This is a genomic window from Streptomyces sp. NPDC048295, from assembly GCF_040652135.1.
Classification (GTDB): domain Bacteria; phylum Actinomycetota; class Actinomycetes; order Streptomycetales; family Streptomycetaceae; genus Streptomyces.
Genome location: NZ_JBEZLL010000006.1, coordinates 109633 through 166202 on the forward strand (window position 1 = coordinate 109633; position 56570 = coordinate 166202).

54 protein-coding genes (2 of these 54 only partly in view) are annotated in these 56570 nt (G+C 70.5%); 18 read left to right on the plus strand and 36 right to left on the minus strand.

Features of this window, described 5'->3' with window-relative positions; translation table 11 throughout:
- On the minus strand, positions 1–414 hold the beginning of the coding sequence (locus AB0D53_RS10975; protein WP_362443306.1) for an MFS transporter. Its footprint begins 816 nt before the window's first position; the window shows 414 of its 1230 coding nt (coding positions 1–414); the start codon lies at positions 412–414; its stop codon lies off the left edge, out of view.
- A 107-nt stretch (positions 415–521) separates the two neighbouring features.
- Here AB0D53_RS10975 and AB0D53_RS10980 point away from each other — a divergent pair, with 107 nt between their 5' ends.
- On the plus strand, positions 522–1409 hold the full coding sequence (locus AB0D53_RS10980; RefSeq protein ID WP_362443309.1) for a winged helix-turn-helix transcriptional regulator: 888 nt from the start codon (positions 522–524) through the stop codon (positions 1407–1409).
- A 60-nt stretch (positions 1410–1469) separates the two neighbouring features.
- On the opposite strand, the gene AB0D53_RS10985 is transcribed toward AB0D53_RS10980, so the two are convergent.
- A complete protein-coding gene (locus tag AB0D53_RS10985) occupies positions 1470–2006 on the minus strand; it encodes a TetR family transcriptional regulator (protein ID WP_362443312.1) in 537 nt (178 codons plus the stop codon).
- Entirely contained in the window at positions 2006–2326 is a 321-nt protein-coding gene (locus tag AB0D53_RS10990; RefSeq protein ID WP_124718537.1) for a multidrug efflux SMR transporter, read from the minus strand. The genes AB0D53_RS10985 and AB0D53_RS10990 overlap by 1 nt, the downstream gene beginning before the upstream one ends.
- A gap of 219 nt (positions 2327–2545) precedes the next feature.
- Between AB0D53_RS10990 and AB0D53_RS10995 the strand changes: the two genes are divergently transcribed.
- A complete protein-coding gene (locus AB0D53_RS10995) occupies positions 2546–3541 on the plus strand; it encodes a hypothetical protein (RefSeq protein ID WP_362443315.1) in 996 nt (331 codons plus the stop codon).
- 105 nt (positions 3542–3646) lie between these two features.
- Here the strand turns inward: AB0D53_RS10995 and AB0D53_RS11000 are convergent, their stop codons facing one another.
- From AB0D53_RS11000 to AB0D53_RS11040, 9 genes are all read right to left on the minus strand, one after another.
- Positions 3647–5041 carry a DUF3616 domain-containing protein gene (locus AB0D53_RS11000; RefSeq protein ID WP_362443318.1) on the minus strand — a complete coding sequence of 465 codons (1395 nt, stop codon included), beginning with the start codon at positions 5039–5041 and terminating at the stop codon, positions 3647–3649.
- A 173-nt stretch (positions 5042–5214) separates the two neighbouring features.
- On the minus strand, positions 5215–5553 hold the full coding sequence (locus tag AB0D53_RS11005; protein WP_093539690.1) for a metal-sulfur cluster assembly factor: 339 nt from the start codon (positions 5551–5553) through the stop codon (positions 5215–5217).
- Positions 5550–6005 carry a Fe-S cluster assembly sulfur transfer protein SufU gene (gene sufU / locus AB0D53_RS11010; protein WP_072483050.1) on the minus strand — a complete coding sequence of 152 codons (456 nt, stop codon included), beginning with the start codon at positions 6003–6005 and terminating at the stop codon, positions 5550–5552. Before sufU ends, AB0D53_RS11005 begins: the two co-directional genes overlap by 4 nt.
- Positions 6006–6030: 25 nt before the next feature.
- Positions 6031–7287: a cysteine desulfurase gene (locus AB0D53_RS11015; RefSeq protein WP_266420966.1), complete on the minus strand. Its 1257-nt coding sequence runs from the start codon at positions 7285–7287 to the stop codon at positions 6031–6033.
- On the minus strand, positions 7284–8048 hold the full coding sequence (sufC, locus tag AB0D53_RS11020) for a Fe-S cluster assembly ATPase SufC (RefSeq protein ID WP_266736468.1): 765 nt from the start codon (positions 8046–8048) through the stop codon (positions 7284–7286). Before sufC ends, AB0D53_RS11015 begins: the two co-directional genes overlap by 4 nt.
- A 7-nt stretch (positions 8049–8055) precedes the next feature.
- The gene (locus AB0D53_RS11025) at positions 8056–8373 is read right to left on the minus strand and encodes a bifunctional 3-phenylpropionate/cinnamic acid dioxygenase ferredoxin subunit (RefSeq protein ID WP_072483053.1); all 318 of its coding nucleotides are present in this window, start codon (positions 8371–8373) and stop codon (positions 8056–8058) included.
- Positions 8373–9554, minus strand: coding sequence for a Fe-S cluster assembly protein SufD (gene sufD, locus AB0D53_RS11030; protein WP_362443323.1), 1182 nt, complete (start codon positions 9552–9554; stop codon positions 8373–8375). Before sufD ends, AB0D53_RS11025 begins: the two co-directional genes overlap by 1 nt.
- Positions 9555–9613: 59 nt before the next feature.
- Positions 9614–11035 carry a Fe-S cluster assembly protein SufB gene (gene sufB, locus AB0D53_RS11035; RefSeq protein ID WP_362443326.1) on the minus strand — a complete coding sequence of 474 codons (1422 nt, stop codon included), beginning with the start codon at positions 11033–11035 and terminating at the stop codon, positions 9614–9616.
- Positions 11032–11772, minus strand: a complete 741-nt coding sequence (locus tag AB0D53_RS11040) for a metalloregulator ArsR/SmtB family transcription factor (protein ID WP_362443329.1) — start codon at positions 11770–11772, stop codon at positions 11032–11034. Before AB0D53_RS11040 ends, sufB begins: the two co-directional genes overlap by 4 nt.
- Positions 11773–11931: 159 nt before the next feature.
- On the opposite strand from AB0D53_RS11040, the gene AB0D53_RS11045 reads away from it, so the two are divergent.
- From AB0D53_RS11045 to AB0D53_RS11055, 3 genes are all read left to right on the plus strand, one after another.
- On the plus strand, positions 11932–12912 hold the full coding sequence (locus AB0D53_RS11045) for an ABC transporter ATP-binding protein (protein ID WP_362443332.1): 981 nt from the start codon (positions 11932–11934) through the stop codon (positions 12910–12912).
- Positions 12909–13676, plus strand: coding sequence for an ABC transporter permease (locus AB0D53_RS11050; protein WP_362443335.1), 768 nt, complete (start codon positions 12909–12911; stop codon positions 13674–13676). Before AB0D53_RS11045 ends, AB0D53_RS11050 begins: the two co-directional genes overlap by 4 nt.
- A gap of 76 nt (positions 13677–13752) precedes the next feature.
- Entirely contained in the window at positions 13753–14766 is a 1014-nt protein-coding gene (locus tag AB0D53_RS11055; RefSeq protein WP_362443338.1) for a COX15/CtaA family protein, read from the plus strand.
- 99 nt (positions 14767–14865) lie between these two features.
- Here AB0D53_RS11055 and AB0D53_RS11060 read toward each other — a convergent pair whose 3' ends face one another.
- Together AB0D53_RS11060 and AB0D53_RS11065 are read right to left on the minus strand one after the other, a co-directional pair.
- Positions 14866–15222 (minus strand): hypothetical protein, encoded by a 357-nt coding sequence (locus tag AB0D53_RS11060; protein WP_362443341.1) that lies wholly within the window; start codon positions 15220–15222, stop codon positions 14866–14868.
- 108 nt (positions 15223–15330) lie between these two features.
- A complete protein-coding gene (locus AB0D53_RS11065) occupies positions 15331–16284 on the minus strand; it encodes a heme o synthase (RefSeq protein WP_362443344.1) in 954 nt (317 codons plus the stop codon).
- Between the two features lie 397 nt (positions 16285–16681).
- On the opposite strand from AB0D53_RS11065, the gene tkt reads away from it, so the two are divergent.
- The 6 genes from tkt to AB0D53_RS11095 all read left to right on the plus strand — a co-directional run bounded on the left by tkt (position 16682) and on the right by AB0D53_RS11095 (position 23696).
- On the plus strand, positions 16682–18769 hold the full coding sequence (tkt, locus tag AB0D53_RS11070; protein ID WP_362443347.1) for a transketolase: 2088 nt from the start codon (positions 16682–16684) through the stop codon (positions 18767–18769).
- 34 nt (positions 18770–18803) lie between these two features.
- Entirely contained in the window at positions 18804–19922 is a 1119-nt protein-coding gene (gene tal / locus AB0D53_RS11075) for a transaldolase (RefSeq protein WP_362443350.1), read from the plus strand.
- Positions 19923–19927: 5 nt separating this feature from the next.
- Positions 19928–21460, plus strand: coding sequence for a glucose-6-phosphate dehydrogenase (gene zwf / locus AB0D53_RS11080; RefSeq protein WP_329816890.1), 1533 nt, complete (start codon positions 19928–19930; stop codon positions 21458–21460).
- Positions 21457–22470, plus strand: coding sequence for a glucose-6-phosphate dehydrogenase assembly protein OpcA (opcA, locus tag AB0D53_RS11085; protein ID WP_362443354.1), 1014 nt, complete (start codon positions 21457–21459; stop codon positions 22468–22470). Before zwf ends, opcA begins: the two co-directional genes overlap by 4 nt.
- A complete protein-coding gene (gene pgl / locus AB0D53_RS11090; RefSeq protein ID WP_362443356.1) occupies positions 22467–23249 on the plus strand; it encodes a 6-phosphogluconolactonase in 783 nt (260 codons plus the stop codon). Before opcA ends, pgl begins: the two co-directional genes overlap by 4 nt.
- Before the next feature lie 87 nt (positions 23250–23336).
- Entirely contained in the window at positions 23337–23696 is a 360-nt protein-coding gene (locus AB0D53_RS11095) for a VOC family protein (protein ID WP_362443359.1), read from the plus strand.
- Between the two features lie 6 nt (positions 23697–23702).
- On the opposite strand, the gene AB0D53_RS11100 is transcribed toward AB0D53_RS11095, so the two are convergent.
- The 14 genes from AB0D53_RS11100 to AB0D53_RS11165 all read right to left on the minus strand — a co-directional run bounded on the left by AB0D53_RS11100 (position 23703) and on the right by AB0D53_RS11165 (position 38472).
- Positions 23703–25286 carry a PH domain-containing protein gene (locus tag AB0D53_RS11100; RefSeq protein ID WP_362443362.1) on the minus strand — a complete coding sequence of 528 codons (1584 nt, stop codon included), beginning with the start codon at positions 25284–25286 and terminating at the stop codon, positions 23703–23705.
- Entirely contained in the window at positions 25283–25786 is a 504-nt protein-coding gene (locus AB0D53_RS11105; protein WP_362443365.1) for a PH domain-containing protein, read from the minus strand. Before AB0D53_RS11105 ends, AB0D53_RS11100 begins: the two co-directional genes overlap by 4 nt.
- Positions 25787–25790: 4 nt before the next feature.
- Positions 25791–27443 (minus strand): glucose-6-phosphate isomerase, encoded by a 1653-nt coding sequence (gene pgi / locus AB0D53_RS11110; protein ID WP_362443368.1) that lies wholly within the window; start codon positions 27441–27443, stop codon positions 25791–25793.
- Between the two features lie 187 nt (positions 27444–27630).
- Positions 27631–27966 (minus strand): RNA polymerase-binding protein RbpA, encoded by a 336-nt coding sequence (locus AB0D53_RS11115; protein WP_072483070.1) that lies wholly within the window; start codon positions 27964–27966, stop codon positions 27631–27633.
- Positions 27967–28075: 109 nt separating this feature from the next.
- Positions 28076–28312 (minus strand): preprotein translocase subunit SecG, encoded by a 237-nt coding sequence (gene secG, locus AB0D53_RS11120; protein ID WP_329816899.1) that lies wholly within the window; start codon positions 28310–28312, stop codon positions 28076–28078.
- Positions 28313–28427: 115 nt separating this feature from the next.
- Positions 28428–29204 (minus strand): triose-phosphate isomerase, encoded by a 777-nt coding sequence (gene tpiA, locus AB0D53_RS11125; protein ID WP_362443371.1) that lies wholly within the window; start codon positions 29202–29204, stop codon positions 28428–28430.
- 6 nt (positions 29205–29210) lie between these two features.
- Positions 29211–30422, minus strand: a complete 1212-nt coding sequence (locus AB0D53_RS11130; RefSeq protein WP_362443375.1) for a phosphoglycerate kinase — start codon at positions 30420–30422, stop codon at positions 29211–29213.
- 108 nt (positions 30423–30530) lie between these two features.
- Positions 30531–31541, minus strand: coding sequence for a type I glyceraldehyde-3-phosphate dehydrogenase (gap, locus tag AB0D53_RS11135; protein WP_329816903.1), 1011 nt, complete (start codon positions 31539–31541; stop codon positions 30531–30533).
- Positions 31542–31801: 260 nt separating this feature from the next.
- Complete coding sequence (gene whiA, locus AB0D53_RS11140) at positions 31802–32791, minus strand: DNA-binding protein WhiA (protein ID WP_030919772.1); 990 nt, start codon at positions 32789–32791, stop codon at positions 31802–31804.
- On the minus strand, positions 32782–33816 hold the full coding sequence (gene yvcK / locus AB0D53_RS11145; RefSeq protein ID WP_266736504.1) for a uridine diphosphate-N-acetylglucosamine-binding protein YvcK: 1035 nt from the start codon (positions 33814–33816) through the stop codon (positions 32782–32784). Before yvcK ends, whiA begins: the two co-directional genes overlap by 10 nt.
- The gene (rapZ, locus tag AB0D53_RS11150; protein WP_329816914.1) at positions 33813–34802 is read right to left on the minus strand and encodes an RNase adapter RapZ; all 990 of its coding nucleotides are present in this window, start codon (positions 34800–34802) and stop codon (positions 33813–33815) included. The genes yvcK and rapZ overlap by 4 nt, the downstream gene beginning before the upstream one ends.
- Positions 34799–36853, minus strand: coding sequence for an excinuclease ABC subunit UvrC (uvrC, locus tag AB0D53_RS11155; protein WP_362443382.1), 2055 nt, complete (start codon positions 36851–36853; stop codon positions 34799–34801). The genes rapZ and uvrC overlap by 4 nt, the downstream gene beginning before the upstream one ends.
- A 118-nt stretch (positions 36854–36971) precedes the next feature.
- Entirely contained in the window at positions 36972–37829 is an 858-nt protein-coding gene (locus AB0D53_RS11160; RefSeq protein ID WP_362443385.1) for a hypothetical protein, read from the minus strand.
- Positions 37830–37833: 4 nt separating this feature from the next.
- Positions 37834–38472, minus strand: coding sequence for a papain-like cysteine protease family protein (locus AB0D53_RS11165; protein ID WP_362443388.1), 639 nt, complete (start codon positions 38470–38472; stop codon positions 37834–37836).
- A gap of 227 nt (positions 38473–38699) precedes the next feature.
- Here AB0D53_RS11165 and AB0D53_RS11170 point away from each other — a divergent pair, with 227 nt between their 5' ends.
- Positions 38700–39626 carry a hypothetical protein gene (locus tag AB0D53_RS11170; protein WP_362443391.1) on the plus strand — a complete coding sequence of 309 codons (927 nt, stop codon included), beginning with the start codon at positions 38700–38702 and terminating at the stop codon, positions 39624–39626.
- A 42-nt stretch (positions 39627–39668) separates the two neighbouring features.
- Here AB0D53_RS11170 and AB0D53_RS11175 read toward each other — a convergent pair whose 3' ends face one another.
- Both AB0D53_RS11175 and uvrA read right to left on the minus strand, forming a co-directional pair.
- Positions 39669–40097, minus strand: coding sequence for a Rieske (2Fe-2S) protein (locus tag AB0D53_RS11175; RefSeq protein ID WP_362443394.1), 429 nt, complete (start codon positions 40095–40097; stop codon positions 39669–39671).
- A gap of 262 nt (positions 40098–40359) precedes the next feature.
- Positions 40360–43395, minus strand: coding sequence for an excinuclease ABC subunit UvrA (uvrA, locus tag AB0D53_RS11180; RefSeq protein ID WP_362443397.1), 3036 nt, complete (start codon positions 43393–43395; stop codon positions 40360–40362).
- 175 nt (positions 43396–43570) lie between these two features.
- Between uvrA and AB0D53_RS11185 the strand changes: the two genes are divergently transcribed.
- Positions 43571–44260 (plus strand): maleylpyruvate isomerase family mycothiol-dependent enzyme, encoded by a 690-nt coding sequence (locus AB0D53_RS11185; protein ID WP_362443401.1) that lies wholly within the window; start codon positions 43571–43573, stop codon positions 44258–44260.
- A gap of 10 nt (positions 44261–44270) precedes the next feature.
- Entirely contained in the window at positions 44271–44927 is a 657-nt protein-coding gene (locus AB0D53_RS11190; protein ID WP_329816929.1) for an MBL fold metallo-hydrolase, read from the plus strand.
- A gap of 102 nt (positions 44928–45029) precedes the next feature.
- Here AB0D53_RS11190 and AB0D53_RS11195 read toward each other — a convergent pair whose 3' ends face one another.
- The 5 genes from AB0D53_RS11195 to AB0D53_RS11215 all read right to left on the minus strand — a co-directional run bounded on the left by AB0D53_RS11195 (position 45030) and on the right by AB0D53_RS11215 (position 52254).
- Positions 45030–46034 (minus strand): TerC family protein, encoded by a 1005-nt coding sequence (locus tag AB0D53_RS11195; RefSeq protein ID WP_362443405.1) that lies wholly within the window; start codon positions 46032–46034, stop codon positions 45030–45032.
- A gap of 314 nt (positions 46035–46348) precedes the next feature.
- Positions 46349–48283 (minus strand): TerD family protein, encoded by a 1935-nt coding sequence (locus AB0D53_RS11200; RefSeq protein WP_362443408.1) that lies wholly within the window; start codon positions 48281–48283, stop codon positions 46349–46351.
- A 196-nt stretch (positions 48284–48479) separates the two neighbouring features.
- A complete protein-coding gene (locus AB0D53_RS11205) occupies positions 48480–49058 on the minus strand; it encodes a TerD family protein (RefSeq protein ID WP_362443411.1) in 579 nt (192 codons plus the stop codon).
- A 131-nt stretch (positions 49059–49189) separates the two neighbouring features.
- On the minus strand, positions 49190–51307 hold the full coding sequence (gene uvrB, locus AB0D53_RS11210; protein ID WP_362443414.1) for an excinuclease ABC subunit UvrB: 2118 nt from the start codon (positions 51305–51307) through the stop codon (positions 49190–49192).
- Positions 51308–51369: 62 nt separating this feature from the next.
- The gene (locus tag AB0D53_RS11215; RefSeq protein WP_362443417.1) at positions 51370–52254 is read right to left on the minus strand and encodes an MHYT domain-containing protein; all 885 of its coding nucleotides are present in this window, start codon (positions 52252–52254) and stop codon (positions 51370–51372) included.
- A gap of 216 nt (positions 52255–52470) precedes the next feature.
- Here AB0D53_RS11215 and AB0D53_RS11220 point away from each other — a divergent pair, with 216 nt between their 5' ends.
- The 3 genes from AB0D53_RS11220 to AB0D53_RS11230 all read left to right on the plus strand — a co-directional run bounded on the left by AB0D53_RS11220 (position 52471) and on the right by AB0D53_RS11230 (position 55471).
- On the plus strand, positions 52471–53421 hold the full coding sequence (locus AB0D53_RS11220) for a glycerophosphodiester phosphodiesterase family protein (protein WP_362443420.1): 951 nt from the start codon (positions 52471–52473) through the stop codon (positions 53419–53421).
- A gap of 47 nt (positions 53422–53468) precedes the next feature.
- Entirely contained in the window at positions 53469–54011 is a 543-nt protein-coding gene (locus tag AB0D53_RS11225) for a methylated-DNA--[protein]-cysteine S-methyltransferase (RefSeq protein WP_362443423.1), read from the plus strand.
- A gap of 140 nt (positions 54012–54151) precedes the next feature.
- The gene (locus tag AB0D53_RS11230; protein WP_362443426.1) at positions 54152–55471 is read left to right on the plus strand and encodes an MFS transporter; all 1320 of its coding nucleotides are present in this window, start codon (positions 54152–54154) and stop codon (positions 55469–55471) included.
- Positions 55472–55571: 100 nt separating this feature from the next.
- Here the strand turns inward: AB0D53_RS11230 and AB0D53_RS11235 are convergent, their stop codons facing one another.
- The gene (locus AB0D53_RS11235) at positions 55572–55934 is read right to left on the minus strand and encodes a cupin domain-containing protein (RefSeq protein ID WP_362443429.1); all 363 of its coding nucleotides are present in this window, start codon (positions 55932–55934) and stop codon (positions 55572–55574) included.
- Between the two features lie 187 nt (positions 55935–56121).
- Between AB0D53_RS11235 and AB0D53_RS11240 the strand changes: the two genes are divergently transcribed.
- Positions 56122–56570: the start of a pseudouridine-5'-phosphate glycosidase gene (locus AB0D53_RS11240; RefSeq protein WP_362443432.1), read on the plus strand. The gene runs 517 nt beyond the window's last position; only the first 449 of its 966 coding nucleotides appear in the window; its start codon is at positions 56122–56124; the stop codon falls past the right edge of the window.

A 56570-nucleotide genomic window follows, 5' to 3' on the forward strand; every position in this document is an offset into this window, starting at 1 on the left:
GGCGAAGCTCTGGCGCCGCGCGCCCTCGGGGACGGAGACCGCGACGAGCGCGGAGTTCGCCGCGCGCACGACGCCCGCCGCGTACTGCGCGAGCGGCAGCACCCCGTACATCGCCGCCACCGGAAGGGCCGGCAGCACCGCGAGTGCCGTCCCGCCGACCAGCGCGCCGGTCAGGAGCATCCGGCGGTGGCCGTAGCGGTCGCCGAACCAGCCACCGGTGAAGTTCCCCGCGACCAGGCCGATGCCGCCGATGCCCGCGACGACTCCGGCCTGCGGGACGCTCAGCCCGCGCGGACCGGTCAGATAGACGAAGAGATAGACGAAGGTGAAGCTGACGACTCCGTTGAGGAAGGAGCCGAAGGCCAGCAGCCGCACCGTGCGCGGCACGTCCCGCACGACCCCGAAGAAGCTCATCCCCAGCACCCTCCCAGCGAGTTTCCTTTGGGAACGGACTATGGCATCGTGGTTTCCTGCAGGTCAATCCGGTAAGCGTCGGATGCGGGAGACAGACGGAGGAGCCCATGCCCCAGCGCACCAGCCTGGCCGACGCCGACTGCGCGATCGCCCAGGCGCTCGACGTCGTGGGCGACTGGTGGACCCTGCTGATCGTGCGGGACACGGCGCGCGGGGTACACCGCTTCGACGCGCTCCAGCAGGAGCTGGGTGTGTCCCGCAAGGTGCTGACCGAGCGGCTGCGGCTGCTGGTCGACGCGGGGGTGCTCTCCCGGGAGCCGTACCAGGACCGGCCGCCCCGGTACGAGTACCGGCTCACCCCGCGCGGCCGCGCGCTGCTGCCCGTACTGATCGCGCTCCAGGACTGGGGCGACACCTGGGTGCTGGGGGAAGGGGACATGATGGCGACGGCCGCGGAGACCTCGAAGGAGGCGGCCCGGGTGCACGCCCTGGTGGGCACGCGCCTGCCCGCGCTGCGACTGCTGGACCACGACGGCGGGTCGCGCGACCCGGTCGCCGGCACCCCGTACACCGTCCTGTACTTCTTCCCCGGCGCCTACGCCCGCCGGGACGCCTATCCGCCGGGCTGGGCCGAGATCCCGGGCGCGAGCGGCTGCACGCTCGAATCCTGCACGTACCGCGACCAGCTGGCCGAGTTCACGGCGGCCGGCGCGACCGTGCACGGGGTCTCCACCCAGCGTCCGGACGAGCAGCGGGCCTTCGCGGACGCGGAGCGGCTGCGGTTCCCGCTGCTGTCCGACGCCGAGCTGGAACTGACGGCGGCGCTGCGCCTGCCGACCTTCCGGGCGGGGGGAACCAGCCGGATGAAGCGGCTGACGCTGGTGGTGGACCGCGACCGGACGGTCCGCGAGGCGCTGTACCCGATCACGGACATCGAGGAGAGCGTCCGGGCGGCGCTGGCGGCGGTACGGAGCGGCGGTACGTCCGGGGAATGAGGGACGCCCTGGAAACAAGAAACGCCCGGGGACGGGGCGCCCACCCCGGAGTGGGTGCCGTCACCGGGCGATCCGCCCCAGCATCTCGCGCGCGTACGCCTCGTCGTACTCGCCGCCGGTGAGCAGCACCTGCAGACAGATCCCGTCCATGAGCGCGATCAGCGCCCGCGCCGTTGCCGGATCGGTCCGTCGGGACAGCAGCTCGGCGGTGCCGTCGGTCCACTCGGCGGCGACGGGGCGCAGCGCGGGCCTGCGCAGCGCGGCGAGATACAGCTCGTACTCCAGCTCGGCCCGTCCGCGCCCGCCGGAGAAGTACGCACCCAGCAGCCCGGCCAGTTCCCCGGCGAGGTCGGCGTCCGGGTCGGCCAGCGCCTCGCTCTCCCGCATGACCTCGGCGAAGTTCTCGTTCGAGCGGCGCAGCGCGGCGGTCAACAGCTCGTCCAGCGAGGCGAAGTGATACGTCGTCGAGCCGAGCGGCACATCGGCCTCGGCCGCGACGGAGCGGTGGCTCAGCCCCGCGATGCCCCTGGCGCCGACCACCCTGATCGCGGCGTCGATGATGCGGTCGCGCCGCTCGGGGTCGTAGCGGCGCGCCATCAGTGGGCCCCGCCCAGATTCAGCACCACCACTCCGGCGATGACCAGCGCTATGCCCGCCAGCTTGACCGGGCTGCCGGACTCGCCCATGAAGAGGATGCCGATGGCGGCGACCGCCGCGGTGCCGATCCCGGCCCAGATGGCATAGGCGGTGCCCACCGACAGTGTCTTCAGCGTCTGGGCGAGCAGCCCGAAGGCCACGAGGTATCCCGCGACGGTGATCAGCGAGGGCCAGAGCCGGGTGAAGCCCTCGCTGTACTTCATGGCCGTCGTACCGGCCACCTCCGCCGCGATCGCCGCGGCCAGCAGTCCGTATCCCATGTGTACGAGTGTACGCATCGCCGCCCGCACGGAAAGCACGGCGGATTCCGGGCGGCCGGGACGTTACGGTGTCCCGACCGGCAGCACACCAGTACGACGAGAGACGACGGAGCGACAGTGGCGCAGGACGCAGGGTGGGGCGGAGCACCGTACGGAGGACCCCCGGGGTGGGGGGCCTGGGCGCCACCGCCGAAGCCCGGGGTGATACCGCTGACGCCCTTGAGGCTCGGCGACATACTCGGCGGCGCCTTCAGCACGCTGGGGCGCTACTGGAAGCAGTTGTTCGGCATGGGCGCCGTCGTGTTCGGCGGGGCGCTGGCGATCATGGTCGTCACGGTCGTGATCGCGTACTCCGCGGTGAGCGGCCATCTGCACACGGTCTTCTCGCTCAGCGCCGACGAGGACCCGCCTGCCTCCGACGTGATTCCGCTCGTGGTCGCTCTCGGCATCGTCTGCCTGCTCGCGGTGATCGTCTTCTCGGTCGCGACGGCCATGATGTACGCGACCGTGCCCACCGTGCTCCAGGAGGCGGTGCTGGGCAGGCCGACCACCTTCTCCGCCGTCTGTCGCCGGGCCTGGTCGCGTGTTCCGACGGTGATCGGGACGGTGATCCTGACCTATCTGATCGCGTTGATCCCGATGGTGCTGATGGTGGCCGGGTTCTTCGCGCTCATGATCGGCTCGATCACCCTGGCGCACGACACCGGCACCGTCCTGTGGGTCGTGCTCGGCTTCGTGGGCGCCTTCGCCACGGCCCCGCTCGCGATCTGGCTCTGCGTGAAGTTCTGTCTGGCACCCTCGGCCGCGGTGTTCGAGGGACAGTCCGCAGTGGCCTCCCTGCGCCGCTCGGCGCAGCTGGTGCGCGGCGACTGGTGGCGGATCTTCGGGACGGGTCTGCTGGCCCTGATCCTGGCCTCCGTGGCGAGCTACATCGTCCAGATCCCGTTCTCGTTCCTCGGCATGTTCTCCGGCATCATCGGCGGGACGACGCTGGACGAGGACCCCAACCCCACCGCGATCGTCTTCGCCATGAGCGGCTACATGGTGATCATGGCCCTGGGACAGCTGGTCAGCCAGTTCATCACGGCGGTCTTCCCGCCGCTGGTGACCGGCCTGCTCTACGTCGACCGGCGCATGCGCACGGAGAACCTGGGCCCGGCCCTTGCCGAGGCGGCGGGCGTACCCGCGCAGCCCGGCCCGCAGTACGGCTTCTAGGGCGGGCCGCGCGGATACACCCGCGTCCGGCTCCGAAGGGAACGGCCGTGCCCACCGGTTCGCCCGGCGGGCACGGCCGTTCGCATCGCGGATCCGGCCGGCCCGTCAGCCTCCGACGGTGAACCAGACGGCCCGCGACTTCTTCCACTCGGCGTGGTCGAGGTCCTTCGCCTCGGTGCCGTCCCCGTACAGATCCGCCGATCCGGCATCCGTGATCAGCTGCGCCCGGGCGCCCGGAACCGTCAGGTCCGGGACGTCCACGACGGCCTCCCAGCCGCCCGGGTCCGCCGTCGGGAGTTCGGCCCGCTCGACCGGCGCGTGCGAGGCGACGCCGTCCCAGGTGTAGAGGGCGTACGGATCGGAGTTGTCGTCGGCCGCCCAGGAACCGGCCACGATCAGATACTGGTCGGCGTCGTTCTTCCGGATGTCCCGGATGCTGAGCCCGCCGAGGTCCAGCTCGATCGGCGCGCCCATGACCGCCTTCGCCCCGCTGCCGGCCACCTTGTCGAAGTTGGTGACGGGCACGATCAGGGCCTTGCCGCCCGCCTTCGGCGGTACCAGAGGTGCCCGGAAGCCGAGGTACGCGGTGGTCTTCGAGCCGGGCGCGAACTCCAGGCCCTCGATGTTGAACCCGTCGATCTGCTTGGGCGCTTCACCGTCCGCCGTCCCCGCGGCGAAGCCGAGCCGGTCGCCGTTCGCCTTGTCCCAGGCGACGAGGTCGTCGCGGAGCTTCTTGTACGAGCCGCCCACCGTCAGCTGCGTGGCGGCGCCCGACCCGGTCACCTTCGTGGTGAAGACGGTGTTGCGGGGCGACTTGTACTCACCGTCCTTGTTGTTGCCCAGCGAACCGGTCCAGTAGATGGTGTCGCCGGCCCGGGCCGCGCCCTCGATGTCGATCTCCTTCGACACCCCGAGCTCCGAACCGACGTCCCAGCTCCTGACCGGCCCACCGGACGCGGAACGGTCGTACAGGCGCAGCGTGTTGGACTCGTCGTCGGCCACGACCACGTACCCGCCACCGACGTCCACGGCGGCCGAGGAGTCCGAGGAACCGGTGAGATAACGCGTGTCGGCGGCGTTCTGGACGGCGGCGGAGGCGGCGTAGTGCAGTGTCCTGGTGGCGGTCTTGCCGCCGAGTCCGGTGACCTTGACCGTGAGGTCGGTGTAGCCGCGCCCGTGCGCGGCGACCGTGAGCTTCCGGGTCCCGCCGCTCCCCGTCACGGTCACATCGCCGGTCCCTGCGACGGAGGGCTTGGAGCTGGCGGACGCCGCCACGCCGAGCTCGGCCGCATCGGCCCCGCTCTGCGCGACGGTGACGGTCACCGCGGGGTCACCGCTCGCGCCGACGGCGCCGGAGAGGTAGGAGACCGAGAGCCCGATCGTCGGCGTTCCGTAACTCGCGGCGTGCGCGGGGGCGTTGATCCCCAGGGCGGCCAGCAGGAGAACGCCGCCCGCGGCGGCGGCCGCCCTTCGGCCGGGGAGCGAAGACTGATGCAGCACGGCATGCCTCTCGTCGGCGTGGGTGTCGCGGGTAGGTTCCGCTACCCGTGCCAACGAGGGGCACACATCATGAGTACGGCGGGCGAAACAACGACGAAAAACGGCCCCCGGCGCGGAGCCGGGAGCCGTTCGTCGTCAGTGGTGGGCCAGCGGCCCGCCCGGAGGATCGAGGCTCAGACGTTGAAGCCCAGGGCACGCAGCTGCTCGCGCCCGTCGTCCGTGATCTTGTCCGGGCCCCACGGCGGCATCCAGACCCAGTTGATCCGCAGCTCGTTGACGATGCCGTCGGTCGCCGACTTCGCCTGGTCCTCGATGACATCGGTCAGCGGACAGGCCGCGGACGTCAGCGTCATGTCGAGGGTGGCGATATTGGCGTCGTCGATGTGGATGCCGTAGATCAGGCCCAGGTTGACGACGTCGATGCCCAGTTCGGGGTCGACCACGTCGTACAGCGCCTCGCGGACCTCCTCCTCGGAGGCCGGCTTGGTGGTCAGAGTCTCGTTGTCGCTCATGCCGTCTTCCCTTCGGACAGCGCTTTCGCCGTCGCGTCCTTCCACGCCATCCAGCTCAGCAGCGCGCACTTCACCCGGGCCGGGTACTTCGAGACGCCGGCGAACGCGACCGCGTCCTCCAGCACCTCCTCCATCGCGTCGTCGGGCTCCAGCTGGCCCTTCGACTGCATCAGCTCCAGGAAGGTCTCCTGGATCTTCTGCGCCTGGCCCAGCTCCTTGCCGACCAGGAGGTCGTTCAGCACGGAGGCGCTGGCCTGGCTGATGGAGCAGCCCTGACCCTCGTACGACACATCGGCGATGGTCTCGCCGTCGTACTTCACCCGGAGAGTGATCTCGTCGCCGCACGTCGGGTTGACGTGGTGCACCTCGGCGTCGCCGTCCCGCAGGCCGCGCCCGTGGGGGTGCTTGTAGTGGTCCAGGATCACTTCCTGGTACATGGAATCAAGCTTCACCAGTCAACCCTCAGCCGCTCGCCCATTATCCGAAAAAGTTCCGTACGTGCTCCAGACCGTCCACCAGGGCGTCGACCTCGGCGGGGGTGGAGTACAGATAGAACGACGCTCGCGTGGTCGCAGGAATTCCGTACCGCAGGCAGACCGGCCGTGCACAGTGGTGTCCGACCCGGACGGCGATGCCCTGCTCGTCGAGCACCTGGCCCACGTCGTGCGGGTGGATGTCACCGAGCGTGAAGGAGATCGTGGCGCCGCGGTCCTCGGCCGTCGCCGGACCGATGATCCTGAGATCCGGGACCTCCAGGAGCCGCTTCACCGCGTACTCGGTGATCGCGTGCTCGTGCCGGTAGATCTTCTCCATGCCGATCGCCGAGAGGTAGTCCACGGCCGCGCCGAGGCCGACGGCCTGGGCGATCGGGGGCGTACCGGCCTCGAACTTGTGCGGCGCGGGGGCGTACGTCGACGAGTGCATCGAAACGGTCTCGATCATCTCGCCGCCACCGAGGAACGGCGGCAGGTCCTCCAGGAGCTCCTGCCGCCCCCAGAGCACGCCGATGCCGGTCGGCCCGACCATCTTGTGACCGGTGAAGGCCACGAAGTCGGCCTGCAGCGCCTGCACGTCGAGCACCATGTGCGGGGCGGCCTGCGAGGCGTCGATGCAGACCAGCGCGCCGACCTGCTGGGCCCGGCGGATGATCTTCTCGACCGGGTTGATCGTGCCCATGATGTTGGAGACCAGGGTGAAGGAGACGATCTTCGTCTTCTCCGTGATGATCTCCTCGATGTTGGACAGGTCGAGGCGGCCGTCGTCGGTGATGCCGAACCACTTCAGCTTCGCGCCCGTGCGCTGCGAGAGCAGCTGCCACGGCACGATGTTGGAGTGGTGCTCCATCTCCGTGGTGACGATCTCGGTGTCGTGGTCCACCCGGTAGGGCTCGTCGGCCCAGCCGAGCATGTTGGCCACGAGGTTGAGCGACTCGGAGGCGTTCTTGGTGAAGATCACCTCGTCGCGGCTGGGCGCGTTGATGAACGCGGCGACCTTGTCACGGGCGCCTTCGTACAGCGCCGTGGCCTCCTCCGCGATCGTGTACACGCCGCGGTGCACATTGGCGTTGTGCCGCTCGTAGTACTCGTTGAGGGCGTCGAGCACCTGGCGCGGCTTCTGCGAGGTCGCAGCGCTGTCCAGGTAAACGATCTTCTTCCCGTCGTGGACCGTCCGATCCAGCAGGGGGAAGTCCTTGCGGATCGCCTCGGTGTCGAGGAGGCCCGGCAGCTGTGTCACGCGGAAGCGCCACCCTTCACATAAGCCTCGTAGCCCTCGTTCTCCAGCTTGTCGGCGAGCTCGGCGCCGCCGGACTCGGCAATGCGGCCGTTGGCGAAGACGTGCACGAAGTCGGGCTTGATGTAGCGGAGGATCCGCGTGTAGTGCGTGATCAGCAGGGTGCCGACCTCGCCGGTCTCGCGGACCCGGTTGACGCCCTCGGAGACGATGCGCAGGGCGTCGACGTCCAGACCGGAGTCGGTCTCGTCGAGGATCGCGACCTTCGGCTTGAGGAGCTCCAGCTGGAGGATCTCGTGGCGCTTCTTCTCACCGCCGGAGAAGCCCTCGTTGACGTTGCGCTCGGCGAACGCCGGGTCCATCTGGAGCCGGCCCATCGTCTCCTTGACCTCCTTCACCCAGGTGCGCAGCTTGGGCGCCTCGCCGCGGACGGCGGTGGCGGAGGTGCGGAGGAAGTTGGAGACCGAGACACCGGGGATCTCGACCGGGTACTGCATCGCGAGGAACAGGCCGGCGCGGGCCCGCTCGTCGACGGTCATCTCCAGGACGTCCTCGCCGTCCAGGGTCACCGAACCGCTGGTGATCGTGTACTTGGGGTGACCCGCGAGGGAGTACGCGAGGGTGGACTTGCCGGACCCGTTGGGGCCCATGATGGCGTGGGTCTCGCCCTGCTTCACGGTCAGGTCGACGCCCTTGAGGATCTCCTTCGTGGCGTTGTCGGCCTCGACGGAGACGTGCAGGTCGCGGATTTCAAGCGTTGCCATGGGTGACTCAGGACTCCTGGGTGACGGAGACGAGCACATCGTCCCCTTCGATCTTGACGGGGTATACGGGGACGGGGCGCGTCGCGGGAAGGCCGGACGGCTTGCCGGTGCGCAGGTCGAAGCTGGAACCGTGCAGCCAGCACTCGATCATGCAGTCCTCGACCTCTCCCTCGGACAGTGAGACGTTCGCGTGCGAGCAGATGTCGTTGATCGCGTACACCTCGCCCTCGGTACGGACGACGGACACCGGGACGCCGTCGAGCTCCACCCGCTTCGGGGTGTCGTCCTCCAGCTCACTCAGCGCGCAGGCTTTGACGAAGGCCATCAGACGGATGCCTTCAGCTCGGCCTCGATCTTCTCCAGCAGCCGCGCCTCGACGTCCGGCAGACCGATCTGCTGGACGAGCTCGGCGAAGAAGCCCCGCACGACGAGCCGGCGAGCCTCCTCGGCGTCGATACCGCGGGACATCAGGTAGAAGAGCTGCTCGTCGTCGAACCGGCCGGTCGCGGAGGCGTGACCGGCGCCGACGATCTCGCCGGTCTCGATCTCCAGGTTCGGCACGGAGTCGACCCGCGCGCCGTCCGTGAGGACGAGGTTGCGGTTCATCTCGTAGGTGTCGGTGCCCTCGGCCCTGGCCTGGATGAGGACGTCACCGATCCACACGGCGTGTGCGCCGTCGCCCTGGAGCGCGCCCTTGTAGGCGGCGTTGGACTTGCAGTGCGGGGTGTTGTGGTCGACCAGGAGGCGGTGCTCCTGGTGCTGGCCCTTGTCGGTGAAGTACAGGCCGAAGAGCTCGGCCTCGCCGCCGGTGCCCGCGTAGGCGACGCGCGGGTGGAGGCGGACGAGGTCGCCGCCGAAGGTGACGACGATCGACTTGAACGAGGCGTCCCGGCCGACCAGCGCGTTGTGCTGGCCGACGTGGACCGCGTTCTCGTCCCAGTCCTGCACGGAGACGACGGTGAGCTTCGCGCCGTCACCGAGGACGTAGTCCACGTTGGCGGCGAGCACCGCGTCACCGGTGTGGTCGATGACGACGACGGCCTCGGCGAAGGCACCCAGTTCGACGACCTGGTGGCCGTAGGCCACGCCGCCCTCGCCGTGCACCGCGATGCGGATCGGCTCGGTGAGCACGGCCTCCTTGGCGACCGTGACGACGGACGCCTGCTCGAAGGCCGTGTACGCCTGGGCGGCGACGCGGTCCACCGGGGTGCCGGCCCTGCCCAGCCGGGAGTCGTCGCGGCCGACGGTCTCGACCGTGACGCCCTCGGGGGCCTCGATCGCGACCTTCACGGCGCCGCCGGTGGCGACGGCCGTGCCGTCGTGCAGTCCGCGCAGCCGCTCCAGCGGGGTGAACCGCCACTCCTCCTCGCGGCCGTGCGGGACCGGGAAGTCCGCGACATCGAACGACGGGGGGGCGCTCATGCGCGTGGCGACGGTCGACTCGGCGGCCACCGCGATGGACCCGGTGGTGGTGGAACCCGCCGGAATGTTCTGAGCCTCAGCCATGGCTGTCGTAGTGCTCGCTTTCTCTGTCAGTGGTCGGGGAATCCGGTCGTCAGGCTGCGCTAGCCGACCGAACCCTCCATCTGCAGCTCGATCAGCCGGTTGAGCTCGAGGGCGTACTCCATCGGCAGCTCCTTCGCGATCGGCTCGACGAAGCCGCGCACGATCATCGCCATCGCCTCGAACTCCGTCAGACCGCGGCTCATCAGGTAGAAGAGCTGGTCCTCGGAGACCTTGGAGACGGTCGCCTCGTGCCCCATCGACACGTCGTCCTCGCGGACGTCGACGTAGGGGTAGGTGTCGGAGCGCGAGATCGTGTCGACCAGCAGCGCGTCACAGAGCACGTTGGACTTCGCGCCCGGCGCGCCCTCGCCGATCTCGATCAGACCGCGGTAGGAGGTGCGGCCGCCGCCCCGCGCCACCGACTTGGAGACGATGTTGGAGGAGGTGTTCGGTGCCATGTGGACCATCTTGGCGCCGGCGTCCTGGTGCTGGCCCTCGCCCGCGAAGGCGATGGACAGGGTCTCGCCCTTGGCGTGCTCGCCCATCAGGTAGACGGCGGGGTACTTCATGGTGACCTTGGAGCCGATGTTGCCGTCGACCCACTCCATGGTCGCGCCCTCGTAGGCCACGGCGCGCTTGGTGACCAGGTTGTAGACGTTGTTCGACCAGTTCTGGATCGTCGTGTAGCGGCAGCGGCCGCCCTTCTTCACGATGATCTCGACGACCGCGGAGTGCAGCGAGTCGGAGGAGTAGATCGGGGCGGTGCAGCCCTCGACGTAGTGGACGTAGGCGTCCTCGTCGACGATGATCAGCGTCCGCTCGAACTGGCCCATGTTCTCCGTGTTGATACGGAAGTAGGCCTGGAGCGGGATGTCGACGTGGACACCCTTGGGCACGTAGATGAACGAGCCGCCGGACCACACGGCCGAGTTCAGCGAGGCGAACTTGTTGTCGCCGACCGGGATGACGGTGCCGAAGTACTCCTTGAAGAGCTCCGGGTGCTCCTTCAGCGCGGTGTCGGTGTCGAGGAAGATGACGCCCTGCTCCTCCAGGTCCTCACGGATCTGGTGGTAGACGACCTCGGACTCGTACTGCGCGGCGACACCGGCGACCAGGCGCTGCTTCTCCGCCTCCGGGATGCCGAGCTTGTCGTAGGTGTTCTTGATGTCCTCGGGAAGGTCCTCCCAGGACTCCGCCTGCTTCTCCGTGGACCGGACGAAGTACTTGATGTTGTCGAAGTCGATGCCCGACAGGTCGGAGCCCCAGTTCGGCATGGGCTTCTTGTCGAACAGCTTCAGGCCCTTGAGGCGCAGCTTCAGCATCCACTCGGGCTCGTTCTTCTTCGCAGAGATGTCGCGGACGACATCCTCGGAGAGCCCGCGCTTGGCCGCGGCGCCTGCCGCGTCGGAGTCGGCCCAGCCGAATTCGTACGTGCCCAGACCCTCGAGCTCAGGGTGGGCAGTCTCCGTGGGGAGCGTCATGCGGGGTTCCTCCCGGCCGTGCTTGCAGATGCTGAATTGGTGGTCTGTGGTGCTGAGTGGCCGCTGCGCGGAATGTACGTCGTGCACACACCGTCGCCGTGGGCGATGGTGGCCAGACGCTGCACATGCGTCCCGAGGAGGCTGGAGAAGAACTCCGTCTCCGCCTCGCACAGCTGCGGGTACTGCTCGGCGACATGGGCGACCGGGCAGTGGTGCTGGCAGAGCTGCTCGCCCTGCTGCGGACCGGGCGCGCTACGCGCCGTAGCAGCGTACCCGTCGGCGGACAAGGCCTTGGCCAACGCCTCGGTGCGGGCCTCGGGGTCCGCGGCCTCGACCGCCGTGCGGTACGCCTCGGACTCGGCCGCGATCCTCGCGCGGGCGAAAGCGGTGACCGCCTCCTCGCCCGCGGTCTCGGCGATCCAGCGCAGGGCGTCCGCCGCGAGCTTGTCGTAGGACTGATCGAAGGCGTCCCGTCCGCAGTCGGTGAGGGCGAACACCTTGGCCGGCCGGCCACGGGTCCGTGCTCCGTAGACCCGCTGCTCACGGGCCTCGACGACGCTGTCGGACGCCAGCGCGTCGAGGTGGCGGCGGACCGCGGCCTGGGTCAGGCCGAGGCGCTTCGCCAGCTCGGCGACGGTGGACGGGCCGTGGTCCAGGATGGAGCGCGCGACCCGATTGCGCGTCGAACGCTCTCCGGTCGCGAGTTCCTCCTGCGGAGCCTCGCCGACGTATTTCACAACGCCATTGTTGCGTAATTCATCCGGCCCTGACAACCACGGTCCGAAACGATCTATGGTGCCATTCATCACTTAGGGTTACCTAATTCGACCCCGGGAGACGGGTTCGTTCCGCCCCGGGAGACGGGTTCGTTCCGCCCTTGCCTAGACTTACCGGCCATGAAGAGCGAGCCCGCCCTCCCGGCGCCCGGGCGCCGCCCCGCATCGGGGCACTCCGCGCCGCACCCGGCCGTCGAGGTCCGCGGCCTCGTGAAGCGGTACGGCCGCAAGACCGCTGTGGACGGCCTCGATCTGTGCGTGCGCACCGGCACCGTCACCGCCGTCCTCGGCCCCAACGGCGCCGGCAAGACCACCACCGTCGAGACCTGCGAGGGTTACCGCCGCCCGGACGCCGGGACGGTACGGGTCCTCGGCCTCGACCCGGTCGCCGACGCGGCGAAGCTCCGCCCCCGGATCGGCGTGATGCTCCAGTCGGGTGGCGTCTACTCCGGGGCGCGCGCCGACGAGATGCTCCGCCACACGGCGAAGCTCCACGCCCATCCGCTGGACGTCGACACCCTGATCGAACGCCTCGGCCTCGGCAGCTGCGGCCGTACGGCCTACCGGCGGCTCTCCGGCGGCCAGCAGCAGCGGCTCGCCCTGGCGATGGCCGTCGTCGGCCGCCCCGAACTGGTCTTCCTCGACGAGCCGACCGCCGGCCTCGACCCGCAGGCCCGCCGCTCCACCTGGGAGCTCGTGCGCGAGCTGCGCGCCGACGGGGTCTCCGTGGTCCTCACCACGCACTTCATGGACGAGGCCGAGGAGCTCGCCGACGACGTCGCCGTCATCGACGCGGGCAAGGTCATCGCCCAGGGCAGCCCCGAGACGCTCTGCCGGGGCGGCGCCGAGAACACCCTGCGCTTCACCGGCCGCCCCGGTCTCGACATCGGCTCGCTGCTGAAGGCACTGCCCGACGGCTCCGAGGCGGCCGAGACGGTCCCGGGCGCGTACCGCATCTCCGGTGACGTCAACCCGGAACTGCTGGCCACCGTCACCTCCTGGTGCGCCCAGCACGGAGTGATGCCGTCGGGCATCTCCGTGGAGCGGCACACCCTGGAGGACGTCTTCCTGGAACTGACCGGCAAGGAGCTGCGCGCATGAGCGCCGGTACGTACACCCCGCGCCCGGGCGCCGCCCCGCTGGGCCGCATGATCACCGCGCAGACCGCCCTGGAGACGCGGATGCTGCTGCGCAACGGCGAGCAGCTGCTGCTGACCGTGATCATCCCGACGCTGCTGCTGGTGCTGTTCAGCGCGGTCGACATCGTGGACACCGGCGCGGGCGAGTCCGTCGACTTCCTGACTCCCGGCATCCTCGCGCTGGCAGTGATGTCCACGGCCTTCACGGGCCAGGCCATCGCCACCGGTTTCGAGCGGCGCTACGGGGTACTCAAGCGGCTCGGCGCCTCGCCGCTGCCGCGGTGGGCGCTGATGACCGCGAAGACCCTCGCGGTGCTGGTCACCGAGGTGTTGCAGGTGGTGCTGCTCACGGTGATCGCCTTCGCGCTGGGCTGGTCGCCGCACGGCAACCCCTTCGCCGTCCTGCTGCTGCTCGTGCTCGGCACGGCGGCCTTCTCCGGGCTGGGGCTGCTGATGGCCGGGACGCTCAAGGCGGAGGCGACGCTCGCCGCGGCCAACCTGGTCTTTCTGCTGCTGCTGGTCGGCGGCGGGGTCATCGTGCCGCTGGACAAGTTCCCGGACGCGGTGCAGTCGGTGCTCGGGCTGCTGCCGATCGCCGCCCTGTCCGACGGTCTGCGCGAGGTGCTCCAGCACGGTGCCTCGATGCCGTGGGGCGATCTCGGCATCCTGGCGGTGTGGGCGGTCCTGGGCCTGGGCGCCGCGGCGAGGTTCTTCCGCTGGGAGTGAGGCGGCGAACGCGCTCCGTCGACGATTCGGGGTAACTCGTCCCCCTCGTGAAAGCTTGCACAAGCCGCCGCCTACGATGGTGCGCGTGCCCAAGCTGACCCGAGCCGAAGTCGCTCAAGCCGCGCGGAACCCGCTCCTGTACATCGCCGAGCGATGGACCCCCTCCCCCCGTACGGTCCGCCGTGCGGCCATGTCGGCCGTCGTCATGGCCGTGGTCATCGTCGTGACCGGTGGCGCGGTGCGGCTGACCGGATCCGGCCTCGGCTGCCCGACCTGGCCCAAGTGCACCGACGAGAGCCTCACGGCGACGAGCGAGATGGGCTTCCACGGCGCCATCGAGTTCGGTAACCGGATGCTGACGTACGTCCTGTGCGCGGCCGTCGGCTGGGCGATCATCGCCGCGCGGTCCGCCAAGCCCTGGCGGCGCAGCCTGACGAAGCTCGGCTGGGTGCAGTTCTGGGTGGTCATGGGCAACGCCGTGCTCGGCGGCATCGTGGTGCTGGTCGGCCTCAACCCGTACACCGTCGCGGCGCACTTCCTGCTCTCCACGGCCCTGATCACCGTCGCGATGGTGACCTGGCAGCGGGTCCGCGAGGGCGACGGGGCGCCCCGGCCGCTGGTCGGCAAGGCGGTCTCCCAGCTGACCTGGCTGCTCGCGGTCGCCGCGGGACTGCTGATCGCGGTCGGCACGGTGGTCACGGGTGCCGGACGGCACGCGGGCGACTCCAGCGATGTGCACCGCATCCCGATCGACTGGAAGTCGATCTCGCAGCTGCACGCCGATCTGGCCTGGGTCGTGGTGGCGCTGACCGTCGCGCTCTGGTTCGTGCTGAAGGCCGTCGACGCGCCGGCCGGCCCGCTGCACCGCGCCCGCGACCTCTTCCTGGTGCTGCTGGGGCAGGGCGTGATCGGGTACGTGCAGTACTTCACCGACACGCCGGAGATCCTGGTCGGCCTGCACATGCTGGGCTCGTGCCTGGTGTGGATCGCGGTCGTGCGGGTGGTCCTGTCGCTGCGTGAGCGCCCCGTGGCCGCGGCCGCGGTGCCCGGCCCCGCGGCCGAGCAGCCGGAGCCCGCGGCGGCGGGCTGACCGCCTGCCGCCTCCTGCGCACATACGTACGCCGATCGCCGGACGGGTTCCTTGTCGGAACCCTCCGGCGATCGGCGTGTGCGGGGAAACCGTGCGGGCTCAGGCCCGGTCGGAGGGGCCGCCGATCTGGATGCCGGCCATCCGCGTCCACTCGTACGGGCCGGTGCGGACCTTCGCGGCGAACTCCCCGTCGAAGGACTCGTGCATCGTGATCCCGGCCTTCCGGGTGGCGCTCTCGGCGATCTCGTACGAGGGTGCGACCAGATCGCCCCAGCCGCCGTCCTCGCCCACCAGCACGATGCGGGCGCCCCGCTGCCCGATGTAGGAGAGCTGTCCCTCCGCGCCGCCGTGCGCCTTGGAGAAGGCGCCGATCTCCTTGGCGAGCTTCGCCGCCCTGCGCTCCGCGCGGGCCGCCTGCTTGCCGCTCTCCACCTGGGTCTCTGCCGTCTCAGCCATACTCAGGATGCTACCGACGGGTAGCCCGACGCGCGACGGGCAGGGTACGTGGCTTGGGCCACGCACCCCGCCCGTCGGCAGGAATCGTCAGCAGGGACCGGCAGCGGTCTACCTCAGGAAGGGGTCGACCGCCACGGCCACGAAGAGCAGCGAGACATAGGTGATGGACCAGTGGAACAGCCGCATCTCCTTGAGCTTCGCGCCGGTCACACCGGCCTTGGCCCGGTTCTGCAGGCCGTGCGCCTCCCAGAGCCAGAACCCGCCGGTCGCCAGCGCCACCGCCGTGTAGAACCAGCCGGTGTAGCCCAGCGGCGTCAGCAGCAGCGACACGGCCACCATCACCCAGCTGTAGACGACGATCTGGCGGGCCACCACCCGGTTGGACGCGACGACCGGAAGCATCGGGACACCGACCCGGGCGTAGTCCTCCTTCACCTTCATGGAGAGCGGCCAGTAGTGCGGCGGCGTCCAGAAGAAGATGACGGCGAAGAGGATCACCGCGGCCCAGGACATCGAGTTCGTCACGGCCGACCAGCCGATGAGGACCGGCATGCAGCCCGCGATGCCGCCCCAGACGATGTTCTGCGAGGTACGACGCTTGAGCAGCATCGTGTAGACGACGACGTAGAACAGCAGCGCGCCGAGCGAAAGCGCAGCCGAGAGCCAGTTCACCAGCAGGCCGAACCAGACCGTCGAGATCGCCGCGAGTGCGAAACCGAAGGCCAGGCACTCGCGCGGGCTCACCATGCCGGTGACCAGCGGGCGCTGCGACGTACGGTCCATCAGGGCGTCGATGTCGCGGTCGATGTACATGTTCAGCGCGTTGGCACCGCCGGCGGAGAGATATCCGCCGATGGTGGTGGTGACCACGAGCCACAGGTCGGGTACACCCTGCGCGGCGAGGAACATCACCGGAACGGTGGTGATCAGCAACAGCTCGATGATCCGCGGCTTGGTCAGCGCCACGAAAGCCTTGACACGGGCCCCGAACGGGCGATGGCCCCCTGGGCTGGGAGTCAAGGCGACCCCTGCGGGTCGGGACTCGACGGCCGTCACGCACACCCCTGACAGAGAAATCCCAGCAAGCTCCGGGCGTGAGGGCCCGGTAAAGACTTGCGCGAACCAGACCACTGTAGACGTTGGGGACAGGCCGATCTTCGCGGGGGTGGGTCGTGTTGGAGCGGCGCGGGAGCAGCGCCCCTGAGCAGGGGGGTCCCGCCCGGCGGAGCGGAACGGAAGGAGCGGGGCGCGCCCACCGGAGAGGCCCATAAGTAAGGAGAAGCGCTCATCGGAGTGGCGCAGAAGTGAGCCGTCGCGCTCATACGGGAGGCGAACTCAGCAGGCCGCCTGCACCCTGGAAAGCAGCGGAAAATGCTTGTTCCGGCGGGGGTAGGCTCGACAACGCCCGGTGCGGTCACAGTCACCGGTTTACAACAGTGGAGAGGAGCCCTGACTCAGGGTGAGCACCAAGCCGACCACCACAGATCTCCAGTGGACCGAATTGGACCAGCGGGCCGTGGACACTGTCCGTGTCCTTGCAGCGGACGCCGTACAGAAGGTCGGAAACGGCCACCCTGGTACGGCCATGAGCCTCGCTCCCGCCGCGTACACCCTCTTCCAGAAGGTGATGCGCCACGACCCCGCCGACGCGGACTGGGCCGGCCGCGACCGGTTCGTGCTGTCGGCCGGTCACACCAGCCTGACGCTCTACATCCAGCTCTACCTGGCCGGGTACGGCCTGGAGCTCGATGACCTCAAGGCCTTCCGCACCTGGGGCTCGAAGACCCCCGGCCACCCGGAGTACGGCCACACCACCGGCGTCGAGACGACCACCGGCCCGCTGGGCCAGGGTGTCGCCAACGCGGTGGGCATGGCGATGGCCGCCCGTTACGAGCGCGGCCTGTTCGACCCGGACGCGGCCCCCGGCACCTCCCCCTTCGACCACATGGTCTGGGCCGTCGCCGGTGACGGCTGCCTCCAGGAGGGCATCTCCGCGGAGGCGTCCTCGCTGGCCGGCCACCAGAAGCTGGGCAACCTGGTCCTGCTCTGGGACGACAACCACATCTCCATCGAGGGCGACACGGAGACCGCGGTCTCCGAGGACACCCTGAAGCGGTACGAGGCCTACGGCTGGCACGTCCAGCGCGTCGAGCAGCTGCCCGACGGCGACCTGGACCCGGCAGGGCTGTACCGCGCGCTCCAGGCCGCCAAGGCCGAGACCGGGCGCCCGTCGTTCATCGCGGCCCGCTCGATCATCGCGTGGCCCGCGCCGCACGCCCAGAACACCGAGGCCTCGCACGGCTCGGCGCTCGGGGACGAAGAGGTCGCCGCCACGAAGAGGGTGCTCGGCTTCGACCCGGAGAAGACCTTCGAGGTCGCCGACGAGGTCATCGCCCACACCCGTGAGGCGCTGGACCGCGGCCGCGAGGCCCGGGGCGAGTGGGAGAAGTCCTTCGCCGCGTGGCGCACCGCCAACCCGGAGCGCGCCGCCGAGTTCGACCGGATCTCCGCCGGCGAGCTGCCCGCGGGCTGGGAGGACAGGCTTCCGGTCTTCGAACCGGGCAAGGGTGTCGCCACCCGTGCCGCCTCCGGCAAGGTGCTCCAGGCGCTCGGCGAGATCATCCCCGAGCTGTGGGGCGGCTCCGCCGACCTCGCGGGCTCGAACAACACCACGATCGACAAGACCTCGTCGTTCCTCCCGGTGGGCAACCCGCTGCCGGGCGCGGACCCGTACGGCCGCACGATCCACTTCGGCATCCGCGAGCACGCCATGGCCGCGGCCATGAACGGCATCGCGCTGCACGGCAACACCCGTATCTACGGCGGCACCTTCCTGGTGTTCTCCGACTACATGCGCAACGCCGTGCGCCTGGCCGCGCTGATGCACCTGCCGGTGACGTACGTGTGGACGCACGACTCGATCGGTCTCGGCGAGGACGGCCCGACCCACCAGCCGGTGGAGCACCTGGCCTCGCTGCGCGCCATCCCGGGCCTGAACATCGTCCGCCCGGCCGACGCCAACGAGACCTCCATCGCCTGGCGCGAGATCCTGCGCCGCTACACCAAGGTGTTCGGCAAGGGCGCCCCGCACGGTCTGGCGCTGACCCGCCAGGGCGTTCCGACGTACGAGGCGAACGAGGACGCGGCCAAGGGCGGCTACGTGCTCTTCGAGGCCGAGGGCGGCGAGGCCCAGGTCCTCCTCATCGGCACCGGCTCCGAGGTGCACCTCGCGGTCGAGGCGCGCGAGGAGCTGCAGGCGGCCGGCATCCCGACCCGGGTGGTCTCGATGCCGTCGGTCGAGTGGTTCGAGGAGCAGGACCAGGCATACAAGGACAGCGTCCTGCCGCCGTCCGTGAAGGCGCGCGTCGCCGTGGAGGCCGGCATCGGTCTGACCTGGTACCGCTACGTCGGCGACGCCGGCCGGATCGTCTCGCTGGAGCACTTCGGTGCCTCGGCGGACGCCAAGGTCCTCTTCCGCGAGTTCGGCTTCACCGGCGAGCACGTCGCCGCCGCCGCGCGGGAATCTCTCGCCGCAGCCACGCGCTGACGCCGTTATACGACTAGTAGGAGATGCAATTCTCATGACAGACGCACTCAAGCGCCTCTCCGACGAGGGCGTGGCGATCTGGCTCGATGACCTGTCGCGCAAGCGGATCACCTCGGGCAATCTCGCCGAGCTGATCGACCAGCAGCACGTCGTGGGCGTCACCACCAACCCGTCGATCTTCCAGAAGGCGATCTCGCACGGCGACGGATACGAGCAGCAGCTCACCGACCTCGCCACCCGCAAGGTCACCGTCGACGAGGCCATCCGCATGATCACGACGGCCGACGTACGGGACGCGGCGGACATCCTGCGTCCGGTCTTCGACGCCACGGACGGCCAGGACGGCCGGGTCTCCATCGAGGTCGACCCGCGTCTGGCCCACCGCACCGCGGCCACCGTCGCCGAGGCCAAGCAGCTGGCCTGGCTGGTGGACCGGCCCAACACGCTCATCAAGATCCCGGCGACGAAGGCCGGTCTCCCGGCGATCACCGAGGTCATCGGCAAGGGCATCAGCGTCAACGTCACGCTGATCTTCTCGCTGGAGCGCTACCGCGAGGTCATGGACGCCTACCTGGCGGGCCTGGAGAAGGCCAAGGCCGCGGGCCTGGACCTCTCGCTGATCCACTCGGTGGCCTCGTTCTTCGTGTCCCGCGTGGACACCGAGATCGACAAGCGCCTCGACACCGTGGGTACCGACGAGGCCAAGGCCCTCAAGGGCAAGGCCGCGCTCGCCAACGCCCGGCTCGCCTACGAGGCGTACGAAGAGGTCTTCGGCTCGGAGCGCTGGGCAGCCCTGGACAAGGCGCAGGCCAACAAGCAGCGTCCGCTGTGGGCCTCGACCGGCGTCAAGGACCCCGCGTACAAGGACACCCTGTACGTGGACGACCTGGTCGCCCCCGGCACGGTGAACACCATGCCCGAGGCCACCCTGGACGCCACCGCCGACCACGGGCGGATCACCGGCAACACGATCGCCGGCACCTACGAGCAGTCCCGCGCCGAGCTCGACGCCGTGGCGAAGCTCGGGATCTCCTACGACGACGTCGTCCAGCTCCTCGAGGACGAGGGCGTCGAGAAGTTCGAGGCGGCCTGGATCGACCTGCTCAACTCGACCGAGGCGGAGCTCAAGCGCCTCGCCCCTTCGGAGGGCTGACCACCTTGTCTGGTGTTCCCGGAGCCAACCCGCTTCGTGACCCCCAGGACCGACGGCTCCCGCGCATCGCGGGACCGTCGGGTCTGGTGATCTTCGGGGTCACGGGCGATTTGTCCCGCAAGAAGCTGATGCCCGCCGTCTACGACCTGGCCAACCGCGGCCTGTTGCCGCCGGGCTTCTCCCTCATCGGATTCGCACGCCGTGAGTGGCAGGACGAGGACTTCGCGCAGGAGGTCCACGACGCCGTCAAGCAGCACGCGCGCACGCCGTTCCGCGAAGAGGTCTGGCAGCAGCTCATCCAGGGGATGCGCTTCGTCCAGGGCAACTTCGACGACGACGACGCCTTCGAGCAGCTGAAGACCACGATCCAGGAGCTGGACAAGGCGCAGGGCACGGGCGGCAACTTCGCCTTCTACCTGTCCGTGCCGCCGAAGTTCTTCCCCAAGGTCGTCCAGCAGCTCAAGAAGCACGGACTCGCCGACCAGAAGGAGGGCTCCTGGCGGCGTGCCGTCATCGAGAAGCCCTTCGGCCACGACCTGAAGAGCGCTCAGGAGCTCAACCAGATCGTGCACGACGTGTTCCCGCCCAACGAGGTCTTCAGGATCGACCACTACCTGGGCAAGGAGACCGTCCAGAACATCCTGGCGCTGCGGTTCGCCAACACGATGTTCGAGCCGATCTGGAACAGGTCGTACGTCGACCACATCCAGATCACGATGGCCGAGGACATCGGCATCGGCGGCCGGGCCGGCTACTACGACGGCATCGGCGCCGCCCGTGACGTCATCCAGAACCACCTGCTCCAGCTGCTGGCGCTGACCGCGATGGAGGAGCCCGGCTCCTTCCACCCGAAGGCCCTGGTCGCCGAGAAGCTCAAGGTGCTCACGGCGGTGGAGCTGCCGGAGGACCTGGGCAAGCACACGGTGCGCGCCCAGTACGTGCACGCGTGGCAGGGCGGCGAGGAGGTCCCCGGCTACCTCGAAGAGGACGGCATCGACCCCAAGTCGAAGACCGACACCTACGCCGCGATCAAGCTGACGATCAACAACCGCCGCTGGGCGGGCGTGCCGTTCTACCTCCGTACCGGAAAGCGGCTCGGCCGCCGGGTCACGGAGATCGCGGTCGTCTTCAAGCGGGCCCCGTACCTGCCCTTCGAGTCCGGCGCCACCGAGGAGCTGGGCGGCAACGCCCTGGTCATCCGGGTCCAGCCGGACGAGGGCGTGACCGTGCGCTTCGGCTCCAAGGTGCCCGGCACCTCGATGGAGGTCCGGGACGTCACGATGGACTTCGCGTACGGCGAGTCCTTCACGGAGTCCAGCCCGGAGGCCTACGAGCGGCTCATCCTCGATGTGCTGCTCGGCGACGCCAACCTCTTCCCCCGGCACCAGGAGGTCGAACTCTCCTGGAACATCCTCGACCCGATCGAGGAGTACTGGGACAAGCACGGCAAGCCCGCCCAGTACCCGGCGGGCACCTGGGGTCCGGCCGAGGCCGACGAGATGCTCGCACGAGACGGACGGAGCTGGCGCCGGCCATGAAGATCGATCTCACGGAGACCACTTCCAGCAAGATCAACCAGGCGCTGGTCTCGGCCCGCCGTGCCATCGGCACCCCCGCCATCGGCATGGTGCTCACCCTGGTCATCGTCACCGACGAGGAGAACGCCTACGACGCGCTCAAGTCGGCCGGTGACGCCTCGCGCGAGCATCCCTCGCGGATCATCGCGGTGATCAAGCGGGTCAGCCGCTCGCCGCGCAGCCGCCGGGACGCCCGGCTCGACGCCGAGGTGCGGGTCGGTTCCGACGCGGGCACCGGCGAGACGGTCGTGCTGCGTCTCCACGGCGAGCTGGTCAACCACGCCCAGTCGGTGGTCCTGCCGCTGCTGCTGCCGGACGCCCCGGTCGTGGTCTGGTGGCCCGAGGACGCCCCCGCCGATCCGGCGAAGGACCCGCTGGGCGCGCTCGCCCAGCGCCGGATCACGGACGCGTACTCGGCGGAGGACCCGGCCAGGGAGCTGGCGGCGCGCGCCGACTCGTACACCCCGGGCGACACCGATCTGGCCTGGGCCCGCATCACGCCGTGGCGCTCGATGCTGGCCGCCGCGCTCGACCAGCAGCATGTCGAGCTCGTCTCGGCGACGGTCGAGGGCGAGTCGGAGAACCCGAGCTGCGAGCTGCTGGCCATGTGGCTCGCGGACCGGCTCAAGGTGCCGGTGGAGCGCACCGTCTCCGCCGGCCCCGGCCTGACGGCCGTGCGGATGGAGACCAAGAACGGGGTCATCGTCCTGGACCGTCCCGACGGTTCGCTGGCCACGCTCTCGATGCAGGGCCAGCCGGACCGCGCCGTGGCGCTCAAGCGGCGGGACACCGCCGAGCTGCTCGCCGAGGAGCTGCGCCGTCTGGACCCGGACAACACCTACGAGGCGACGGTGAAGTTCGGCGTGGCCAGGCTCGGCGGACCGGCGGAGCCGAAGCCGGCCGAGCCCGGTGCGGCCACCGCCCCGGCCGCCGCGAAGAAGACCGCGGCCAAGAAGGCGGCGTCGAAGTGAGTGCCCCTCAACTCGTCGTGCACCGCGACAAGGAGCTGATGGCGCAGGCCGCCGCGGCCCGGCTGATCACAAGGGTCGTGGACGCCCAGGCGGCACGCGGCTACGCCTCGGTGGTGCTCACCGGCGGACGCAACGGCAACGGCCTGCTGGCCGCGCTCGCCGGTGCGCCCGCCAGGGACGCGATCGACTGGTCGCGGCTCGATCTGTGGTGGGGCGACGAGCGGTTCCTGCCGGAGGGTGATCCGGAGCGCAATGTCACGCAGGCCCGTGAGGCCCTGCTGGACTCGGTGGAGCTGGACCCGTCCCGGGTGCACGCGATGCCCGCTTCGGACGGCCCGTTCGGCAACGACGCCGACGCGGCGGCGGCCTCGTACGCCGCGGAGCTGGCCGCCGCGGCCGGTCCCGAGGACCACGGACCGGTGCCGACGTTCGACGTGCTGATGCTGGGCGTCGGACCGGACACCCATGTCGCGTCGCTCTTCCCGGAGCTGCCCGCGGTACGGGAGACCGAGCGCACCGTGGTCGGTGTGCACGGCGCCCCCAAGCCGCCGCCCACCCGCGTCTCGCTCACGCTGCCCGCGATCCGGGCGGCGCGCGAGGTGTGGCTGCTCGCCGCGGGCGAGGACAAGGCGGAGGCCGCGGAGATCGCGCTCTCGGGTGCCGGGGAGATCCAGGCCCCGGCGGCCGGCGCGTACGGTCGCAGCCGCACCCTGTGGCTGATGGACGCGGCGGCGGCCTCCCGGCTGCCGCGCGCGCTGTATCCGCCGGCCTCCCCCTGAGGGATCGTCAGTACGGTGGCGCACGGGCCCGGTTCGCTCCTCGGAGCGGCCGGGCCCGTCGCGTGGGCGGCGTGCGAGACTCGGGCCATGGTGCGGATCGGAACCGTGGTGATGGGCGCGTCGGACGTACGGCGTGCGGCGGAGTTCTGGAAGGCGGCGCTCGGTTATGTGGAGCGTGAGCCGGCGAAGGACGACTGGGTGGTGCTGGTGCCGGCCGAGGGGTCCGGCGCCGGGCTGGCCCTGGGCCGCAGCGGTACGCCGGTGCAGGAGGTCCCCCGCGTCCACCTGGATCTGTACACCGAGGAGCAGGACGCCGAGGTGGACCGGCTGATCGCGCTCGGGGCGGTGCGGGCCGACTGGGATCTGTACCCGGACGACCCGGATTTCGTGGTGCTGGCCGACCCCGAGGGCAATCGCTTCTGCGTCATCGACACCACGCACGGCTGACCGGGGTCAGCCGGTGGGCGGGACGCGCTCCAGGAAGGGCTCCAGCAGGCCGGGCACGGCCTCGGAGGCGAATGTGAGCCCCTCGCTCACATCCGTGTCGTACGCCGTGTAGGCGCCCGCTCCGGCTGCCGTCGTCGCGGTGACGCTCAGCACCCCGGCCCGCCGCTGGAAGTACGTCTGGCGTACCGTCCAGCCGATGACCCCGGCCCGCTCCAGCGCGGCGGTCGAGCGCCTGACGCTGCCGGACCTCACCACCAGGTAGTCGCCGCTGATGGCGTGCCCCAGCCCGCGGTAGGCGTCCCGGGCCAGGAACACCCCGGCCGCCGACCCCACGACGGCGCAGCCGAGCGCGGTCCAGAGCAGTACGGGTGTCAGCAGCACGCCCAGGAGAGCCAGGACCGGCACCGGGACCGCGACCGCCCAGAGCGCCCGGCGCAGCCTGCGGCCCCGGGCCGCGAGGGGGTGCACGGTGAGCCGGGCACTGGTCGGGGACGTGGTCTCGCGCAGGATGCCGGCGGCCACCGCGTCGGCGACGGTCCTGGGCGCGGCGGGCAGCAGGGTGTTGTGGTCGCCGTGCTGCTCCTCGTCGTCCTTGGCCAGTCCGGTGGTGATCGCGTCGACCCTGGCCGCGCCGAAGGTCCGGATGCCGAGCGGTTCGACGAGGTCGACCCCGCGCAGCCGGCGCTCCTCGATGGAGACGGAGCGGGAGGTCAGCAGTCCGCGCCGGATGCGCAGGGTGCCGCCGGGCTCGCGCTCCAGCCGGTAGTTCCACCACATCTCGACCCACAGGCCGAGCGCCCCGACGACTCCGGCGAGCACCGCGGCGAGGGCGAGGATCACGATCATGGTGGGCAGCGGGGTGTCCCGGAAGCGGTCGCCGACCCACTCGATGACCTGTCCCTGCGCCCCGAACCAGTCGCTGACCTGCATCACCGCGCCGACCGCCGCACCGCCGAGCGCGGGGGCGACGAAGGAGACCGGTGCGTAGCGGATCCAGCGCGGGTCGAGGGCGGCGAGTTCGCCCTCGCGGTGGGTGCCCGGGGTGCCGGTGGCCGCGCGTGCCAGCAGTTCGCGGCGGAGCCGTTCGCTCTCGGGCCGGGTCACCGGGTCGAGTTCCAGGGTGGAGTCGTTGCCGGAGTGCTCACCGGTGCCGATGCGGACGGTGACCAGGCCGAGCACCCGTTGCAGCGGATGGGCGGTGACGTCGACGCTGCGGATGCGTTCGCGGGCCAGTGAGCGCTTCTTGACCAGGAGCAGCCCGGTGTGGAGTTCGACCCGGTCGGCGCCGACCCGGTAGCGGGTGCGGCGCCACCGTACGAGGTCGCCGGCCGCCGCGGAGCCGATCAGCAGGATCGCCCCGGCGGCGACCCAGGCGATCGCGGGCCCGAGGCCGAGCCGCCCGGACAGGCCGAGCGTCGTCGGCACCGCTGCTCCGGCCACCACGCCGGCCGTGAGCAGTGCGCTGAGGAGGACCGTGCGCCGGTCCAGCCGCCGCCAGTCGGCGGCGGTGGCCGCCGCGCCGGGTTCCTGGGCCGGGCTCCGGTCGTCCCCGGCGTCCGGAAGGGGGGAGAGCGCCGCCCCGGAGCTCATGTGGCGTCCCCGGGGGTGTCCTGGGTGATCCGGGTCAGCCGCTCGGCGAGCCCGGCCGCCGTCTCGTGGTCGAGCCCCTCGATCCGCACCGCCCCCTTGGCCGAGGCGGTGGTGACGGTGACCGTGGCGAGCCTGAAGAGCTGTTCGAGCGGTCCGCGCACGGTGTCCACGGTCTGGATCCGGGACATCGGGGCGATCCGCCATTCCTGCCGGAAGACCCCGGTCCTGACGTACACCGCTTCGTCGGTGACCTGCCAGCGGTGGGTGCGGAACCACCAGGCGGGGAGGAGGACGGCGCAGCCGGTACCGAGGACCGCGAGGACCGCGGCGGGCAGCAGCAGCCAGAACCGGGCGGGCCCGATGAGCGCGCCCAGCACGGCCAGGACGACCACGGGGGCGGCGGTCAGCAGCAGCCACTGCGCCCGCCACCACCGCACGGCCCTCGGGTCCAGCGTGTTCTTCGGCGGCCGCAGCCGCACCGTCCCCTCCCCCGTGGTCATCGGCTCAGCGCCCCCGGCGGGCGCGGTACGCCTCGACGAGCGCGGCGGTCGAGCTGTCCAGCTGCTCGCCCCCCTTGCCCTCGGTGAGCACCGGTTCGATCTTCTTGGCGAGGACCTTGCCGAGTTCGACGCCCCACTGGTCGAAGGAGTCGATGTTCCAGACGGCGCCCTGGACGAAGACCTTGTGCTCGTACAGCGCGATCAGCTGGCCGAGCACGGAGGGGGTGAGCCGGTCGGCGAGGATCGTCGTCGTCGGGTGGTTGCCGCGGAAGGTCTTGTGCGGCACCAGTTCCTCGGCGACGCCCTCGGCGCGGACCTCCTCCGGCGTCTTGCCGAAGGCCAGCGCCTGGGTCTGGGCGAAGAAGTTGGCCATCAGCAGATCGTGCTGGGCGACCAGGCCGGGCAGCAGATCGGCGACCGGCTCGGCGAAGCCGATGAAGTCGGCCGGGATGACCTTGGTGCCCTGGTGGATCAGCTGGTAATAGGCGTGCTGTCCGTTGGTGCCGGGGGTGCCCCAGACGACCGGTCCGGTCTGCCAGTCGACCGGGTTGCCGTCCCGGTCCACGGACTTGCCGTTGGACTCCATGTCCAGCTGCTGCAAGTACGCGGTGAACTTGGACAGATAGTGGCTGTACGGCAGCACGGCATGCGACTGGGCGTCGAAGAACGCCCCGTACCAGACGCCCAACAGGCCCAGCAGCAGGGGGACGTTGGACTCGGCGGGGGCGGTGCGGAAGTGCTCGTCGACGAGGTGGAAGCCGTCGAGCATCTCGCGGAACCGCTCCGGGCCGATGGCGATCATCAGCGAGAGGCCGATGGCCGAGTCGTAGGAGTAGCGGCCGCCGACCCAGTCCCAGAACTCGAACATGTTGGCGGTGTCGATGCCGAACTCCGCGACCTTGCCGGCGTTCGTGGACAGCGCCACGAAGTGCTTGGCGACCGCGTCCTGACCGGCGTTCAGACCGGTCAGCAGCCAGTTGCGGGCGGAGGTGGCGTTGGTGATCGTCTCGATCGTCGTGAACGTCTTCGACGCGATGACGAAGAGCGTCTCGGCCGGGTCGAGATCCCGCACCGCCTCATGGAGGTCGGCGCCGTCGACGTTCGACACGAAGCGGACGGTCAGCTCGCGGTCCGTGAAGGAGCGCAGCACCTCGTACGCCATGGCGGGGCCGAGGTCGGAGCCGCCGATGCCGATGTTGACGACGTTCTTGATGGGCCTGCCGGTGTGACCGGTCCACTCCCCCGACCTGACGCGGTCGGAGAACGCCGCCATCCGGTCGAGCACCGCGTGCACACCCGGCACCACGTTCTCGCCGTCGACCTCGATCACCGCGTCGCGCGGGGCACGCAGCGCGGTGTGCAGGACCGCGCGGTCCTCGGTGGTGTTGATCTTCTCGCCGCGGAACATCGCGTCCCGCAGCCCGGCCACCCCGGTGGCGGCGGCGAGCTCGCGCAGCAGCCTCAGCGTCTCGTCGGTGACCAGGTGCTTGGAGTAGTCGACGTAGAGATCGCCGACCGTGAGGGTGTATCCGGTGCCGCGCTGCGGATCGTCCGCGAAGAGCCGGCGCAGATGTGTCGCTCCGAGCTGCTCGCGGTGCTTGCCCAGAGCGGTCCACTCGGGCGTCTGGTTGAGCCTGGTTCGGCTTCTTGTATTCATCCCGGGTATCAGCCCAATTCTTCTCGTGCCTGCAGATGCCCCGCTGCCCCTCCAACCTAATTGATCAGAGGGGCGGACGAGGCAATGAAGACCTGCGGCACGGCCAGGGCCTGTCCGGCGGAGCAGGGCCGGACAGGCTCCGAAACGGTCCGGCCGGGCACCCTGTGGGTGCCCGGCCGGTGAACTTCTAGATCTCGCCCCGGAGTTTCGCCAGGGCCTCGGCGAGGATGGCCTCGCCGTCCGCGTCGCTGCGCCGCTCGCGCACATATGCGAGGTGCGTCTTGTACGGCTCGGTGCGCGGCGGGTCCGGCGGGCTGTCCCGGTCCTGTCCGGCCGGGAAGCCGCAGCGCGGGCAGTCCCAAGTCTCCGGTACCTGCGCGTCACTGGCGAAGCTCGGCTGCGTCTCGTGCCCGTTCGAGCACCAGAAGGAGATGCGGAGGCGCGGCGCGGACTCGCCGCGCTCGGCCTCCCCCATCGGCCCCGCTCCGACCCGGCTTCCCCGGATCGCGTTGCCACTTGCCACGGTCGTAACTCCCTGCGTGATGGTGCTCGAAGATGCCCCAGTCTACGTAAGGCCCAACGCGCGTCCAGTGAAAGGAGTTACACCGTCACCGGGAATCGCGTACGACGGGTCAGCTGTCCAGCTTGATCAGCAGACCAAGCACAACAATGCACGCGAACCATGCCAGACCGACGAAGACGGTGATCCGGTCGAGGTTCCGCTCGGCGACCGAGGAGCCGCCGACCGACGACTGCATGCCGCCACCGAACATGTCGGAGAGGCCGCCGCCCTTTCCCTTGTGCATCAGCACCAGCAGCATCAGCAGCAGGCTGAAGACGATCAGGGCGATCTCGAACGCCAAAATCACGGCTGGTCCCTACTTTCCGGAATTCCTCTGGACTGCATGTGCGAACGACGGGGGCCGGGAGGCTACACCCTCCACGGCCCCCGCAAGGGTACGACGGATCCGCGCTACCGCATACTCACTGGTCGCGGAAGCGGACGATCTTGACGAACTCGTCGGCGTCCAGTGCGGCACCGCCGACCAGCGCGCCGTCCACGTCGGGCTGGGCCATGATCGCGGCGACATTGCCGGACTTCACCGAGCCGCCGTACTGGATACGGACGGCGTCGGCCAGCTCCTGCGAGTACAGCTCGGCCAGCCGGCCGCGGATCGCGCCACAGACCTCCTGGGCGTCCTCGGGGGTGGCGACCTCACCGGTACCGATGGCCCAGACCGGCTCGTACGCGATCACGACGGACTCGGCCTGCTCGGCCGGGACGTCCTTCAGACCGCCGTCGAGCTGCGCCAGGGTGTACGAGACCTGGTCACCGGCCTTGCGGACGTCCAGGCCCTCGCCGACGCAGAGGATCGGGGTCAGGCCGTGCTTGTACGCGGCCTTCACCTTGGCGTTGCAGATCTCGTCGGTCTCGCCGTGGTACTGCCGGCGCTCGCTGTGGCCGACGGCCACGTAGGTGCACCGCAGCTTGGCGAGCATCGGGCCGGAGATCTCACCGGTGTACGCGCCGGAGTCGTGCGCCGAGATGTCCTGGGCGCCGTACTTGATCTTCAGCTTGTCGCCCTCGACCAGGGTCTGCACGGAGCGCAGGTCGGTGAAGGGCGGCAGGACGGCGACCTCGACGACGTCGTAGTCCTTGTCGGTCAGCGCGAAGCCGAGCTTCTGGGTGTGTGCGATGGCCTCGAGGTGGTTGAGGTTCATCTTCCAGTTGCCCGCCATCAGCGGGGTACGAGTGGTCATGAAAGGTCAGTCCTCCAGTGCGGCGAGCCCGGGAAGCGTCTTGCCCTCGAGGTATTCGAGGCTGGCACCGCCACCGGTCGAGATGTGTCCGAATGCATTCTCGTCGAAGCCCAGGGTGCGAACGGCCGCGGCGGAGTCGCCACCGCCGACGACACTGAAGCCCGAGGAGTCGACGAGGGCCTGGGCGACGGCCCGGGTGCCCTCGGCGTAGTCGGGGTGCTCGAAGACGCCCATCGGGCCGTTCCAGAAGACGGTGGCCGCGTCGGCGAGCTTCGATGCGTACAGCGCGTTGGTCCCGGGACCGTTGTCCAGGCCGATGAACCCGGCCGGCATGGCGTCCGCGGGCACGGTGCGGTGCTCGGTCGGGGCCTTGGCCTTGAGGTCCGGGAACTGCTCGGAGACCACCACGTCGACGGGGAGCACGAACTCCACGCCCTTGTCCTCGGCCCGCTTGAGGTACTCCAGCACCGCCGGGATCTGGTCCTCCTGGAGGAGCGAGCTGCCGACCTCGTGGCCCTGGGCCTTGAGGAAGGTGTACGCCATGCCGCCGCCGATCAGGATGCGGTCGGCGCGCTCCAGGAGGTGGTCGATGACGCCGAGCTTGTCGGAGACCTTGGAGCCGCCGAGCACCACGGCGTAGGGACGTTCCACGTTCTCGGTGAGCTTCTTCAGGACACCGACCTCGGTGGCGATCAGGTCACCGGCGGCGTGCGGCAGCCGGGCCGGGAGGTCGAAGACCGAGGCGTGCTTGCGGTGCACGGCGCCGAAGCCGTCGCCCACGTACAGATCGGCGAGCTCGGCCAGTTGGTCGGCGAACGCGCCGCGCTCGGCGTCCTCCTTGGATGTCTCGCCGGGGTTGAAACGGAGGTTCTCCAGGACGGCGACCTCGCCGTCACCGAGCGCGGCGACCGTGGCGCGGGCGGACTCGCCGACCGTGTCGGTCGCGAAGGCCACGTCGGCGCCGATGAGTTCACCGAGGCGGGCGGCGGCGGGCGCCAGCGAGAAGGCCGGGTCCGGGGCGCCCTTGGGGCGGCCCAGGTGCGAGGCGACGACGACCCGCGCGCCGGCCGCGACGAGCTTCTCCACGGTCGGCTGAACGGCGCGGATACGGCCGTCGTCGGTGATGGTGGTGCCGCTCAGCGGCACGTTGAGGTCCGCGCGGACGAATACGCGCTTGCCGTTGACCCCTTCGGCAATCAGTTCGTCGATCGTCTTCATCTTGCTGGACTCCTTGGAGGGCGGGAGAGCATGCGACGGGGCCCGAACGGCGCGTCCTTGCGCCGTTCGAGCCCCGTGCTCACATCTGGGTTCCTGCCGGTTCGACGGTCAGAGCTGGCTGCCGACGAAGACGGTCAGGTCGACGAGGCGGTTGGAGTAACCCCACTCGTTGTCGTACCAGCCGAGGATCTTCACCGACTTGCCCTCCTGAACCATGGTCAGCGAGGAGTCGAAGGTGCAGGACGCCGGGTCGCTGACGATGTCCGAGGACACGATCGGGTCCTCGGTGTAGTACAGGATGCCCTTGAGGTCGCCGTCGTCCGCGGCCTTCTTGAACGCGGCGTTGACCTCGTCCTTGGTGACCTCGCGCTGGAGCTCGACGACCAGGTCGGTGGCCGAGCCGGTCGGGACCGGGACGCGCATGGCGATGCCGTCCAGCTTGCCCTTCAGCTGCGGGAGCACCAGGGCGGTGGCCTTGGCGGCACCGGTGGTGGTCGGGATGATGTTCTCGGCGGCGGCGCGGGCGCGACGCAGGTCCGAGTGCGGGAAGTCCAGGATGCGCTGGTCGTTGGTGTACGCGTGGACCGTCGTCATGAGGCCCTTGACGATGCCGAAGTTCTCGTCCAGAACCTTGGCCATCGGTGCGACACAGTTGGTCGTGCAGGACGCGTTGGAGATGACGTGGTGGTTGGCCGCGTCGTACTTGTCCTGGTTGACGCCCATCACGATGGTGATGTCCTCGTCCTTGGCCGGAGCCGAGATGAGGACCTTCTTGGCGCCGCCCGCGATGTGCTTCTCGGCGTCGGCCTTCTTCGTGAAGATGCCGGTCGACTCGATGACGATGTCGACGCCCAGCTCACCCCAGGGGATGTCGGCCGGGTTGCGCTCGGAGAGAACCTTGATCGTGTGACCATCGACGGTGATGGTGTCGGCGGTGTGGCTGACCTCTGCCTTCAGACGACCCAGGATGGTGTCGTACTTCAGCAGGTGGGCCGTGGTCGCGGTGTCACCCAGGTCGTTGACAGCCACGATCTCGATGTCCGCACCCTGCTCCAGCAGCGCGCGGAAGTAGTTACGACCGATGCGGCCAAAGCCGTTGATGCCTACGCGGATCGTCACGAACCGATCTCCTCGTTAGGTACGCGGGGTTTTCACCCCGGCGAGTTGTATGAGATGTCCCCGACCGCCTCCGACCCTACCTCTCCGAGAGCCCCGGGGTGACATCGAGCGGAGCCGTGGGAACGCCGGAGGCCCGTACTCCGTGGTAGGAGTACGGGCCTCCGGATGTTCGGCCGCACACGCTGCGAAAATTACGCAGCGTCAACGCCCCGGGGAAATCGCCGTGTCCCGGATCGGGCCGGTTTTGTCTCCGCCCCGGGTCAGCCCACCAGGCCGTCGGCGAGCTCCTCGCTGAGGGTGGATTCGGTGCCCGGGATGCCCAGGTCCTGGGCCCTCTTGTCGGCCATCGCCAGCAGCCGGCGGATCCGGCCGGCGACCGCGTCCTTGGTCAGCGGCGGGTCGGCGAGCGCGCCCAGCTCCTCCAGGGAGGCCTGCTTGTGCTCCATGCGCAGCCGTCCGGCGGCCGCGAGGTGCTCGGGCACCTCCTCGCCCAGGATCTCCAGCGCGCGCCCCACCCGGGCGCCCGCGGCGACCGCTGCCCGCGCGGAACGGCGCAGGTTGGCGTCGTCGAAGTTGGCGAGCCGGTTGGCCGTGGCACGGACCTCGCGGCGCATCCGCCGCTCCTCCCAGGCCAGCACGGACTCATGGGCACCCAGCCGGGTGAGCAGCGCGCCGATCGCGTCACCGTCGCGGACGACGACCCGGTCCACGCCGCGCACCTCCCGGGCCTTGGCCGCGATGGAGAGCCTGCGGGCCGCGCCGACCAGTGCGAGCGCCGCCTCCGGGCCCGGGCAGGTCACCTCCAGCGAGGAGGAGCGGCCCGGCTCGGTGAGCGAGCCATGGGCCAGGAAGGCTCCGCGCCAGGCCGCCTCGGCATCGCAGGTGGCCCCCGAGACCACCTGTGGGGGCAGCCCGCGGATGGGACGGCCGCGGCCGTCCACCAGGCCGGTCTGGCGGGCCAGCTGGTCGCCGCCGGCCACCACGCGTACGACGTAGCGGGAGCCGCGCCGCAGGCCTCCGGGGGCCATCACGATCAGCTCCGAGCTGTGCCCGAAGATCTCCAGGATGTCCCGCTTGAGCCGGCGCGCCGCCATCGCGGTGTCCAGCTCCGCCTCGATCACAATCCGGCCGCTCACCAGGTGCAGCCCACCCGCGAACCGAAGAATCGCCGAAACCTCTGCCTTCCTGCAGCAGGTCCGGGTCACGGGAAGCCGAGAGATTTCGTCCTTCACCGCCGGCGTCATCGCCATGGGCCGATCCTTCCATGCATCCGAAAAATACGGTCGTACGCGGCGGCCAACAGCTCCGGATCATGGATCGGAACGCCGTCGGGTGAGGCCACCGGCGCCAGCTCGACCGCGGCGCCGAGCCGCTTGGCGGCATCGGCGAGGGACTCACGATCGGGCACAGCGGCTTCGTCGGCCAGCACCACGTCCAGGGCGAGTTTAGGGGCGTGTCGTCCCAAAACCTCCAAATGACGCTGCGGGGAGAAGCCATCAGTTTCACCGGGTTGCGGTGCGAGGTTGAGCGAGAGGACCTTGCGGGCCTTGGTTTCGACGAGTGCGTCGAGCAGTTCGGGGACGAGCAGGTGCGGGATCACCGAGGAGAACCAGGACCCCGGGCCGAGCACCACCCAGTCGGCGTCGAGCACCGCGGCGACGGCCTCGGGGACGGCCGGCGGGTCGTTCGGGACGAGGTGCACGGACTGCACCTCGCCGGGGGTGAGCGCCACGGTGGCCTGGCCGCGCACGGTGTCCACGTCGTCCGGGCGGGCCGGGTCGTGCCCCCGGACCAGGGCCTGGAGCTCCAGCGGCACGGCGGACATGGGCAGCACCCGGCCGTGCGCCCCGAGGAGCCTGCCGACCAGGTCGAGTGCCTGGACGTGGTCGCCGAGCTGCTCCCAGAGGGCGACGATCAGCAGATTGCCGACCGCGTGCTCGTGCAGATCGCCCTTGGACTGGAAGCGGTGCTGGATCACCCGGGCCCAGGTCTGGCCCCAGTCGTCGTCGCCGCACAGGGCGGCGAGCGCCTTGCGCAGGTCGCCGGGCGGCAGTACGCCGAGCTCCTCGCGGAGCCGGCCGCTGGAGCCGCCGTCGTCGGCGACGGTGACCACGGCGGTGAGATCGCCGGTGATCCGGCGGAGCGACGCGAGCGACGCGGACAGCCCCATGCCGCCGCCGAGGGCGACGACCTTGGGCTGTGCGCCGCGCTTGCGGCCGGGGAGCGCGGAGGTGGCTCTGCGCAGCCGCCGCAGGCGCAGATTGCGGCTGGTCACTCGCGCCCCATGTCCCGGTGGACGAGGACGGTCTCGATGCCTTCGGTCGCGAGCCGGGCCGCCAGCTTCTCGGACATGGCGACCGAACGGTGCTTGCCGCCGGTGCAGCCGACGGCGATCGTCACATAGCGCTTGCCCTCGCGGCGGTACCCGGCGGCGATGAGCTGGAGCAGCTCCGTGTACTGGTTGAGGAACTCCTTGGCGCCGGGCTGGTCGAAGACGTAGGCGGAGACCTCCTCGTTGAGCCCGGTGAACGGGCGCAGCTCGGGCACCCAGTGCGGGTTGGGCAGGAAGCGGCAGTCGACCACCAGGTCGGCGTCGACCGGCAGGCCGTACTTGAAGCCGAACGACATGACCGTGGCGCGCAGCTCCGGCTCCTCGTCGCCGGCGAACTGGGCGTCCATCTTGGCGCGCAGCTCGTGCACGTTGAGGCTGGAGGTGTCGATCACCAGGTCGGCGTCGCCGCGCAGCTCGCGCAGCAGGTCGCGCTCGGCGGCGATGCCGTCGACGATCCGGCCGTCGCCCTGGAGGGGGTGCGGGCGGCGGACCGATTCGAAGCGGCGGACGAGGGCGTCGTCGGAGGACTCCAGGAAGACGATCCGCCGGGTGACGTGCTTGGCCTCCAGGTCGGCGAGGGATTCGCGGAGGTTGTCGAAGAAGCGGCGCCCGCGGACGTCGACGACGACGGCGATCCGTGCCACGTTGCCCTGTGAGCGGGCGCCGAGCTCGACCATGGTGGGGATCAGGGCGGGCGGCAGGTTGTCGACGACGAACCAGCCGAGGTCCTCCAGACACTTGGCCGCCGTGCTGCGCCCGGCGCCCGACATCCCCGAGATGATCACCAGCTCGGGAATGGTCGCATTCCCGTCGCCCGTCTCGATCGTGGTGCCCGTACTCACGTGTCCTGCTCCGTCTGCTCGGTCGGTGCCGTCGTGCTCGACTTCTTGCTCGCGCTCGGCTTCGTGTTCGTTTTCACGCTCGGTCATGTCGTGCTGCCCCCGTCGTCCTCTTCAATGATCTCTCCTGTCGCCGTGTTCACGGCGGGCGTGGCCGGGGCGGCCGAGGCGAGGGCGACAGCCACCGATTCCGCCGTCCTGCGGCCTATCCCCGGAACCTCGCAGATCTCGTCGATTGTCGCCTGCTTCAGCTTCTTCACGGAGCCGAAATGCTTGATCAACGCCTGTTTCCGGGTTTCGCCGAGGCCGGCGACGGCGTCCAGCGGGCTGGAACGGATGCGTTTGGCCCGCTTGGCGCGCTGGTACGTGATCGCGAAGCGGTGGGCCTCGTCACGGACCCGCTGGAGGAGATAGAGGCCCTCGCTGGAGCGGGGCAGGACGACGGGGTCGTCGTCATCGGGCAGCCAGACCTCTTCGAGGCGCTTGGCGAGGCCGCAGACGGCGATGTCGTCGATCCCCAGCTCGTCGAGGGCCCGCTTGGCCGCGGCGACCTGCGGCTGGCCGCCGTCGACCACGACGAGCTGCGGCGGATAGGCGAACCGCTTGGGACGCCCGTCGTCCTCGCGCGGCTCGGCGTCCGGGCCGGGGACGGTGTCCGGGCCGGGGAAGGCGTCCGGGTCGGACGTGGTGTCCGGGACCGGTCCGGTCGGGGCGGGGGTCTCCTCCCACTCCCCGGTGCGCTCCTTGTCCTGGAGGTACCTCTTGAAACGCCGGCCGATCACCTCGTGCATCGACCGGACGTCGTCCTGGCCCTCGAAGCCCTTGATCTGGAAGCGGCGGTACTCGCTCTTGCGGGCGAGCCCGTCCTCGAAGACGACCATGGAGGCGACCACGTCGTCGCCCTGGAGATGCGAGATGTCGAAGCACTCGACGCGCAGCGGGGCGGTGTCGAGGCCGAGTGCCTCGGCGATCTCCTCCAGGGCGCGGGAGCGGGTGGTCAGGTCCGAGGCCCGCTTGGTCTTGTGCAGCCCGAGCGCCTGCTGGGCGTTGCGCTGGACCGTCGCCATCAGGTCCTTCTTGTCGCCGCGCTGCGGAATGCGCAGGCTGACCTGGGAGCCGCGGCGGCCGGCGAGCCACTGGGAGACCGCGTCCGGGTCCTCGGGCAGGGCCGGGACGAGGACCTCCTTGGGGACGGCGTCGCCCGCCTCCTCGCCGTACAGCTGCTGGAGTGCGTGCTCGACCAGGCCGGAGGTGTCGACGTTCTCGACCTTGTCGGTGACCCAGCCGCGCTGGCCGCGCACCCGGCCGCCGCGTACGTGGAAGATCTGGACGGCGGCTTCGAGCTCGTCCTCTGCGACCGCGATCAGGTCGGCGTCGGTGGCGTCGGCCAGCACGACGGCGCTCTTCTCCATGGCCCGCTTGAGGGCCTCCACGTCGTCGCGGAGCCGGGCCGCCCGCTCGTACTCCATCTCCTCGGCCGCCGCCATCATGTCCTTCTCCAGGCGGCGGATGTACGTACCGGTCCGGCCGGCCATGAAGTCGCAGAAGTCGTCGGCCAGTTCGCGGTGTTCCTCGGGGGTGACGCGGCCGACGCAGGGGGCCGAGCACTTGCCGATGTAGCCGAGGAGACACGGACGGCCGGTCCTGGCGGCGTTCTTGAAGACTCCGGCGGAGCAGGTGCGCACCGGGAAGACCCGGAGCATCAGGTCGACCGTCTCGCGGATCGCCCAGGCGTGACCGTACGGACCGAAGTAGCGCACGCCCTTCTTCTTGGCACCGCGCATGACCTGGACGCGCGGGAACTCCTCGTTGAGCGTGACCGCGAGATACGGATAGCTCTTGTCGTCCCGGTACTTGACGTTGAACCGCGGGTCGAACTCCTTGATCCAGGAGTACTCCAGCTGGAGGGCCTCGACCTCGGTGGAGACGACCGTCCATTCCACCGAGGCGGCCGTGGTGACCATCGTGCGCGTACGCGGATGGAGCGAGGCCAGGTCCTGGAAGTAGTTGGCCAGGCGCTGGCGCAGGTTCTTGGCCTTGCCGACGTAGATCACCCGGCGGTGCTCGTCGCGGAACTTGTAGACCCCCGGGGAGTCGGGGATCTGTCCCGGCTTGGGGCGGTAGCTGGAGGGGTCTGCCATGTGTCCCACCCTACTTGCGGGCAGTGACAGTGCGGCCGGACCGGAAGTGGTGCCGTGCTCCGGGGCGCGGATCGCGGGAGCGCGCCCCGGAGCACGGGTCAGCGGATGCCGCCGCCGGTCACGGGTTCTCCCGGTGGCGGCGGTTGCGCAGGAAGGTGAACCCGCCGAGGCCGAGGACCACGAGGGCGCCCGCTCCGGCGGCGGCCGAGGCGGCGGTCAGGGCCGGACCGGGCACCGTGCTCGCGGCGACCGGCCGGGTCTCCCGGCTGCCGGGTGCGGCGGCGGACGGGGCGTAGCCGCCCGCCTTGCCGGAGCGGGCGTATCCGGAGCCGGGGAGCTTGTCGCCGTACGCCTCCCGCACCCGGGCGCGGTAGGCGGCCAGTGTGGTGCCGCGGGCGCCGACGGCGCGGACCGCGTCCTGGTCCAGCGGGAGCACCTTCGCCCCCTTCTGGACGTACCAGGCGTCCACCTGCGACTCCCGGAACACCGTCCCGCCGGGCAGCTTCCGGGCGCCCGCGGCGGCGTATCTCGTCTCGTCGTCGCCGGTGGCGATGTTCACCACCTGCCAGCCGCCGTCCTTCCCTTCCTTCGGAAGGGTCCACAGCGACGCCTTCCGGCCGTCCGGGGCGACAGCCGTGGTGGCGAGGTAGTCCAGTCTTGCGACGGGCGCGCCCGGCTTCCCGGCGACGAAGTCCGGATCGAGGGTGTGCACGGGGACGGCGGCGCCCTCGATGCGCGGTGGAGCCGCCGACCTCGTGAGGGTGCCCTCACGGGCGAAGAACCGGGCCAGGGTGTCCAGGGTCGCGGGGTCGGTCGCCGCCTGCCGGGCGGCGGCCAGGGCGGCCGGCCCTGCGGTGGGTCCGGTGGCGGCGGCCGCCTCCGGGGCGACGGTGAGCAGGGCGGCGCCGGCCAGGACTCCGGTGGCGGCCAGAGCGGCGGCCGTGGACCGGGCGGTGCGTGCGGTCCTGCGGATCATCTCGTCACGCTCCGATCCGGTAGAGGGAGTGGGTCCAGGAGAACTCGTCGTTGTTCACGTACCAGGCGTGCGAGGCCCAGTTGTAGCGGTTGTTGGAGGGCCAGGGATCGCCCCAGTAGACCCAGCTGTCGGAGTCGTCGTACCCGTACAGGACATGCATGTGGCCACCGCCCGACGACCACTGGATGCGGGTCTCGACGGGGCGGCCCGCGGCGATCTCGGCCTGGACGGTGGGGTAGCGCAGCCAGCCGGTGACGTACGAACCGGGGGTGATGCCGGCCCAGTACAGACCGTCCTGGACATTGCCGAGCGTGGCCTGCGAGTTGGGGCACTCGTAGCCCTGTGCGCGGCCGAAGGCGGCGTTGCAGAACTGGTTCTGCGAGTAGGTGCGGCCGAACCAGGTGGCGATGGTGTTGCCGGAGGCGGCCCAGCACCAGTTGGTCTTCTGCTGGGCCTGCATGGTGATGTTCAGACGCTGGGTGGCGGCGACGGCGGTGCCCTCGGTGGCGCTCCGGGCCGTGGTGGCGGCGCCCTCGGTGCGCGGTGCCGCCGCCGAGGCGGTCGCGGACGGCACGGCGAGGAGTGCGGCGGCCAGGGCGGCCGCGGCCGGGAGCAGTCCCGTTCGGATTCTTCGGTTACGCATGACGTTCCTCCCGAGGCGGGGGTGTGGGGTCGGAGGAGCGCGTCCGGACGCTGTCCGAGGAGCATCAACCGTTGTCGGGGACGGGTCAACACGCTTCAATGCGGGGGAACATCGCGGTGTGAACGGCGTGGCGGATACGTGAACGGCCCTCCCCCGGCCACCTGCGGCACCGCCACCGGCGACGCGTTCTCCCACGCCGCGTCGTGAACGTTCACCTGGAGGACCCCATGCAGCACACCGAGGCCGAACTGGCGCAGGTGCTGCACACCGGCCCGTTCCATCTGGCGCTGCGCACCGCGCTCTCGGTGCGGGGGCTGCCGCTCCAGCGGGTGCAGCACCATCTCGCGCACCGCGGGGTCAAGGTCGGTGTGACGAGCCTGAGTTACTGGCAGCAGGGGGCCAGGCGCCCGCAGCGCGCCGAGTCCCTGCGGGCCGTGAAGGCGCTGGAGGAGGTGCTGGAGCTGCCGCGGAACTCGCTGCTCCGGCTGCTGGGGACGGGGAGTGCGCGCCCGGAGGCCGACCGTCCGGCCGCCCGTTCGTACCGGTCCCTGATGGAGTCGTCCGGGGCCGTGGAGCGGCTGCTCGCGGAGATGGGATCACCGGTGGACGGCGGGCTGCACACGGTGGGGCATCACGAGCGGGTGCGGATCGGTTCCGGCCGCCAGCTGCGGCAGCGCGAGTCGCAGCACGTGGTGCGCGCCCACCGGGACGACATCGACCGCTACCTCGCCGTGCACCGGGGCGATCCGGGCTGCGATCCGGCGCGGGTGACGGTGACGGCCCGGGAGAACTGCCGGACGGGGCGGGTCCGCTGGGACCGCGGGACGGGGGTGCTCGTCGCCGAGCTGCTCTTCGACACCCGGCTGAGGGCGGGCGACACCCATCTGTTCGGCTACGGCTTCGACGACGGCACGGGAGGCCCGTGCGGCGAGTACGTACGGGGGTTCAGCTTCGGCGGCGGGCAGTACGTGCTGCAGGTGGCCTTCGACGAGGCCGCGCTGCCGGTGCGGTGCCGGCGCTTCGCGCAGGTCTCGGCGGGGGCGCCGCGCGGCGCCCGTACGGACCTCACGCTGACCGGCAGGCACCGGACCGTTCACCTGGTGGAGCAGGGTGTGCGGCCCGGTCTGGTCGGCATCGACTGGGACTGGGAGTGAACCGGTCCCGGGCCGGCGCCGGGCGCCGGGGCGCGGACCGGGTCAGGCCTCGGGGCCCGCGACCAGCCTTCCGCCCTCGACCCTGACCGGGACCGCGGGCAGCGGCGCGGTCGCCGGGCCGCGTGTCGCCTTGCCGGTCGTGGTGTCGAAGTGGCTGCCGTGGCAGGGGCACGTCCCCACGTTGTCCTCGACCTTGTCCAGCAGGCAGCCGGCGTGGGTGCACTGGGCGCTGAACGCCTTGTACTGGCCCTTGGCCGGGCAGTTCACGATGACCCGCTCATTGCGGTAGAGCTTGGATCCGCCGACCGGGATGTCGTCCGGCGCGCCGAGCTCGACGGGGGCGGTCGGCGTCGGCGTCTCGGCGTGGCCGAGCTTCGATTCGGTCGAGCAGGCGGCCACTCCCAGCCCGGCGGCGCCGGCGAGAGCGGCGCCCTTCAGCACGGTACGGCGGGCGGCGGGCTGGCCGGACATGCGGTCTCCACTGTTCGAAGGGGTGGATGGGCGCCGGGCGCGACCCGAGCGCCGCGGGTACCAGGGGTACCGCGGGCATCGGAGCCGTCGGAGCCCTCGGTGCCATCGGTGACAGAACCGACGATACCGGCGGAGAGCGGCAGCCCTGCGGCCGGGCCACCCGGGAACGGTCGTCCCTGGTCAGCGGCTCGGCCGCGGCGGCGGAACAGGGAAAGCGGCCCCCGGGGGTCCGGAGGCCGCTTTCCCTGTTCCGCCGGAGGCGTCAGGCCTTGCGCGTGCGGGTCGCCCTCTTCGCCGCGGGCTTCTTCGCCGCGGCCGTCCTCGCGGTCCCGTCGGTGCTCGTCCTGGCCGTGGCCGTCTTCCTCGCCGGGGTCGACTTGGCGGCGACCGCCTTCTTCGCGGCCGCCTTCCGCACCGGCTTGCGGGCCGCGGGCACCGCGGCCTCGCTCACCCGGTCCGGGTCCAGGATGCCCTGGAGGAACTTGCCGGTGTGGCTGGCCGGCACGCCGGCGACCTCCTCGGGAGTGCCCTCGGCGATGACCAGACCACCGCCGCTGCCTCCCTCGGGGCCCATGTCGATGACCCAGTCCGCGGTCTTGATCACATCGAGGTTGTGCTCGATGACGATCACCGAGTTGCCCTTGTCGACCAGCCCGGAGAGCACCTTGATGAGCTTGCTGATGTCCTCGAAGTGCAGACCCGTGGTCGGCTCGTCCAGGACGTAGACCGTGCGGCCGGTGGAGCGCTTCTGCAGCTCGCTGGCGAGCTTCACGCGCTGCGCCTCACCGCCGGAGAGCGTCGGCGCGGACTGGCCGAGCCGCACGTACCCGAGGCCCACCTCGTTGAGCGTACGGAGGTGGCGGGCGATCGTCGGAACGGCCTCGAAGAACTCCAGGCCCTCCTCGATCGGCATGTCCAGCACCTCGGCGATGGACTTGCCCTTGTAGTGGACCTCAAGGGTCTCCCGGTTGTAGCGCGCTCCGTGGCAGACCTCGCACGGGACGTACACATCCGGCAGGAAGTTCATCTCGATCTTGATGGTGCCGTCGCCGGAGCAGTTCTCGCAGCGGCCGCCCTTGACGTTGAAGGAGAAGCGGCCCGGCAGATAGCCGCGCACCTTCGCCTCCATCGTCTCCGCGAACAGCTTGCGGACATGGTCGAAGACACCGGTGTACGTGGCCGGGTTGGACCGGGGCGTGCGGCCGATGGGCGACTGGTCGACGTGGACGACCTTGTCGACCAGGTCGTCGCCGTCGACCCGGGTGTGCCGGCCGGGGACCGACTTGGCACCGTTCAGCTCGCGCGCCAGGTGGGTGTAGAGGATGTCGTTGACCAGCGTCGACTTCCCCGAACCCGAGACGCCCGTGACGGCCGTGAGCAGGCCGAGCGGAAAGGAGACGTCGATGTCCTGGAGGTTGTTCTCCCGGGCTCCGTGCACCGTGAGCCTGCGCTGCGGGTCGACGGGGCGCCGGACGTCGGGCATCGGGATCGACTTCTCGCCGTTCAGGTACTGACCGGTGATCGACTCGCCGTTGGCCAGCAGCTCCTTGAGCGATCCGGAGTGGACCACCTTGCCGCCGTGCTCACCGGCGCCGGGGCCGATGTCGACGACCCAGTCGGCGACCTTGATGGTGTCCTCGTCGTGCTCGACGACGATGAGCGTGTTGCCCATGTCGCGGAGCCGGACGAGGGTCTCGATCAGCCGGTGGTTGTCCCGCTGGTGCAGGCCGATCGACGGCTCGTCCAGCACATACAGCACGCCGACCAGGCCCGAGCCGATCTGGGTGGCGAGCCGGATGCGCTGGGCCTCGCCGCCGGACAGGGTGCCGGCCGCGCGGTTGAGCGAGAGGTAGTCGAGGCCGACGTCGACCAGGAACCTCAGCCGTTCGTTGACCTCCTTCAGCACCCGCTCGGCGATCTTCTTGTCGCGGGCGTTGAGCTTCATCCGGCCGAGGAACTCGGCGCACTCGCTGATCGACATCGCCGCGACCTCGGCGATGGACCGCTCCATCACCGTCACCGCGAGGACGATCGGCTTGAGCCGGGTGCCCTCACAGGTCGGGCAGGGCACCTCACGCATGTAGCCCTCGAAGCGCTCCCGGCTGGAGTCGCTCTCGGCGTCGGAGTGGCGCCGCTTGACGAACTGCACCGCGCCCTCGAAGGCGGGGGTGGTGTACGCGCGCTCGCGCCCGTAGCGGTTGCGGTAGCGGACCTCGGTCTGGATCTTGTGGCCGTGGAGCAGGGCCTTCCTGGCCCGCTGCGGCAGCCCGGCCCAGGGGATGTCCGTACGGAAACCGAGGGCGTCGGCGAGCGCGTTGATCTGCCGGCCGAAGTACTCCTTGGTGTGGCCGTGCGACCAGGGGTGGATCGCGCCCTCGTCGAGCGACTTCTCCTCGTCGGGGACGATCAGCTCCGGGTCGACCTCCATCCGCGTACCGATACCCGTGCAGTCGGGGCAGGCGCCGAAGGGCGAGTTGAAGGAGAAGGAGCGCGGTTCGAGCTCTTCGAAGGAGAGGTCGTCGTACGGGCAGTAGAGGTGCTCGGAGTACATCCGCTCACGCTCGGGGTCCTCCTCGGGGAGGTCGACGAAGTCGAGCACGACCATGCCTCCGGAGAGCCCGAGCGCGGTCTCGACCGAGTCGGTCAGCCGGCGCTTGGCGCCCTCCTTCACCGTGAGGCGGTCGATGACCACCTCGATGGTGTGCTTCTCCTGCTTCTTCAGCTTGGGCGGCTCGGAGAGCTGGATGGTCTCGCCGTCGACCCGGGCCCTGCTGTAGCCCTTGGTCTGCAGATCGGCGAAGAGGTCGACGAACTCGCCCTTGCGCTCGCGCACCAGCGGCGAGAGCACCTGGAACCGGCTGCCCTCGGGCAGGCCGAGCACCTTGTCGACGATCGCCTGCGGCGACTGGCGCGAGATGGGCCGGCGGCACTCCGGGCAGTGCGGCTTGCCGATCCGGGCGAAGAGCAGCCGGAGGTAGTCGTAGACCTCGGTGATGGTGCCGACCGTCGAGCGAGGGTTGCGCGAGGTCGACTTCTGGTCGATGGAGACGGCGGGCGAGAGACCCTCGATGAAATCCACGTCCGGCTTGTCCATCTGGCCGAGGAACTGGCGGGCGTACGAGGAGAGGGACTCCACGTAGCGCCGCTGGCCCTCGGCGAAGATCGTGTCGAACGCGAGGGACGACTTGCCCGACCCGGAGAGCCCGGTGAAGACGATCAGGGAGTCGCGGGGAAGGTCGAGCGAGACGTTCTTGAGGTTGTGCTCGCGAGCGCCACGGACGATGAGACGGTCGGCCACGCCGGTCCGCACCTTTCTGGAGAGAAGTGGGGGAACTGAGCCCCTGTCCCAGGGTATGGGGGGCGCCACAGCGATGTACGAAGCTTTCGACCCCGAGCGTATAGCACGCGCATTCGATTTACGGACGGCTGTGGACTCCTTCACCCGAATGAGTGGCGAGGCTAGGCTCAGCCTCATGATTGATCATGCGCACGACCTGGAAGCCGTACGTGAAGCAACCGATCGGCTGCTCAGCGCCACCGGAAAAATGGACGCCGCCGCACTGGCCGAGCCGTCGCGACTTCCCGGCTGGAGCCGGGGCCATGTCGTTGCGCACCTCTCCCGTAACGCCGACGCGCTCGTAAATGTTCTCCAGGGCCGGCCCATGTACGCAGACAGCGAAACCCGCGACCGCGACATCGAGCGCGACGCGCCCCGGCCGCCGGCCGAGCAGCTGGCCGACCTGTCCGGGAGCGCGGACCGCTTCGCGGCCGCCGCCGCGGCCCCGGCCGACTGGTCGCGCACGGTCACCCTGCGCAACGGCGTCACGGACTCCGCCTCCCGGCTCCCCTTCCGCCGCCGGGTCGAGGTCGAGCTGCACCATGTCGACCTGGGGATCGGCTACGAGCTGGAGGACCTGCCCCAGGAGTTCGTCGCGCGGGAGATCGAGTTCCTCGCCGAGAGGTTCGAGGGGCACCCCGATGTCGTGTCCACGAGGCTGGACGACGACCGGGGGCCGATCCGGACGACCGGCGGCGGCGCGGAGGGCGGACCCGTCACCGTTCGCGGCGCGGCCCCCGAACTCCTCGGCTGGCTCTGCGGGCGCCGCGACGGGGCGGCGCTGACCGTCGAAGGCGGCCCGCTTCCCGCACTGCCCCCGCTATAGGCTGAGAGTCATGACGTACAGCGGAGCGGTCAAGGTCGGCGGACGCGCGGACGTGCACGAGCTGACGGATCTGATGATCTCCAAGGTCGCCGTCGGCCCGATGAACAACAACGCGTATCTGCTGCGCTGCCGGGCCACCGGCGAGCAGCTCCTGATCGACGCGGCCGCCGAGGCCGGCACGCTGCTGCGGCTGATCGGTGACGACGGCATCGCGTCCGTCGTCACCACCCACCGGCACGGCGACCACTGGCAGGCGCTGGCCGAGGTGGTCGCGGCCACCGGAGCGCGTACCTACGCCGGGCGGTACGACGCCGAGGGCATCCCGGTCCCGACCGATGTCCTCGTCGACGACGGTGGAACGGTCCGCGTGGGCGAGGTCACCCTGACCGCCCGCCACCTCGTGGGGCACACCCCGGGCTCCATCGCGCTGGTCTACGACGACCCGCACGGCGCCCCGCACCTGTTCACCGGGGACTGCCTCTTCCCCGGCGGGGTCGGCAATACGCACAAGGACCCCGAGGCCTTCGCGAGCCTGCTCCACGACGTGGAGACCAAGCTCTTCGACCAGCTTCCCGACGAGACCTGGGTCTACCCCGGACACGGCCACGACACCACGCTCGGCGACGAGCGTCCGCAACTGCCGCAGTGGCGCGCCCGCGGCTGGTGACACCGGCCGGCGCGAGGCCGAGCGCACGAGGTGGGCACGGGCCGGGGCGGGCAGCGAATCGCTGCCCGCCCCGGCCCGTGCCGTTCCCGTCCGCCGCAGCGGTCAGGCGTCCACGCCTGCGCCCTTGCCGGCGGTCTCGTCCGCGTCCTCGGCAGACTCCGCCCGGGCCTGCTTCTTGTTGGCCATGAGACTGGTGATCGTGGTGATCACCAGCACGCCGCAGATGACGCCGAGCGAGACCGGGATGGAGATCTCGGGGACGTGCACCCCGGACTCGTGCAGTGCGTGCAGCACCAGCTTCACCCCGATGAAGCCGAGGATGACGGAGAGCCCGTAGCTGAGGTGGACCAGCTTCTTCAGCAGCCCGCCGATCAGGAAGTACAGCTGCCGCAGCCCCATCAGGGCGAAGGCGTTGGCGGTGAAGACGATGTACGGGTCCTGGGTCAGACCGAAGATCGCGGGGATGGAGTCCAGGGCGAAGAGCACATCGGTGGTGCCGATGGCGAGCATGACGACCATCAGCGGCGTCAGGACGCGCTTGCCGTTGTTCCGGATGAAGAGCTTGGTGCCGTGGTAGCGGTCGGCCACCCCGAAGCGGCGCTCGATCGTCTTGAGCAGACGGTTCTCCTCGAACTCCTCCTCTTCCTCGCCTGCCCGCGCCTCCTGGATGAGCTTCCAGGCGGTGTAGATCAGGAACGCTCCGAAGATGTAGAAGACCCACGAGAAGTTGGCGATCACGGCGGCACCGGCGGCGATGAAGACCGCCCGCAGCACCAGCGCGATCAGCACACCGATCAGCAGCACCCGCTGCTGGAGGTGTGAGGGGACCGAGAACTTCGCCATGATCAGGACGAAGACGAAGAGGTTGTCGACACTGAGCGACTTCTCGGTGATGAAGCCGGCGAAGAACTCGCCCGAGGCCTGGCTCTCGCCGAAGAGCAGCAGGCCGAGCCCGAAGAGGACGGCCAGCGCGATCCAGACGACCGTCCAGATCCCGGCTTCCTTGGTCGTCACGTCATGGGGCTTGCGCCCGATGAAGAAGTCGACGGCGATAAGGGCTGACAGACCAAGAATGGTCAGCACCCAGAGGGTCCATGAAACGTCCACTGCGCCTCCGGCAGTTCGCTACGGCTACTGATCAGCGTCGTCGCTGCCGGAGGTCTCTTCCACCCGGGCGCACGGGCTGCGCGCCACGGGCCGGCGCCCCGGGACCGGTCACGGTCCGTATTGACGGGAACGCCGCGTATGGGAGTACTCCCCTCCGCCCAAAGAACAGTACAGGAAATACCAAGGAAAGGTAAAGAGGAGGGTAAAGATCATTCAAAAGCGCTGGTAGGGGCGGTGTAAGCAAAGCCGGGCGCACCGGCCCGGGTACGGGCCGGTGCGCCCGGCTCAGGTCGGTGCCGGTGCGTCCGCCGGGCTCAGAGGCGCCGGGGGCGACGGGCCGCGGCCACCTTGGCGAGCACCTGCTCCAGGACCCGGCTGCCCTGCGGTATCCGGGACGGCTCGTACGTCCAGGCGTGCCCCACCCAGGGGTCGGCGAGGTGGTCGTCGGCGACCGGGGTGAGCCGGAGCAGCGAGCGCCACAGCGGGTCGAGCACCGGCCCGTACGCGCTGGCGTCCTCCCGGTCCGCGACCATCAGCAGATGGACGCCGACCGAGGGCCCCTCGTCGGCGAGGTAGCGCAGCTGGGTGACGGCCCGGTCGTCGAAGCCGTGCGGGAAGTCGTTGACGATCAGCAGCTGCTCGCCCGTGTCCACGTCCGGCGGAAGCGAGTCGGCGGCGCCGGCCCGGATCGCCATCTGCACCAGGTCGACGCGCCGGGTGAGATGAGCGAGGACCGTGGCCACGCCTCCCGCTCCGGAGGCGGGCGGCCCCGCGAGTGCCCCGGACCGCACCAGGGGTGCGAGCGCTCCGGCCGCCGAGCCGGAGGGGTCGATGACATGGACCGAGAACTCGTCGGCCGGGTAGACGGCCAGCAGCCGGGCCGCGTGCGCGACCGCGCTCTCCATGGCGAGGCCGCGCAGCCGGGCACCGTCCAGCACCGCCGCGGCCTCGGACGCCGTACGGCCGCTGTCGATCCAGATGCCGCGCTCCAGCGGCAGCCGGACCAGCAGCGGGATGTGCAGACCGGGGTTCTCGGGCAGGTGGAGGTCGCCGATGCGCAGCGCCATGGGAATCTCCATCGGGACGCGGTAGGCGTGCCAGACGGGATTGTCCCAGCCCGCGAACGGGGCGGGCAGCGCGGGCTCCACCACGTCGGCCTCGGCGGCGAGCTGGGCGAGGTCGCGGTCGAGGGCCCCGCGGGCCCGGGTGGTCAGCTCGTCGCGCTTGGCCCGGGCCTCCGCGCGGGCCCGGTCCCCCGCGCCGCCGATCCGGCTGCGCGGGTCGGACAGGGTCCGGTCGAGCTCCTGCTCCATGCGGGACTCGGCGAAGTCGACGGCGCTGCGATAGGCGGCGGTGGTGCGGGCCAGGTCCTCGAACATGCCCCAGATCTGGTTGTAGAGGCGCTCGTCCATGGACCAGCCGGTCGCGTCCCCGGCGACGGGCTGTGCGGGGCGGCCCGGCTCGGCGGGCGGCGCGGTGGGCGGGGGCGGCGGGGGTGCGGCGGACTGGCGGCGCGGGTGCGCGTAGCTGATGGGCCCGCCCGTCGGGGCGGCGGGCGGCGGGGTGACGGGCTCCGTGAGCGGTTCGGGCGGCTGGGCGGCGGGCCGGCGGCCGTCCGGGGGCGGCACGGGGCCGGCGCCGGGTCCGACCCGGCCGGCGTCCGGGGTGCGCGGCGGGGGCGGGGCCACCGAGCGGGCCATCGCCCGGGTGACCGCGTCCTGGATGGAGTGGGCCAGCTCGGCGGCCCCGGGCAGGCCCTGGTCGGCGAGCATGGCGGCGAGGCCGCCCGCGTAGCCCTGGCCGACGGCGCGTACCTTCCAGGCGCCCTGGCGGCGGTAGAGCTCCAGGGCCGCGACCGCGGACTCGGTGTCCAGCCCGGTGAGGGTGAAGGTGGCGATCTCGGTGCCGTCGAGCCCGGTGACGGCGACGAACGGGGAGGCGACCGCGCCGAACCGGACCGGGCCGCCGGCTCCCGTCGGCAGGGCCAGCAGCACGGTGACCCGGTGCACCGGGGCGGGCAGGGCGTCGAGGTCCACGGCGAGCCGGTGGTCGGCGGCGGCCTGTCGGGACACTTCGAGCCCGGGGAGCTGGGGCGATCCCGGGTGGGCGATCCACTCGGTGCCGTGCACCGTTCCGTTCTCGTCGCCGAGCGTGGCACCGGCCACGACAGGCGTGCCGGCCGATACCCGGATCTCCAGACGGGTCTGGGGCAAGGTGTGGTTCTGCCCCCGGACCAGCTCGGCCGTCATTGCCCTGTCCCCTCGACGATTCACTGCTGCGTGGTGCGCCGCGTGCGGTGCGGCGCTGCGTGGTGCGGTGTTGTGCGGTGCGGCGTCATGCGGTGCAGCTCCCGGCGGCCGATGCCTCCGGGAGCTGCGGGTACCGATGTGTACCGGCTCGGAGGGTGCCGAGAGATCCCGGCACCCTCCTCCGGTCGGGCCCTGCCTACAGGTGCGGCAGAATCGCCGGCATCAGGTCCTGGAAGGTGCGGCCGTTGGCCGGGTTGCCGAGGGCCGTCATCTGCCAGGCGTTCCCCGAGCGGTGCACCTTCGCCATGATCTGAGCGGTGTACTGCCCGCCGCCGTCCAGCGTGTAGCGGGCGAGCTCCTGGCCGTTGGTCTCGTCGACGATGCGGCAGAAGGCGTTCTGCACCTCCTGGAACGTCTGGCCGGTGAAGGAATTCACCGTGAAGACGATCTGGTCGATGTGGACCGGCACCCGCTGCAGGTCGACGAGGATCGCCTCGTCGTCGCCGCCGGAACCGGCGCCGCCGACCAGGTTGTCCCCGGTGTGCTTGACCGAGCCGTCATCACTGACGAGGTGGCGGAAGAAAACCACGTCGACCGGCTGCTTGTCGGCGAAGAGCACCGCCGACGCATCGAGGTCGATCTCCCGTGTACGTGAACCGAACAGACCCCGGCGCGGTGCCGCCTGCCAGCCGAGCCCCATCCGCACCGCGGTCAGGGTCCCCCCGTCGCTCTTCTGCAGGCTGATGGCCTGACCCTTGGTCATATTGACCGTCACGCGCTGTCCCCTCTCCGCTTTCCCCGCAACCATCCGTGCGCGGTTTCCCAGCACCCTACGCAGTCGCGCCGGTGGCGCGGCCGCTCCGGGCCGTTTTGTGTCGGTCCTGCAACACACCGGATGCCACGGGCTCAGGCAAGGCCCGCTTCGCGCATCTGGCGCAGCTCCTTCTTCAACTCCCCGACCTCGTCGCGCAGTCGCGCCGCCACCTCGAACTGGAGGTCCGCGGCGGCTGCCCGCATCCGGTCGGTCATCTCCTCGATGATTCCGGCGAGTTCGGTGGCGGGCCGGTCGGTGACCGTTTCGCCGCCCTTGGCCTTCTTGGACGCGGCCGCCTTGACGCCCAGTGCGGGAACGGGCGCCTTGGCGCCCTTCGCCTGGCGGTAGCCGGTGCCGAGCAGCTGCTCGGTGTCGACCTCCTCGCGGGCGATCGTCGCGACGATGTCGTTGATCTTCTTCCGCAGCGGCTGCGGGTCGAGACCGCGCTCGGTGTTGTACGCGATCTGCTTCTCGCGGCGGCGGTTGGTCTCGTCGATGGCCTGGTCCATCGCCGGGGTGACCTTGTCCGCGTACATATGGACCTGTCCCGAGACGTTTCGGGCGGCGCGGCCGATGGTCTGGATCAGGGACGTCCCCGAGCGCAGGAAGCCCTGCTTGTCCGCGTCGAGGATGGCGACGAGCGACACCTCGGGCAGGTCGAGTCCCTCGCGCAGGAGGTTGATGCCGACCAGTACGTCGTACTCGCCGGAGCGCAGCTCGCGCAGCAGCTCGATGCGGCGCAGCGTGTCGACGTCGCTGTGCAGATAGCGGACCTGGATGCCGAGCTCCAGGAAGTAGTCGGTGAGGTCCTCGGCCATCTTCTTGGTGAGGGTGGTGACCAGGACCCGCTCGTCCTTCTCGGCGCGGGTGCGGATCTCGTGCACCAGGTCGTCGATCTGGCCCTCGGTGGGCTTGACGACCACCTCGGGGTCGACGAGGCCGGTGGGGCGGATGATCTGCTCCACGAAGCCCTTGCCCCGGGACAGCTCGTACTTCCCGGGGGTGGCGGAGAGATAGACGGTCTGGTCGATCCGGCTCAGGAACTCCTCCCACTTCAGCGGGCGGTTGTCGAGCGCGGAGGGGAGCCGGAAGCCGTGGTCGACGAGGGTGCGCTTGCGGGAGGCGTCGCCCTCGTACATCGCACCGATCTGCGGGACGGTGACGTGCGACTCGTCGAGGACGAGGAGGAAGTCCTCGGGGAAGTAGTCGAGAAGGGTGTTGGGGGCGGTGCCGGGCGAGCGGCCGTCGAAGTGCATCGAGTAGTTCTCGACGCCGGAGCAGGTGCCGATCTGCCGGAGCATCTCGATGTCGTACGTGGTGCGCATCCGCAGCCGCTGGGCCTCCAGCATCTTGCCCTGCTTCTCCAGCTCGGCCAGGCGCTGCCCCAGCTCCTGCTCGATGCCGCTGACCGCCTTCTCCATGCGCTCGGGGCCCGCGACGTAGTGGCTGGCGGGGAAGACGTGGAGGGACTGGTCCTCGCTCATCACCTCTCCGGTGAGCGGGTGGAGGGTGGAGAGCGCCTCGATCTCGTCGCCGAACATCTCGATGCGGACGGCGAGCTCCTCGTAGACCGGGAAGATCTCGATGGTGTCGCCGCGGACCCGGAAGGTGCCCCGGGTGAACGCGAGGTCGTTGCGGGTGTACTGGATCTCGACGAAGCGGCGCAGCAGCTGGTCCCGGTCGATCTCGTCGCCCACCTTGAGCTGGACCATCCGGTCCACGTACTCCTGGGGCGTACCGAGGCCGTAGATGCAGGAGACCGAGGCGACCACGACGACATCGCGCCGGGTGAGCAGCGAATTCGTCGCGGAGTGGCGCAGCCGCTCGACCTCCTCGTTGATCGAGGAGTCCTTCTCGATGTAGGTGTCCGACTGCGGGACGTACGCCTCGGGCTGGTAGTAGTCGTAGTACGAGACGAAGTACTCGACGGCGTTGTTGGGCAGCAGCTCGCGGAACTCGTTCGCCAGCTGCGCGGCGAGTGTCTTGTTCGGTGCCATCACGAGCGTGGGGCGCTGCAGCTTCTCGATCATCCACGCGGTGGTCGCCGATTTACCGGTGCCGGTCGCGCCGAGCAGGACGACGTCCTTCTCGTCGGCGCGGATGCGCCGCTCCAGCTCGGCGATGGCCGCGGGCTGGTCGCCGCTGGGCTGGTAGGGACTGACGACCTCGAAAGGCGCCACCGAACGTTCGATCTTCGAAACGGGCCGCATGGAACCACCGTACGACCCACCACTGACAACCGGACGGGGTCAGCCGATGTGCCGGGCCCCGATCACCATTCCCCCGGCGGCGCGGGGTCGCGCGGCCGGGAGTGGAACGAGGCCGGATCGGCATGCGTGCCGAACCGCGGCACCTGCCGCTGGGCCGGTATCCCGGGCGGCCGGCCGGTCCCCGCGTTCCCCGGATCGTTCCAGTCCGGGGTGCCCATCACCATCAGCGGGTCGAACATCACGACCACCGCGGCGAGGATCAGGAAGCAGCCGGGGCCGATCAGCAGCGGCACCAGCGGTGCGGTCGCCGCGTCGGCCGCGGCGGTGTCGGGGAGGGCGCCGGGGTGCAGATGGACGCTGAGCGCGGCCATTCCCGTGTAGTGCATGCCGCTCACCGCGACGGCCATCACGACGCTGGCCCCGAGGCTGGGCAGGAACCCGTGGACGGAGACGGCCGCCCAGAGCGCGGTGGTGGCGGCCACCACGGCGATGACGACGGAGAGGGCCACGGTGACCGTGTCGTACTCGAACTGCCCTTCGAGGCGCATTCCGGCCATGCCCAGGTAGTGCATGGTGGCCACGCCGAGTCCGGTGATGGTGCCGCCCGTCACCAGGGCCATTCCGGTGGCGCCGCGGTACCCGACGATGAAGATGCCGACGCCGACCATGCCGATGGCGACCGCGAGACTGGCGAAGGTGATCGGCTTGTCGTAGCCGATGGTCACGCCGTCGACGGAGAAACCCATCATGGCGATGAAGTGCATGGTCCATATGCCGGAGCCGATGGACGTCGCGCCGAGGGCCAGCCAGCCGGCCTTGAAGGAGCGCTCGGTGCGCAGCGAACGGTTCGTGCAGCGCAGCCCGAGAGCCGCGCCGAGGCAGGCCATGAGGAAGGCCGCGACGGGCGTCACCGCTCCGTAGCTGAAACCGTCGATCGTGCCCTGCATGCTCGTACGCCCTTCGCGGAAGCCCGGGTTTCGGGGTGACCCTAAGGCGCGAGTCCCGGCAAACAAACAGAAGAGCTGCATTTTATCGAGCAGGAATTCGGCCTGTGACCCGGCATCGACGGCCGCGTTCACGTTGTGGCCATCCTTCGCCTGTCCCCCGTTGGGGCGCGACTGCCACTCTCGGCCCGTCCGCAACCTCTGACGCAAGGAGTACACGTGTACGCACGCACCGCAACCGCCGCTCTCGCCGCCGCCGCCCTGATGGGCACCGGCGCCTTTCTGATGTCGGGCTCCGACACGCGGACCACGGACCTGGCCACGGCCGGCGCCGGGCACGTCACCGCGGTCACCGGCATCAGCGCCGTGAGCGCCCGGTCCACGGACGTGAAGCGGACCGCCCCCGTCGTCCTCGCCCACCGGGGCGCTTCGGCCTACGCGCCGGAGAACACCCTGGCCGCCGTCGACAAGGCCGACGCCCTCGGCTTCGACTGGGTGGAGAACGACGTCCAGTTCACCGAGGACGGTGTGCTGGTGGTGGTGCACGACACCGACCTGAGGCGGACCACCGATGTCGAGGAGGTCTTCCCGGACCGGACCTCGTGGGCGGTCAAGGACTTCACGGCGGCGGAGATCGCCCGGCTGGACGCGGGCAGCTGGTTCGGCCCGCAGTTCGCCGGGACGCGGGTGCCCACGCTCAAGCAGTACCTGGACCGGGTCGAGCGCAACCGGCAGAAGCTGCTGCTGGAGATCAAGAGCCCCGAGATCTACCCGGGCATCGAGAAGGAGACCCTGCGGGTGCTGCGCCAGAAGGGGTGGCTGGACCGCGCTCACGTGAAGAACCGGCTCGTCATCCAGAGCTTCGGCGCGGACAGCGTGAAGAAGGTGCACCAGTTGCGCCCGGATGTCACGACCGGGTTCCTCGGCACCCCCGCGGTGGCCGACCTGCCCTCGTACGCGGCCTTCACCGACCAGATCAACCCCTCCTACACCTCCATTTCGGCCGACTACGTGAACGCGGTGCACGCGCTGAAGGGCGCGCACGGCAAGAAGCTCCGGGTCAACACCTGGACGGTCAACGACGCGGCGAGCGCCCAGAAGGCGGCGGGCCTCGGCGTGGACGGGATCATCACCAACAACCCCGACGTGGTGCGCGAGGCCACGGGCTGAACCGGGGCCGCGGCCGGTTGTCAGTGGGCGGCCGTACCGTGGATCCCATGAACAGCACCGGAGTTGTCGAGTGGGCCGTCGTCGGGAGCGACATCGGCCCGCTGCTCCTTGCCGCGACCGGCACGGGCCTGGTGAGCGTGGTCTTCCACGCCCGTCCCGAGGTGCGGGAGAAGGCGCTCGGGCAGTTGCGGACGCGGCTCGGTGCGGAGCCGGTGGAGAATCCCGGCTCCGCCCGCCTCGCCGAGCCGATACGCACGCTCGCGGCGTACTTCGCGGGCTCGCCGCGGGAGTTCTCGCTCGACCTGGACTGGTCGCTGACCTCCGGCTTCAACCGCCAGGTGCTCCGCGAGCTGGCGACGGGTGTGCCGTTCGGGACGGTCGTCGGATACGGGGAGCTCGCCGGGCGCGTGGGCCGGCCGGGGGCCGCACAGGCGGTCGGGGTGGCCATGGCGTCCAATCCGCTGCCGGTGGTGGTGCCGTGCCACCGGGTGGTGGAGAGCGACGGCGGACTCGGCGGTTTCGGCGGGGGTCTCGACACCAAGCGGCAGTTGCTGGCACTGGAGGGCGTGCTGCCCCGGCCGCTGTTCTGAGCCGGCCGCAGTCGCTGTTCCGAGCCGGCCGCCGGGAGCCTCGGTACCGGGGCGGCCCCGGGTGACCGCCGTCGTGGCGGTGCTCCGTGCCCGGTCCGGACCCGGTTTCGTACCCGTGTACGGACTGGCACACTGCGCCAGTGACCAACACCTTTGACGCACCTGACACCCCCACCGGGCCCGGCCGTCCCGCCGCGCCGGTCTCGGCGGCCGAGCTTCCCGGGCTGCGGCGCAGAACGTCCGCGGTGCTCATAGGCAGCCAGATACTCGGCGGCCTCGGCGTTCCCATCGGTATCGCCCTGGCCCCCGTGCTGGCCACGGAGGTGAGCGGCTCCGAGGCGCTGTCGGGCCTGGCCCCGACGGCCTCGGTGACCGGGACCGCGCTGCTCTCCCTGCCGCTGGCCGCGCTGATGACCGCGCGCGGCCGGCGTCCCGGTCTCGTACTGGCGTATCTGATCGGCGCGCTCGGCGCGGGGCTGGTGGTCCTGTCCACCCTCGTGGAGAGCTTCCCGTTGCTGCTGCTCGGCATGGCCGGGTTCGGTGCGGGGTCCTCGGCCAATCTGCAGGCCCGGTTCGCCGCCGCGGATCTGGCCGAGCCGGACCGGCGCGGCCGGGCGATCTCCACGGTCATCTGGGCCACCACGATCGGCTCGGTCCTCGGGCCGAACATCGCCGCCCCGGTGGGCCATGTCTTCCGCGGCTCCGCGATATCCGAGCAGGCGGGCCCGTTCGTCTTCGCGGCCGGGATCTTCCTGCTGGCGGCCATGGTGGTCGGGGTGCTGCTGCGGCCGGACCCGCTGCTCACGGCACGGGCGCTGGCGCCGCAGGGCGACGAGTCCCGGGCCGGCCGTTCGCTGCGTGCCGGAGTCGCGGCGGTCCGGGCCTCGCCGATGGCTCGGCTGGCGCTGGTGACGGTGGCCGTCTCGCACACCGCGATGGTCTCGATCATGGTGATGACCCCGGTCGACCTGGGCCACCACGGCGCCGGGCTCCAGCTGATCGGCCTGGTCATCAGCGGCCACATCGCGGGGATGTACGCGTTCTCCCCGGTGATGGGCTGGCTGTCGGACCGCTTCGGCCGGCTCGCGGTGATCGGTCTGGCGGTCGGACTGCTCTCCTGCGCCGCACTGCTGGCCGGAACCGCGGGCGCCAGTCACGGGCAGACGGCGGCCGGTCTCTTCACGCTCGGTCTCGGCTGGTCGGCGGGGCTGGTCGCCGGTTCGGCGCTGCTCACCGACTCCGTGCCGCAGGCCGCCCGTGCCGCCGTGCAGGGTCTGTCGGATCTGACCATGAACACGGCGGCGGGCGTCGGCGGAGCCGTCGCCGGGGTCATCGTCGCCCGGGCGAGCTACGGCTGGCTGAACGTGGTCGGAGCGTGTCTGCTGCTGCCGATGGCGGCGCTGGCACTGCGCCGGGCACTCGCCCGGCCCGCGGCAGCGACGTCTCCACGCGACGCCTGAGGTTCCGGTGGCCCCGGTGACCCCGGTGGCACCTGAGGCTCTGGAGCCTTCGTCGGAGCCGTCCGAGGCCTCGGACGGGCCTCGGACGGCTCCCGATGCCTCAGAGGCAGATGTGGTAGGCCTTGCGCAGCGTCTCGTGCACGGTCCACGTCGTACGGTCGCCCTCGCGCAGCACACAGGCGTCCCCCGGCCCGAGCTCCAGCGTCGCGCCGCCCTCGACCACCACGGTCGCGCGGCCGCTCACCACCACGAAGAGTTCGTTGGCCTCGGTGTCGGTGACCACGCCGGGCGTGATCTGCCAGATCCCGCGCAGCTGCTTGCCGTCGGGCGACTCCCAGAGCACCTTGCCGGTCACCACGGGCTCGCCCGAGACGATCTGCGCGGGGTCGAGCGGTTCCGGTTCGAGTTCGGCGTCCGGAATGTGCACGACGAACGAGGCAGGAGCTTGATCAAATGTGGTCATGGCCGGTCACCTTAGCGACCGCTGGAAGACGACTCAGCACCAGGATGCGTCAGGATCGGTCGGAGGAATCCCGGCCCACCGACCGGCCCACCGACTCGCCCTCCCCACCGGCCGCCCGGCCGACCCGCACGGGCCCCTGCCCCCGTCGCACGTTTGAGGCGACTGCGCCCGCGACAGGGATGTGGACATGTCATCCAACGCGTCGCACAGCGCACATCCCTGCGCCCCCGCCCTCTCCACCGAGGTACGGGCGGCCCTCGCCGCGCACCACCCCGTCGTGGCCCTGGAATCGACGATCATCGCCCACGGTCTGCCGCGCCCCCGCAATCTGCGGGTCGCCGAGGAGCTCGAAGGGCTCGTACGGTCCGCGGGCGCGGTGCCCGCAACCATCGCCGTACTCGACGGAAGGGCCCACGTCGGCCTGGACAAGGACCAGTTGGAGCGGGTCGCCACGGATCCCGCGATGCGGAAGCTGGGCCACCGTGACCTCGCGCCTGCCCTGGCCGCGGGGGCGAGCGGGGCGACGACCGTGTCCGCGACGGCGTTCCTGGCCGCACGCGCCGGGCTGCGCGTCTTCGCCACCGGCGGCCTCGGCGGCGTACACCGGGAGTGGACCCGGACCCAGGACGAGTCCGC

Coding starts and splice junctions, on each gene's coding strand:
- uvrB (WP_362443414.1), bottom strand. CDS start 51,307: ATGCGGCCCGTTTCGAAGATCGAACGTTCGGTGGCGCCTTTCGAGGTC.
- tpiA (WP_362443371.1), bottom strand. CDS start 29,204: ATGACCACTCGTACCCCGCTGATGGCGGGCAACTGGAAGATGAACCTC.
- pgi (WP_362443368.1), bottom strand. CDS start 27,443: ATGAATACAAGAAGCCGAACCAGGCTCAACCAGACGCCCGAGTGGACC.
- AB0D53_RS10980 (WP_362443309.1), top strand. CDS start 522: ATGCCCCAGCGCACCAGCCTGGCCGACGCCGACTGCGCGATCGCCCAG.
- sufD (WP_362443323.1), bottom strand. CDS start 9,554: ATGGCTGAGGCTCAGAACATTCCGGCGGGTTCCACCACCACCGGGTCC.
- AB0D53_RS11100 (WP_362443362.1), bottom strand. CDS start 25,286: ATGAGCTCCGGGGCGGCGCTCTCCCCCCTTCCGGACGCCGGGGACGAC.
- tal (WP_362443350.1), top strand. CDS start 18,804: ATGACAGACGCACTCAAGCGCCTCTCCGACGAGGGCGTGGCGATCTGG.
- AB0D53_RS11105 (WP_362443365.1), bottom strand. CDS start 25,786: ATGACCACGGGGGAGGGGACGGTGCGGCTGCGGCCGCCGAAGAACACG.
- AB0D53_RS11005 (WP_093539690.1), bottom strand. CDS start 5,553: ATGAGCGACAACGAGACTCTGACCACCAAGCCGGCCTCCGAGGAGGAG.
- AB0D53_RS10985 (WP_362443312.1), bottom strand. CDS start 2,006: ATGGCGCGCCGCTACGACCCCGAGCGGCGCGACCGCATCATCGACGCC.
- AB0D53_RS11190 (WP_329816929.1), top strand. CDS start 44,271: ATGACGTACAGCGGAGCGGTCAAGGTCGGCGGACGCGCGGACGTGCAC.
- AB0D53_RS11200 (WP_362443408.1), bottom strand. CDS start 48,283: ATGACGGCCGAGCTGGTCCGGGGGCAGAACCACACCTTGCCCCAGACC.
- AB0D53_RS11050 (WP_362443335.1), top strand. CDS start 12,909: ATGAGCGCCGGTACGTACACCCCGCGCCCGGGCGCCGCCCCGCTGGGC.
- AB0D53_RS11165 (WP_362443388.1), bottom strand. CDS start 38,472: ATGCGTAACCGAAGAATCCGAACGGGACTGCTCCCGGCCGCGGCCGCC.
- AB0D53_RS11175 (WP_362443394.1), bottom strand. CDS start 40,097: ATGTCCGGCCAGCCCGCCGCCCGCCGTACCGTGCTGAAGGGCGCCGCT.
- sufB (WP_362443326.1), bottom strand. CDS start 11,035: ATGACGCTCCCCACGGAGACTGCCCACCCTGAGCTCGAGGGTCTGGGC.
- AB0D53_RS11170 (WP_362443391.1), top strand. CDS start 38,700: ATGCAGCACACCGAGGCCGAACTGGCGCAGGTGCTGCACACCGGCCCG.
- AB0D53_RS10990 (WP_124718537.1), bottom strand. CDS start 2,326: ATGGGATACGGACTGCTGGCCGCGGCGATCGCGGCGGAGGTGGCCGGT.
- AB0D53_RS11130 (WP_362443375.1), bottom strand. CDS start 30,422: ATGAAGACGATCGACGAACTGATTGCCGAAGGGGTCAACGGCAAGCGC.
- AB0D53_RS11185 (WP_362443401.1), top strand. CDS start 43,571: ATGATTGATCATGCGCACGACCTGGAAGCCGTACGTGAAGCAACCGAT.
- AB0D53_RS11215 (WP_362443417.1), bottom strand. CDS start 52,254: ATGCAGGGCACGATCGACGGTTTCAGCTACGGAGCGGTGACGCCCGTC.
- whiA (WP_030919772.1), bottom strand. CDS start 32,791: ATGGCGATGACGCCGGCGGTGAAGGACGAAATCTCTCGGCTTCCCGTG.
- opcA (WP_362443354.1), top strand. CDS start 21,457: ATGAAGATCGATCTCACGGAGACCACTTCCAGCAAGATCAACCAGGCG.
- sufC (WP_266736468.1), bottom strand. CDS start 8,048: ATGGCAACGCTTGAAATCCGCGACCTGCACGTCTCCGTCGAGGCCGAC.
- AB0D53_RS11235 (WP_362443429.1), bottom strand. CDS start 55,934: ATGACCACATTTGATCAAGCTCCTGCCTCGTTCGTCGTGCACATTCCG.
- AB0D53_RS11025 (WP_072483053.1), bottom strand. CDS start 8,373: ATGGCCTTCGTCAAAGCCTGCGCGCTGAGTGAGCTGGAGGACGACACC.
- rapZ (WP_329816914.1), bottom strand. CDS start 34,802: ATGACCGAGCGTGAAAACGAACACGAAGCCGAGCGCGAGCAAGAAGTC.
- AB0D53_RS11045 (WP_362443332.1), top strand. CDS start 11,932: ATGAAGAGCGAGCCCGCCCTCCCGGCGCCCGGGCGCCGCCCCGCATCG.
- AB0D53_RS11055 (WP_362443338.1), top strand. CDS start 13,753: ATGGTGCGCGTGCCCAAGCTGACCCGAGCCGAAGTCGCTCAAGCCGCG.
- AB0D53_RS11060 (WP_362443341.1), bottom strand. CDS start 15,222: ATGGCTGAGACGGCAGAGACCCAGGTGGAGAGCGGCAAGCAGGCGGCC.
- AB0D53_RS11095 (WP_362443359.1), top strand. CDS start 23,337: ATGGTGCGGATCGGAACCGTGGTGATGGGCGCGTCGGACGTACGGCGT.
- AB0D53_RS11225 (WP_362443423.1), top strand. CDS start 53,469: ATGAACAGCACCGGAGTTGTCGAGTGGGCCGTCGTCGGGAGCGACATC.
- AB0D53_RS11160 (WP_362443385.1), bottom strand. CDS start 37,829: ATGATCCGCAGGACCGCACGCACCGCCCGGTCCACGGCCGCCGCTCTG.
- uvrC (WP_362443382.1), bottom strand. CDS start 36,853: ATGGCAGACCCCTCCAGCTACCGCCCCAAGCCGGGACAGATCCCCGAC.